Here is a 57,671-nt window from a genome sequence, read left to right as displayed (position 1 = left end):
TAAACAGTTATATTAACCATTGGAAACAATACGGTTTTGGTCAATTTGCGATGATTGACAAAGCCTCTAATCGGTTGATTGGTCGCACTGGACTCTATCTAAATGAACGCTCTCCCTATCCCCAATTTGGTTATATTTTAGATCAACCTTACTGGGGTCTAGGTTTGGCGACGGAAGCTGCTAAAGCTAATTTAGAGTATGGGTTTAATGTGATGCAATTTCCAGCGATCGCTGCTTTCTCAATGTTAGAAAATCAGGCTTCTCGTAAAATTTTATCACAGAAGTTAGGAATGCAGCTTTTAACTGAAAGTTTCCCCTATTTAGGATTGAAAATGGCTTATTATGCGATTCAGCGATCGCAATATTTAACTCAATTTACCTTTGTCATCAATTTATACTAAATTACAGAAAATGAGTAACTTGAGTTATAGTAGCATCTGGCTGAAATATTATAGTAACCTTGCCCTTCTAGCAAATTGCGATCGCACCCCAAAAATTTCTTTCAAATCTGCATAACGTTTATTTTCCGAAACGATAGTGAACTTGTGGGCAAAAACATCAGGTCGCGACAAAAAAACAACTTTTCTAAGCCACCTCTGCATAAAACCCAAACTCCTGCACGAATAAACCAATAGAACCGTATCAAAAGGTGATTATGATCCGTCAAGTTGATTTAAACGAAGTTCGTAACCGTGTGATGAACAGCCGTCAACAAGGCATTGACTTGCCATCCTCCCCTAACCGCGCTGTCTATGTAGACAATGATGGTAATATCCTCACCAACCCCCAACTGGGTCAAGAACGGAAACTGTCCCAAGTGCCTCAAAAACCCTTTGCCGCTACCTTAATGCAAGACCGCCAAGTGGTTGCTCAGAAACTGCCACCCACCGCCCAGGAAATGACCGTTAATGGCGTGACGGGTTGGGTGTATGACATTACCAGCGAAGTTGGCGATGCTTATACCATGTTTATTTTCAACGATGGCAGTCTTTATCAAGTGATGGTACTTTTCCCAGAAGTTGCAGGGCATTATAGTCCGGCTGATGGGCATCTGTTTCCGAATGGGTGTATCTGCCTCAACGAAGAACACGGCTATCCAACCTTAGAACAAGCCTATGCCAAATCCGTTCTCTGGGCAACGGGTTTCAGTATTTACACCCGCACCGGAGACTTCCCCTTATAACGCTCCAAAAACCGGGTTTCTCAGGATTATTCCAGAAGAAACTCGGTTGCAGCTTAAACCACCACAAATCTCACAAAAAAAAACAATTCAACCCCAACAATTATGCTCTCAATTTCAAAAAACGCGCTGCATCAAATTTATCAAGACATTGGCTTGCATCTTCCTGAACGGGGTGGGGCTTTATTGGGGCCAATTGGTCAAGCCGTTATTACCCATTTCATCTTAGATAATCAGGCTCAAACCAGTGGAGCCAGTTATTTGCCTTCACCCCAACTCACGCAACGGGTGCAACAGATGGAACTGCAACAAAACCTGGAGTTTAAAGGGGTCATTCACTCCCATCCTGGGGGTTATGACCGTCCATCTGGGCCAGATGAAGAAGCGATGTGGGAAGGACTCAAAATCAACCCCCATATTCCTTTTTTTGTCGCTCCCATTGTGACTTTAGTAACCCCAAATCAACCCCTGCGTCCCCATGAGTTGGCTCTCGGTCAAGGAAAAATCTCTTTCTATGCTGCTTATCGCCAAGGCAACGGTGTTCGCGTCGAAACCCTACCTGTACAGTCTATTCAAGAAGCGGAGTTATCCCTAATGCAACACAACCGTTTAACGCCTCTTCCGACTACAGTACAAAATGACTTAAACCGAGTGCAGCGTGCTTTAGGTAGCACCCAACCTCCTTTTATTTTTACGACACCGATGGAAGGACGTGACCTACTGGCGGGATGTCTTCCCCTCGACGGGTTAGAATTGCTGTTTATCTTTAGTGAAAGTTATCCGACGACTCCTCCGATTTTATTAGCGACTTTAGCCCGACAGGATACCGAACAGGTGGAACTGCCTTGGTTATTGGTGACACCACCGGAAGAACGGTTAGTGGTGGCTGTTACTGGCTTAATCACAGGTCATGGCCCCTACCGCAAACTCTTTCGCCCTTTGGGAAAGTCCGGTCTCACCACCAACGCCGAAACCGCAGCTTTAGCTTGCTGGAGTGGCTACTTTTCGGGGGCTGACCCCAAACAAGCGACAACAGAACTGCAACAAGCTTTATTTGCCCGCAGTACAGGACTTTTGAGCCAGCATATTAGCCAAAAGCGGGTACTAATTGCGGGGACGGGTTCAGTAGGTTCCTATGTAGCGGAACAGTTGGTACGCAGTGGAGTGGGGGAACTGACGTTAATTGACCCTGAAGTGGTAGAAACTGCGAATTTGTGCCGCACTAATTATGAGATTGCTGATATTGGACAGCCGAAGGTCAAGGCGTTGGCGCGGCGGTTGCTGAATATTAACCCGTTGGTGAAGTTGACGTTAGAGGAAAAGAGCTTATTCGGGTATGAGGTGGCAGAGTTTGACGCTTTGGTACAAGAAGCGGATTTAATTGTTGCCACAACGGATGATGCCGCAGCGCAACGGATTCTCAACCGTTTTGCTTATTTTCACGGCAAACCTGCTTTGTTTGTGGGACTCTACCAAGCGGCGGAAGGGGGGGAAGTGATTGTCACTGTACCGGGAAAAACGCCATGCTACCAATGTGCTACTCATCATCGCCATCAAGCTGAAACGGGTATGGGAAAAGTCAGTAACGATGGCGACTATGGCAGCAACGGACGGGTGATGGGGGAAGTGGCGTTAGTGGCGGATATTCACCACCTCAGCAGTGTGGCTGTGAAGTTGGCGTTGTCGCTATTATTGCCGAAAAATGCCGAAGCGAAATTAAAGGGATTTTTAGATCCCGCTTTGCAAGCCGGGTTCAATTATTTAACGTTGGGAATGGTTCCGAATTATTGGTTTTATCCGGCTATTTTTGACAATACAGACGGACAATATGCGTTTCAAAGTGTTTGGTTAACGCCAACATCTCAAGAACAATGTCCTGTTTGTGGGGATGTTCATCATCGAGTTGATCCCCGTTCTATTCCGTTGCAAGGGGTGGATGCTGCAAATCTTCGCGCTGCGTTAACTCAAAGTCGCTCTTAATTTTATAGCAGCATTGTAGAGACGTAGTATACTACGTCTCTACAGATCTTGTAAACCAACACTATTTAATAATCTGTTCCAATCTTCCCGATAAATAGAATTATTGGGTTCTTGTTGTTGGAGTTGTGCTAAAATTGTTAAAGCATCAAACCAAATGCCATTTTCTGCATAAACAATCGCTAAATCTCGTCCTTGTTTTCCTTGAATTTGGCGTTGTAAATCTGGGCTAATTTCTTGTTTTACAACTTGACCCCGGACGGTAATATTACCAGTGGGGTCATTAGAATCACAAATGACTGTAAATTGCCATTCATAGCTTTTTTCTGTTTGAAGAAGATTATCTTTTTCAGGGAGATTAACTTGAATCAGTCCAGGTTTGATAGGTAAGGTTAGTTTAACAATGTTATTCTTTTGCTCATCAAATAGTTTAAATTCTGCGGTTAAGGATAATGAGTTTGAGAAGGAAAAATGAAACCAAAAAGTTGGGCGATTTGAGGTGGTATAACCAAAATTTTTCTGAGGAATTAAAGCAGTTAATTTATTTTTCCCACATTTTCCACGCCCTCCGGCGTCATCGCTGCGGTTTCCTGGGGCTCCTCTGTCGGGCAGTTTGAAGTGAAGAGGCTGTTTAAGAGTTTGTGATAACATTTGTGGAGATTGTTGATAGTTTTCGTTAGCTTGGCTTAACCCACTGACTACAAAGTTTAAAGTGAGAACTCCCAGAAAAAGCGGGTTTGAAAACTTCATATAATTGGCAATTACTTAATAGAGATACTCCGAACACTCACGCTTGTAGCTAGAAATGCTAATGCTGATGGAACTAACGGTATCCAGTAGCCTCCTAGAAAAGCAATAAAACAGACACCATATAAAATAACAAAAATTCCCGCTTCTGTAAAGTAGAATATTACCGAAGAACGTACCCGCCACGCCAAAACACCGCCTATAAAAGACCATCCCAATATCCAGACTATCTCAACCCATCGCGGTACAACTGTTAACAACGGACGACCCTCTTTGACTGCACTGATAATTTGACTGACTTTTTGCGCTTGGATGAAGACTCCTGGCATTTTTTCCTGTAAAGTCGAGTTGCGAGTGTAGGGAGTTTCGTGATAGTCCTTATAGCTGGGGGCAATATTGCCAATTAAAATCACTTTATCCCGAACTAAATTTGGATCGATAGGTTTTGTTAACAGTTCCTTTAAACTGATGATTTTTGCAATTTCACCCGAACGATAATTTAACAACATTTGATAACCGTTGGTATCCAGTTGATGATATCCCCCTAAATCAGAATCTAAACGCCTTAAAATAGCTTGACCTAATTTTAAATCACCTTGGGGTGTGACTTCGGGGTTAATTCCTTCTTGAGTTAAATAGGATAATGCCAGTTGTAAACTCAAGGAATATTCTGTTGGACAAGGGGTGTCAATAGGTGGAGTCATATACCAGAAATGACGGCGAAGAATTCCATCTTGATCTTTTAAAGTATTACTAAATCCTAAACGGTCTAGGGGAACTTCTGAAGGGGGTTTAATACCTGAAGAGTTACTATTGCGATCGCTATCTTTACAAATAGCAATAAATTTAGAAGAAGTTTGCAAAAATTCTGCAAGTTTGGGATAATTAGAATCAACTGGAAAATTGTGATAAATATCAGACCCAATAACTCTAGGTTGATAGGGTTCTAGTTTTTCAATGATTTGGGATAAGGCTGCATCGGATAAGGAACCTTTACGTTGCATTCCTTGTTGATCTTGATAGTCGATATCATCTTCATCAACGGTAACAACTAATAACCGTTCATCTTTTCCTTCATTGGGTCGAATTTGCATAAAATGATCATAAGCTTTTAATTCAAACTGTTCTAAAAAGCCAAAATAACGCATTCCTACAATACATAAAAATACTCCTAAAGTTGCTACTGTTACCGGATGCAAATAGCGCAGAACATGAGCAGGTAAAACTATATCGAGTTTTCGCCTTCCTTGACGTAATTCTTCCCAAGTTGGGGGGATAATAGCGGGGTTTTGATAAATAACTGGAAGCCAAGTTGCACAGGGAAATTGAGTTTCTAATCCTTGTAATTGTTCCCGTCCTTTCCTAACGGATAAATATAAAGATTCTCCTTGAGTGTAATGGTTTAAAAAGTATTCTAAAAACTTTTGAGCCACTTGATCAGGAACAGGTTCTCGCATAAAAATAGATTGGGAAATGTTTAAATCCGCTAAATCTCTAGCGAGTCCTAAGCCATTACAGGAGTTAAAAATAGCGAGTTGCAACCCTTTAGAAATTGCTTGTCTTAAGCCGTATTTTAAATCATTAATTTTTAAACTATCATTAGGATTAATCTTGATAATTCCCGTTTCTTTTTGGGTGTAGCTGTGACCTGCAAAAAATAAAATATCCCATCCATCTTGCCAAAGTTGATCCGTAATTTCCTCTCGTTTTGGTTCAATTAAATAGTGAAGCTCCGCTCCAGATTGGTTCCAAATTTCTAAATCAGCTTCGGGGTTAATTCCGGTTTTGTCGCCAATAATTGCTAATATTTTAACAATTTTATTGCGTTTAAATGGAGGTAAAATTTGTTGATAGTTGGGACGAGAAAAGGCAATTTCAACTTGAGGAGATTTTTCGCAAAGTTCCCAAAGATGCCAAGGTAAACGTTGGGTCGTAATATCATCGGTTTGGATAATAATTCGGATGGGTTGCTGAGTTGAATTAAATTCAATTAATAAAGCATCTCGCAGGGAACGGAATGTTTTAGAGTTGAGCCATATATTGAGAGCATCGATCACAAGTTTAGCGGCTTCTTGACAATTTTCGGGTGAAGAACTGTTTTTAACTTGTTCTTCGGGAGCATCAAGGCGAGGGGATTTTCCTAAATTAATATAGATAGAATGCCAATAATTATAAGCGTTTAATAAATCAATAGCTGGCGGTAATTTACCCGGATCTTGATGATGAGAAGCTTTTCCTTCTTGAGCAATCTCTAAATTAACAGAAAATCCGCTTTGTAAGTTACCAGAATTTAATTTAAGGGTGATGATTTTTGCCATTTTATTCTCCAAGATTATATTTTATTAACCGTAGTGCGAGCGTCCTCGCTCGCTATCTTTTTAAGATTGAACAGGCAAGATGCCTGTTCCACGGAGTTTAAAAGCCATTTCCGATAATAATAAATGCTGCCCAATAATAGGGTTGAGTAATATTTTTATTGGCATCTGGGTGGGTAACTTTGCCTGTAATTAAGGCAATTTGGGCTTGACGTAAGGCTTCGGCTGTGCTTTTACCTTGTTGTAATTCTTGATAGAAAATATTCATCAGTTGTTGAGTGCTGGCATCATCAACTGTCCATAAACTGGCAACGGTTGCTTTAGCTCCTCGTTGTTGAATAGTATATCCTAAACCGAGAATTTCTTCCCCATTGCCTAATTTATTGCCTAATGCAGTTTGACAAGCACTTAATACCACTAAATCAACTTTTCTCAAATCCCAAGTTGCCATATCGCGTAAAGAAGCGCGATCGCCATCTCCAAATAAAATAAAAGAATCCTCCGGTAAACCGACAACAAAGGAGCCATGCGTTGCAAAATGAATGATATTATAATCACCGAGATATATATTCGTTTGATTGCGATTAAAGTCTCGGTTGAGCAGTTTCTTGGTATTGGGAATGGTTGCGGCAATATTGTTAATTTCATCCTCGGCAAATTCTAACCCTGTAAATTCAAAGGGCTGATCACCAACATTAAAATTATAGTGAGTTTTAATATCAGAGAATGCCCCGGCTAATACTAAGGGTTGAATTCGGGGTTGTAGGGTAAAATCCGTGAGGGAACTGGCGGTAATATTATTAATTCTGTACTTTTGAATTAACCACTGTTGACCATCATAAAGTCCCGCCAGGGGAAGATAACGCAATTGTCCATCGGGTGCATAGATCAGGGTTTCGGTTTTCAGGTCGGCTAAATCTTTTTCTAAGGGTTTAATCAAATAATCATAGAGAATTTTAGCCGTTTCTTTAAAATCTTCTGGATTCCCTTTTAATCCTTGTTTATAGTTTAATATGGCTTGATTTAACACCTCCCGTTTAACATTAACAATTTTGCGAATGGGTGCGGTACTTTGAGGCGTAACTAAAATTAATTCTAGGCGATTTTCTAAAATTAACGGATAGAGAATTACCGCATTTTGTTGCAGATTACTGAGACTTTCTTGTAAACGGGTATAGGAACGCAAATTAATATTTTCCTGCTGCGTGACTCGACTGAGATTTTGCACAATTTTTTGAATTTCAGGACTGGCTAAAAATTGATTAAATAGCGCCGTCATTTCCTGTTCCTGCTTCACCAGTTCTTCGATGCGTTGTTGTTGTATAGTTGTCCGATTATTGGGGGTAATTTTTCGCAGTTGCGCTAACTCTCGACCCGTTGGAATCGCTTTTTCTTGTAAAGCGTTATATTGAGTCCAGAGTTGCCGTTCTGCGGGTAACAGTTCAATTCCCTGTTCTGTTTGAGCATTTCCCCGCACATTTTTTAAATAATCCTCTAATTCTTGAACTTTCAACAAGTCAATCACCTGTTGTGCTTCTAAAATTCGATCCTGTTGCAATAATAAATCTGCCAAACGGCGATAGCTATCGGCAACAGTTTCAAGATAAGTTTGTTGTAAATTACGGTCAAGTCCTCGGAGATTTTGGCGGATTGATTCTGTTACATTGACGGATTGTTTATAGAATACTATTGCTAATTCGGGTTGGTTTTGTTGGGAAAGAGTAAAACCTATATTGCTGAGAATAGTCCTTTCTCCATTGCGATCGCCAATTTGTTGAAGAATTGAAAGAGACTGCTGATAGAACTCTATCGTTTTTTGATATTCTCCCAGACTCCTATAAGCATTTCCCAGATTACCCAAGGAATTTGCTACACCATTTTGATCGCCAATTTCTTGAAAAATAGAAAGAGATTGCTGATGGAACTCTATTGCTTTTTGATATTCTCCCAGACTCCAATAAGTATTTCCCAGATTATTGAAGGAACTCGCTACACCGTTGCGATCGCCAATTTCTTGAAAAATAGAAAGAGACTGCTGATGGAACTCTATCGCTTTTTGATCTTCTCCCAGACTCCAATAAGTAGTTCCCAGATTCCCCAGGGATTTCGCTACACCATTGCGATCACCAATTTCTTGAAAAATAGAAAGAGACTGCTGATAGAACTCTATCGCTTTTTGATACTCTCCCATACTATTATAAGGACTTCCCAGATTCATGAGGGAAGTTGCTACACCGTTGCGATCGCCAATTTCTTGAAAAATAGAAAGAGATTGCTGATGGAACTCTATTGCTTTTTGATATTCTCCCAGACTATCATAAGCAATTCCCAGATTATTGAGGGATTTCGCTACACCGTTGTGATCGCCAATTTCTTGAAAAATAGAAAGAGACTGCTGATAGAACTCTATCGCTTTTTGATATTCTCCCAGACTCCTATAAGCATTTCCGAGATTCATCAGGGAACTCGCTACACCGTTGTGATCGCCAATTTCTTGAGAAATAGAAAGAGACTGCTGATGTAACTCTATTGCTTTTTGGTGTTCTCCCAGACTATCATAAGCATTTCCTAAACCATTAAGGGAAGTTGCTAAACCGTTGCGATCGCCGATTTCTTGAGAAATAGAAAGAGACTGCTGATAGAACTCTATTGCTTTTTGGTATTTTCCTAGACTATCATAAGCAATTCCCAAAACGATGAGAGAAGTCTGTAGAGCATTGCGATTTTCAATTTCTTGTAAAATAGGAATAGACTGCTCAAAAAACTCGATAGTTTTCTGAGGTTGTTTAAGCTTACTATAAACACCTCCCAACAACATGAGGCAAACCGCTTCTCCCAGACGATCGCCAATTTCTTGATACAGTTTCAAGGATTGCTCACAAGATTGAATAGCTGCTTGAAATTGACTTATATTGTATTCTTCACTACATTGCTTTAATAGTCGATCAGCTTCTGCTTTTTTATCGGTTGAACTTTGAGCTAATACAGGGGATAGATGAATGAATAATTTAGGATTTTCCAAAAGCGAGTTGAGAGAAAATAAGGTTTGAATGTCGTTGAAAAAGGTTAAGGAAAATGACACAAAGGCGATGGAACTGAGTTGCAATAATTTCATCGGTTAGTCTCCTCAAATTGAGCGATTATTAGGAGTATGTTGTCTGGGTGATGTGTCTATTGTAGGGGCGATGCGGGCGCATTGGTGTTAACTTAGCCCTGAACTTGCATTTCGGGCTGAAAGCTAAAGTTATCTAAAGATAACTATATACTTGCCTTTCTTAACCCGTTTTAACGGGTTTTAGCTTTTAGCCTGAAATTTATTTCAAGGCTTTTAGGCTTAAGTTGACACTAATTCCCCCGCGTCTTCCCTACAAAAAACTTGATTTAAAGCAATAAATCTTAACTCAAAATCGGTGTTTTCTATTTAATAGAGTCAGGACTTACACACCCTAACTGTCATCCTGAACGAAGTGAAGGATCTCTGTGGGATTTTGAGAGATAGTAGAGATTCTTCACAAGTTCAGAATGACAGAAATTTGTGAGTAATGATCTCTGTGGGATTTTGAGAGATAGTAGAGATTCTTCGCAAGCTCAGAATGACAGAAGAAATTCAGAATGACAGAAATTCGGGAGTCTTGCGTAAGTTCTGAGAGTTTAAATTATAAACCCCTCCGTAATTTGATTTTCCCCGAATTTCACCTCCACATTAAACCGTTCACCGCGACTTCCTCCTAACTTAAGCTGAATAAAATTATCCTGTTCTCTCGCCTCAGCACTTAAAAATATTTCCCCCGTTTCTTCCAATACCCTTAACTGAATTTGAGGCGGTAAAAACAGTTGATTCCCCATCGGATATAACCGTATAAACACCGCTAACCGATTATCTTGTTTCGGTAAAACCGCCACCATTAAGGCCACAGATTCCCCGTTAATTTCCATTCCCAAATCCTTAACTTTTCGTATCCGACTTACCGGATTTTCTGGGTCAAGTGTCCATAGCGTTTCTGCCACTGTCCAGCGCGTTTCATCATCCGTTGTTTTCCCCAAAACCTCCACTAACGCCGCAATCACTTGTTGATTTCCAGGGGTGACATCTCGTAAATTTTGAGCCGCTATCTTCCACCGTCCTTCCCCCGAATTTCCCTGAAGAATCTCAACCCATTGTCTCACTTGTTCAGGATCAATTTCTGTTCTCACTGTACGAAATACCCCCCGAAACGCCATTCGATTTTGCTGCAAAAATATCGCCATATCCTGCCATTCAGAAGCAATAAACCCCTCTAACCATTGGGATAAATGGGATATAGTTTGTTGAATTTGTGTTATAATAGGAGAGCAACGCCGTTGATAAAGTTGTTCTCGAACATCATCATTTTCTATCAACGCCGCCCACTGAACAAAGGGAACCGCTAACCGAGGAATTTCTATGGTTTTTAAGCTCAATTGTTCTAATAACTGTTGTGTTTGAATTGCTGTTAAATTTGGTAATATTGGCACAAAAACCGTTTCTTCCTCACACAAGTCTTGAGCTACCATCAGCACACTCAAATCATCTATCATATCCGCTTTAGGAAGCACATAAACCCGTTCCAACTCATCATAAACCCCCTGATTTTTTAACTGTTCATGGGTCGTATATCCCCAAAGATGCAAATATCCATTATCAGGATAAACCTGAACTGCTAAATAATAATTCGCTTTCCAACTGGGAATATCCACCCATTCTTGGGGAACCCGAAATTCTTCCGTATCTAAGGTTTCACTGGGAATTATCACTAAAGACCGATTTTCAATTAACAGTTTAGTTCCATTAAGAATTTCCCAAAAGGTCGCTAAACTATCGGATTTCCAAATTACCGGATTTAAGTCTAATTCCTGTTGTAAACCAGGGATAATTGTATTTAAAACCAATTGATTTAGATAAGCATTCCATTGAGAAAAAGGATGAGAAAAAGACCGACTATTTTGCCAAGCAGTTTCTCGTTGTTTGTCAGTAAATTCTAACCAAATTTGATTCGGATGTAAGCCAATTAAATCTTGAACTGTGAACATGATATTAGTCTCCAATAAAATAGGTTTGACCTCTCCCCCGACCCCTCTCCTGCGAGGCGAGGGGAGAAGAATTTTTGATATTAAATCTCCAAGAGATTTAAAAAGATCCATTACTCCCCATTCCCTCGCAGGGAAGGGGGTTGGGGGGTTAGGTCATAATATTGCTCTCCCAAACCCGAATAAAATAGAGCGTAAGGCACCTGTTGTAAGTAAAGATTAACGAAACTAGCGACTTTTTTAGACCCTGATTTGATACTTGTTAAATCAAACGAACAGCGAGTTTCAATATCAACCTTAATCTGTTCATTTAACGTCCCTTCAATTTCGTTAATCTTAGCCTGAATTTGGCTTTCTGAAAGCTCAATCATTCCCGTAACTTCTGTTAAAGATAATTGCTGACCAAATATTAACTGTAAAATCAGGATCTCACGGGAGTAGGTTTCTAAAAGTGTCCTTTGTAATAAACGGGTAAACCGAATAGAACACTGTTGTTTTAACCAACTATCCAACAGTTTAACTAAGTCCGCAAGCTGTTGAGAATTCAGGGTAATCTTCCAATGTTCCTGACTCCATTGAGCAAAAGATGTTAACAGGGTTTGTTTGGATTTTTTCAAGATTCGAGAAACTTCATATTGCTTTTGAACTCCCAGGAAATTAACCAGATCACCTTGATTAATATCCAGTCCATAGAATAACTCAAATACCCTCTGTATTTTCTCTGGAAGTTGAGCCAAAAATTGTGATAAAATTTGATTCAGTTCTGCGTGTTCTTGTTCTTCTTCCTCCGTTGGCAATTCTATAAACTTATCAGGTTTAATAATTTCTTCCCAATTGGGAGATAAATTATCAAAAGAAACAGTACGAACTTTAGAATTGCGAATCAGTTGTACACATTTTTCTAAATAATCATTGACTTCTGCACCCGTGAGAGCTTTTTGGTGCGGTTGACGAGACTCGTTATAATAGAGTGCGATCGCTTCTAATTGTTGAGCATTGGGTGGCTGTAAGGTTTTGCTCCCTGTTGCTGTTGTGGGGATATATTTGTCCTTAAAACATCTCAACACCAGCACATATTGACTGAATTCGGGTTGAGAAATTCCAGCTTTTTTTAATACTGTTTCCAATTGAATAAAACTGAGTGATCGCAATAACCCCGTCGGCGAATATTTATCCTGTTCTCTTCCTCGCCGTACTTCTGCTAAAATTGCATCTCGAAGGGGAAGCATGGCAAAGGTTTTCACCCCACTGCGTTGAAAATCATACCGTTTAAATAGCTTCTCAGGTTGGCTCGTTGCTTCTCTAGCAATTAAAAAACAATCCACCCGCCGCAGTTGATATTCTGAAAGTTTATGACAAATATCTAATGTTACCCGATAACCTGCTTCCTCCAAATAAGCCGCGAGGTGTTCCTTTGCTAAAGGTTGTACATTTTGTAATGTCTCCCGCAAGATTTGTTTAGCCCAATATTCCGCTTTTCCGGTTCCATCCAAGTCCAAGCGTTTTCTCATATTTTGATGCAGTTTCGGTGAAGAATACCATCCCCCATCCAGAGAATCTTTAACATCATCAACCTGCAAAAACGTTGAGAATTGCTGCAATACATCTTGTCGCGTCCTCATGAATGTTGCCCCCCTATTATTTTGTTATAGCCAGGTACGTTGTTGCGCTTTAGCGCGAAAATTCTTGGCGCTGAAGCGCAACAACGAACTTTCTCCTTTCTACAAATACTTATTCGGCGACAGTCTCCAAAAATATGCAAAACCACCCGACACCCATTCCCTATTCCGGTGCTCCAATAAGGGTAAACGCTGCCCAATATTGGGGTTTGGGATCGGTTTGCAACAGTTTCAACATGGCAGTTCGTAGCGCTTTTGCCTTATCTGGGTTTTGTTGTAACTGACGATAAAACTCTGTCATCAAGGTAACGGTTTTGTCATCATCGACCTTCCAGAGCGTCACTAGCACACTGGGAACCCCGGCTGTCATCAGCGATCGCGATAACCCAATGATCCCATCCCCCGTCAACCGTCCCTGTCCGGTGCTACAAGCACTTAACACCACTAAATTTGCTTTCAATTTCAACTTGAGGATTTCTTCAGCCATCAGCAACCCATCCCCCCCATCCAACCCCCAAATATCCGGCGATGAAGCACTGGGGTTAGGAGTAAGAGCGATCGCACCGGGAACACCCCCTCCGGTAAAATCTCCAATTAACCCATGTGTTGCAAAATGAATAATATCGGCTTGGGGCATTTTTTCAATAATAGCTGTTTCGGTGGCATTTTTCCCTAAAATTGCCTCGGTTTGTAGGAGTTGGGCGATCGCTTTTGCCTCCTGTTCCGATCCCGGTAAAGGTGATAACGGTTTTGGGGTTTCTCCCACTTGATTAGAAATTTTAGGCATGATGGGATTACCGACAACCAGCGCATTTTTTCCTGTAGACTGATGATCTGGAGCAATGGCTAAAACTTGAATCGCAGGGGCAGTTAAAATCGTATGTTTTTGGATGAGAACATTGCCTTGCTGATCTTGTAATGCGGCAAAAGGAACATACAGCAAAGCACCTTGAGGAATAAAAATAATTCGCTCATTTTCATCTTTCGGCAGTAAATCTGCTATCGGTTCAATTAATAATTGATGTAATAGCTGTGACCCTTGATGATAAGCAACGGGAGAGGTTTCATAGGAGATAATATCTGAGATCGGCTTTTCCTGGGGTTTTAGGGCAAAGCTGGGATTAGTAACGGTAACGGTTTGAGTTTGCTGATTAACCGCAATAATTCGAGACGGGTAAATTTCGGGATTTTCATCACCTTTCAAGCGGACTAAATCCCCAACTTGGGGAAATCTTGGCTCGTCACTGCGATAAATACCATCTGTTGCTAAGGAAACGTTAGTTTTAGAAACAATTTCCTCTAGCGTTGTTTGCTGTTGTTGCCACAAGGGTTTTAAATCAACTTGTCTAAAATGAACTTCTCCCGTTGGTTTAACAACCCAAATATAGAGTTCTGATTCTTTGATTTCTATGAGATTTTGTGGTGTTTTAAATTTATCCAATATAATTGAATAGATCACTAAATTAGCCTTTTTATTTTTAGCAGTTTGTTTAATTTGCTCTATCCTTAATGGAGGAAATTCGATAGCTTCTTCCGGTAAATTAAGGTAACGTTTCGCTAATTCATCAATTAAAGCTCTAGCACGGCCGCGATCTGCTATTTCTAAGGCTTCTTCTATTTTATTTTGTTTTATTAAAACATTTTGCAAAAGAATATAGCTACCAATTTGTGTATCGAATATTGATATTTTATCTAAATTTTTCAAACCAAATCTCAAAGATTCATGGGATTTTATGGCTTCTTTCAACCACTGTTCAGACTCTACCAATTGTCCTATATCCCGATAAGCAATTCCTAGATTACCCAAGGAATATGCAACACCGTTACGATCACCTATTTCTTGTCCAATAGAAAGAGACTGCTGAAAGAACTCTATCGCCTTTTGATATTCTCCCAGACTTAAATAAGCAAGTCCCAAATTATTGAGAGAACTCGCTTNAAACTCTATCGCTTTTTGATATTCTCCCAAACTCTCATAAGCAATTCCCAAACGATTGAGGGAACCTGCTACACCATTGCGATCGCCTATTTCTTGTCGAATAGAAAGNTGATTGAACTCTATCGTTTTTTGATATTGTCCCAAACTCCTATAAGCAAGTCCCAGATTATTAAGGGAATTCGCTACACCGTTGCGATTGCCTATTTCTTGAAAAATAGAAAGAGACTGCTGAAAGAACTCTATCGCTTTTTGATATTGTCCTTGACTCCAATAAGCATTTCCTAGATTACCCAAGGAACTCGCTACACCGTTACGATCACCTATTTCTTGAAAAATAGAAAGAGACTGCTGATAGAAGTCTATCGCTTTTTGATATTCTCCCAGACGGTTATAAGTATTTCCCAGATTATTGAAAGAACCCGCTACACCATTGCGATCGCCAATTTCTTGAAAAATAGAAAGAGACTGCTGATAGAAGTCTATCGCTTTTTGATATTCTCCCAGACGGTTATAATTATTTCCCAGATTATTGAGGGAATCTGCTACACCATTGCGATCGCCTATTTCTTGAAAAATAGAAACAGACTGCTGATAAAACTCTATCGCTTTTTGATATTCTCCCAAACTCTCATAAGCAATTCCCAAACGATTGAGGGAACCTGCTACACCATTGCGATCACCTATTTCTTGAAAAATAGAAACAGACTGCTGATAGAACTCTATCGCTTTTTGGTATTCTCCCAGACTCTCATAAGCATTTCCTAGACCCATGAAAGAACCTGCTACACCATTGCGATCACCTATTTCTTGAAAAATAGAAAGAGACTGCTGAAAGAACTCTATCGCTTTTTGATATTCTCCCAGACGGTTATAAGTATTTCCCAGATTATTGAAAGAACCCGCTACACCATTGCGATCACCTATTTCTTGAAAAATAGAAACAGACTGCTGATAGAACTCTATCGCTTTTTGGTATTCTCCCAGGCTCTCATAAGCATTTCCCAGATTATTGAGGGATTTTGCGACACCATTACGATCACCTATTTCTTGAAAAATGGAAACAGACTGCTGATAGAACTCTATCGCTTTTTGGTATTCTCCCAGGCTCTCATAAGCATTTCCTAGACCCATGAGAGAACTCGCAACACCATTGCGATCACCAATTTCTTGTTGAATTGAAAGAGACTGTTGATAAAACTCTATCGCTTTTTGATATTGTCCTAGACTCCAATAAGCACTTCCTAGATTATTGAGGGATTTTGTTACACCGTTGCGATCACCTATTTCTTGTTGAATTGAAAGAGACTGTTGATAAAACTCTATCGCTTTTTGATATTCTCTCAGACTTAAATAAGCATTTCCCAAATTATTGATGGAATTCGCTACACCATTGCGATCACCAATTTCTTGTTGAATTGAAAGAGACTGTTGATAAAACTCTATCGCTTTTTGATATTCTCTCAGACTCAAATAAGCATTTCCTAGACCCATGAGAGAACTCGCAACACCATTGCGATCGCCAATTTCTTGTTGAATTGAAAGAGACTGTTGATAAAACTCTATCGCTTTTTGATATTGTCCCAGACTCAAATAAGCAATTCCTAGATTGGTCAGGGAACTCGCTATACCGTTGTGATCACCTATTTCTTGAAAAATAGAAAGAGATTGCTGATAGAACTCTATCGCTTTTTGATATTCTCCCAGACTCCAATAAGCATTTCCTAGATTATTGAGGGAAATAGCGACACCCTTGCGATCGCCAATTTCTTGTTGAATTGAAAGAGACTGCTGATTAAACTCGATGACTTTTTGATATTGTCCTAGACTCCAATAAGCATTTCCCAAATTATTAAGGGAACTCGCTACACCGTTGCGATCACCAATTTCTTGATACAGCTTCAGCGATTGTTCCCAAAATTGAATAGCTGCTTGAAATCGACGATTATTAAACTGTTCAATAGCTTGCTTAAACACTCGTTCAGCTTCTGCTTTTTTATCTGTTGCAGTTTGAGCCAATACAGGGGAGACATGAATTAAGGATTTAGGATTTTCTGAAAGGGAGTTGAGAGAAAACAAAGCTTGAATGTCGTTGAAAAAGGTTAAGAAAAATGACACAACGGCGATAGAACTGAGTTGCAATAATTTCATCGGTTAGTCTCCTCAAAGTCACTCATTAGAACTCTATTGCTTTGATGATTAAGGGATCTGGCTTCACTTGGGTGCTGAACGCTTCTTGCTGAAGCTGTTGAGAGTTTAACAAAATTTACACTTCCAAACGCATAAAATTCAACATTTCTCCCGATATAACAATTCTAAATTGATGGTCATATTTTATTGTAGGGGTGGTGTCCTTCCAAACCCTCTAGGAATCTGGGTTGGGAGGGACATCACCCCTATAGGATTTTTCACCAATCTACACAGATTACTGTAGATCTAATGGTTTTAAATTTTTACCCTTTTTTTAGATTCCTCCAGTTTGCATAAAGTTTTGAGTTGTTGACGAAGAAAAAGCAGAACAAACAAAAAACTTATCCACAACTTGGAGGAACTGTCAATGAAAACTGCTTTAACACTCTTCGTCGCTGCATTGCTTTTCAATCCCATCTTCGCTCAACTTGAATCAAGCCCTAAATCAAGTGAAATCACATCAAAAAAATGCACCACTAAGCTGATTGAATCTGACCCAGAACCCACTCGTTCAGAGCCAATTTTTAATGTTTTATCCGGGGAAAATGATGATGATTGTGACACAGTTCCTACCCCTTAATATTGTTAATTTTTAAGTTCTTATACGCTTTGGGTAGACTTCACGAATTCAAGAAGTCGCCCATTTTTTATAATTTGTTTTTTTCAACTTCATTCTATAATTTCTAACCCCTACCCCTGAAACCCGACACCCGACACCTACATTTAATCCAAAATCGAATCATTTTCCCATCTGTAAATAGCGACGAGCTTCCCCTTTCCAAATTTCAATTTCCGGCCATTTCCAAGGTTCATGACTGAATCCACCTTCTTCAACTTGGGAATTCAATCCTTCTTCCCAATAAACTAATGCTTGTCGCTTCTTGCCTTGAGCCACCTTAACTTGAGCCAATAACAAATAAGCGGCTGTACAACTTTCATTCAACTCCAAAGCTTCAACTAAAAACTTTTCAGCTTGAGTATAAAGATTTTTGTGAAAATAAGCCCACCCTAAATTTTTGTACAGGCTTGTTAAAATTCCATTATCTTGAACCTCCGGTAAAATTGGCTCAATTAATTCAATTGCAGCTTGATAATTTCCTTCCAAGATTTGTAATCGAGCTAAATTATTGAGAGCCGAATATTTTGCTTTTTTAACTTCAGTTTCCGTTGCCCTTTCATAATGAATTTGGGCTGATTCTAAATCCTGCAACTTTTCATAAGTTGAACCCAAGTTAAAATGAGCCGGAGCTAAATTCGGATGAAACTGAAGCGCCCAACTCAGGTAAAGTTTCGCACTAATCAATTCTCCTTTCATATACTGTTGATACCCAATTTGGTTTAAAAATCTTCCCACTCGCTCATAAGCATTCTTTTTAAAGTCTTTTTCTTCCTCCTGAGTGTGAATTTTTTCTAAACCCAATACTCCTAAACACCCCAGTTCCTCTAAAGATTGGTCAGGGTTATGGGTAATCAAAGTACAAATTGTTTCAATGAGATGCTGTCTCATGTACTGACGAATCATGGGGTTGAGGCTGAATTTAACTTCTTCCAACTCCGAGATTTGTTGTAGAAGCGATCGCCGATGCAAAGACGCTAAGGTATTTAAGAGTTTCGTGCGATCGCCAAACACTTGAACATGGGATTGTAACTGTGTCAGCGACACCGTTTCATCAGACAGCACCAACCTATTCAAAACTTGGATTTCCCCAGCAGACAGTCGCTCAACCTGTTCTCGAAATACTAAATTGAGTAACTCCCCCATCCAACCCAACTTCTGAAAATTGCCATAGAAAAGCTGATGATGTTCAAAAAACCGATCAAGATTGCCATTAAATAACTCCTGAATTTTCTGAGTTACTAACCGCAACAGCAAAGGATTACCCCCACAATCTCGAATTAACTCTATCACCTTCTCATTTTCTACGCTGGCTTTTCCCAGTAATGAATGGAGCAGGGGTTGTCCTTCAGCCTCAGATAACCCGCCAAGTCGCCAAACTTTAACCGGTTGAGTCGTTCCCGCTTGAACTGCAATCTCCAAAGGTTCCTCTCGACTCAAAACCATCAAACAGCTTCTGTGCGCCAATTCCCCCACTTGTCGCAACAATTCCCCATAACTTTCATAACCGGGTCGATAAGTTCCCGCCAGTTCTTGTGGCTGAAATAAACTTTCCAGTTCATCCAACACCACTAAACAGCGAGATCCACGAAAACACTCAACCAAGCGAAAAATTTGTTTTCCTGTTCCTGGGGGAAGTTTAGAAGAACCCGACAAACTTCCAATTAACTCCCCTAACAGTTCCTCCAGAGGTGGAGCATAACGCAAACTGCGCCAAATCACCCGCTCAAAGTCAGAGTGTATTTGTTCAATTAGTTTCACCGCTAAAGCTGTTTTGCCAACTTTCCCCATCCCCACAACTGTGACAACACGAGTGTGGTTGTGAGTAATCCACTGCTGCAATTGCGTTAATTCTTCCGTGCGCCCGAAAAACACAGGTACATCCGGTGCTTCACCCCAGTCAATTTGGCTGTGCTGGCGTGGATGCTTCGCTTCAAGAGTTGGGGTGGTTGGATGGGACTGAAACTCTAAGAGCAGTTGATGTTTCAAGTCCGCCAACTTCCCCGGCCCAGAACCGGAAATTTGAAACTTTTTGTACACCTCCCCCAAGCGCTTTCTAATGGCGATCGCACTCAAGTCAAGCTGAGTGGCGATATCCGTTGTTGAGTAACCCTCCAATGCCAAAGACAACGCTTCAAATTCAGCATCGGACAAACCATGTTCCGCTGCCACTGCTTTTAAGAAATCAAAAGGAATTAGGGAAGTCAATCGAGTTATACAACCTTTACACGAGTTTATTCTTAACATTCTAAGAACATCAATGAAGCCAGAGACACTCAAGGCTTCAAATCGGATCAGAAAAATTCAACTTCAATACCCTTGACAGGTATTATACATTAATATAATATACTTATGTATAAGTTGTAAACCCGTTCAGTTTTCCTAAAAACACGGAAACACAACCTCGTAACCATTACCCAACCTTCTAGGGTCATGCACCAAACCCAGCCGCCGATTCCTCTCCCAGATGGAAATGGCTATCCCCATAGCATCCCCCCATCACCTTCTGAAATCCCAGACGTTTTTGATCGCATTGCCCACATCCTCTTGGAAACTTGGACAGAAACTGGTTTTGGGCATCTAGAAATCGAAAGCGAACGGATTAAGTCCGACAAAATTCGGGTAATTGTTAAAGGTTCAACTTATTATCGTTTTGTGTTGAGCGATCAAGACGTCAAAACCTGGAAAGCTAATTCCTTAAACCCTTGAAATTAGGGCTTTAAAATTCAAGGATTTCATCTAAAACTCGTCATTTTGATGGCTCCATAAATTTCAAATCAAACCTCTGTGACTGCTGATGGGTGTGAGTCTCACAGCACCAGTGAAGTATTGATATTTCCGTCTGTTTGGCAAACTGAGTCTCGAAATTGAGTTGCCAATGTCGGAATCAATTGCTTCTTTATTCCTCAAAAACGACAAGACTCAAAACCTATTCTATTTCAGCCGTGAGGTCACGATTAATATGGCATACAAACCTTTGAAAAATCTGGCTTTGGGTTTAATTTCCGCCAGCGTTAGTTTAATTCCCTTTCTGTCTCCCCAAGCTGCTCGTGCTGCTACGCTGTCAGGAGATTGGAACTACAGCATTGATTCCTTTAACGATAGTATGTCAGGCTATGACGTCGGTAATACCATCTACGAAATGTACGGCATGGCAATGAAGCAAACCGCCGATGAAGTGATTTTTGCCATTAATACCCACTTACCTGCCGGAGGTGTAACCGATGGCTATGCCCAGGATGACCATATTGGATGGGGTGATCTGCTTCTGAATTTTACAGGACAAGCTTTAGACGCTGCCAGTAATGCGGCTCAATTAGTGGGAATTCGCTGGGCGAATAATGATTCAGGAGTCCCTGAACTCGGACTCTATAACAACGTCACCGCCAAAAGCGTTGCTCAAGAAAACGGTTTACTGTTGTGGGATGCCAGTTTACGGGGTTACAACAACTGGATCAGAAGTCATGGCGGCAACCCCACCATCGGTGACTTAGGGGCAGAAGACCCCTATTTTAACCAAAATCACCACATTCAAAACGTCATCGCCTCTGGAAACAAAATTGGTGATGTCAATCTGATCACCGATATTGGCAGTTTAGGATTAAACTTTGCTCAATTTGGAGCCACAGGAACTCAGACTATCGCCTTCAGTGTCGCCCGTTCTTTACTCCCCGATGGTTTGTTCACGGCTCACCTCGCCCCCGAATGTGATAACGATGTAGTCGCTTTAGTCAGTCAACTCAACGCCGTTGAACCCGAACCCGTCCCAGAACCTTCGACTGTTTTACCTCTCCTCGCTCTGGGCTTAGTTTTCGGAGGCTCTCGACTACGACGAGGAAATCGCCCCACCCCCAAACTCGGTTAAATCTGCCCTAGCCTGACCTTTAAACTCACAATAACAAGGTCAGGTGCTTGAAATTTTGGAGTTCATTTCATGCAAATACAAAAATTTCTGGTTCCATTTCTCCTGAGCACCTTCGGTTTAGGATTCAGCACCCCATCCGTAGAAGCTTTTACCCTAAACCATCTCTCCTCCGATAGCGAAATGAATGCTTTAATGCAAGATATTGCCTTTGTTGCAGAAGGAAGAATTGGCGATCGCAGTGCCACTGCCACCCACGAACTGAATTTACACGAATCCGATCCCGGTCATCCTCAAGTCACAGACCAATTTAACTGGCTCTCAGGAGTTGCTCAACCCTTTGAACTCCTTTATGATGCCGTTTCTCACTTAGTTCATTTTACCGTTGGCGATCGCACCCTCACCCAAGTCTATACCGATCCCTTTTCCGACTTCTTTCTTCGCACCCGCGCCACAAAACCCGGAAGTTCGATGCTCCTGAGTAACCTGCAACTTGATGGCATTTCTCTCAATGCTCAATCCCATGCTATTGCTGATACAGGCGGACTCGATATTCTGCGAATTTCTGATGTTATGAATAGTTTTAAACTCACAGGAGAATCTACCATGACTTGGCAAGGCACTCCCCCCGTTCAATCTCAATTAGCCTTCCAAATTAAAGTCGCTCAAGCCACCCCACCGAAAGAAGTTCCTGAACCTAATTTAGCAATTAGCTTATTAATTTTGAGTTTAATGGGAATGACTTCTCAACGTTCATCTTGGCAATAAATCAACCCAAAACAGACAAAATTATCATCCAAAGGAGTGCGGAGTTAAAAGCTTTCCTATTCTGCCTCCTAATTCTTAGACGAATATTGAATTGTTTTAAAAGTTCGAGAAATTCAACAAATGAGCAAAATTTGTGAAGTCATTCAACACAGTCTAAAAATGGGCTACTTAACCCAAGACGCTGAAGAAGAATTGCGACAACTGTTGCAAAATACAAAATATGGAGCATCTGAACTTAATGCCTTTGCTCAGTTACAACACGCTGCCATGCAAGGTCAAGTGCGGCAACAGTCACGGGAAAACTTAGAGTTAACTTTATCCTGAACGGAAAATTTAAACTCTCTAAATATCTTAAACACTAAACCCCAGAGTCTAACTATGAGCTTAATTCCAGATTTTTCCATTAGCGCTTTAGTGGGAAATGATTCCTCAGAAATGATTTCCCTATTTCCAGGGCAGTTATCCGGCTATCCTGGAGGCGTATTAGCCCTCGATGGCAATGATACCGTATTCGGTTCCAGCGATGATGATTTAATTTTAGGCAACACAGGCTTTGATCAATTATCCGGTCGTGAGGGTGCTGATACCTTATTTGGTGGTAAAGATGGAGATCTCCTCAACGGAGAAAATGGCAATGATATTCTATTTGGCAATCTTGAAGCCGATACCATCAATGGTGGTGATGGCTTTGATAGTGTGTTTGGCGGTAAAAGCGATGATGTCCTCAATGGCGAGGGCGGAAACGATACCCTATCGGGAGATTTAGGTGCGGATACCCTCACCGGAGGTAGTGGCAAAGATGTGTTTCTATTGCAACAACAAGGTCAAGGTCGTGACTTCATTACTGATTTTGAACCAGGCATTGATTTAATTCAGTTGCCTAATAATGTTGGGGAAGTGCAAGTGCAGGCTGTGGGTAGCACTCAAACTCGCCTTGTGGTGACTGCAAGCAATGAAGAATTAGCACTCCTTGATGGTATTACTCCATCCCAGTTAAATTCAGGAGATTTTATTGGCCAGGGATTTACATTGCAGCTTGATAATAATCCTCTTAATCCCCCTAATCCCCCTAATCCTCCTAGTCTCCCCAGTTCAGATTTTACACAACAGGTCTTAGAGTTAACCAATAACTTCCGCAGCCAGAATGGTTTACAGCCTCTTACTTTAAATACTCAGTTAAACTCAGCAGCCCAGGAACACAGTGAGGATATGGCACTTGAAGACTTTTTCAGTCACACTGGGTTAGATGGTTCTACTCCCTCAACCCGCGCCCAAGAGCAAGGATACCCCTCTTCCTTTGTTGGTGAAAATATTGGGGCTGGTTATCAGACACCTGAAGAAGTTGTACAAGGATGGATTGATAGCCCAGGACACCGCGCTAACTTGCTAAACCCTGATTATACCGAAATAGGCATTGGCTATTTCTATTTAGCAAATGACACGGGTGTTGAAAATTGGAACTACTATTGGACACAGGTGTTTGGAGCGTAGTGTTCAGAATCCTTGGAAAAATCACCACCCTTTCAAATTAGCTAGGGATGCCATTTTTCTGCCGTTTAAGCAGAGACTTTTGAATGAGAAATTTTTTGAAGATTTTGTCAGCTTTTAGCCGATAATAAAATATAGACATCAGTTTAGATTGCCTGAGAATCAGAAATATCATTTTTTTATCAAGTTCTAACTTGCTTGAAGGATAGAAAGCTATGGAAAAACCAAGAAGAGATTCTCGAAAAACTGAGATTCCAAACTCAGAGAGTAGCATTGATAACAAAAGACAATCGCAAATTGAACAAGACAATGCAGAGCTTGTTAAAGGAGGAAGTCGGTCTACTCAACAAACAGCAGGAACTACACCCAGTCCTTCCTCATCTCCAACAACTGCTCAACAACTGCTCCACGCTCTGAAAACAAAGCCTAATTCTCAATCTGCTTCAGGACAAACGCCAATATCTTCAACTTCTATGGATGACGGCCGAAAAAGGTTGGCGAAATTAAAAGAGCAGTCTACCACTCAGCAAAATTCAGGAACCATACCTGGCTCTTCCCCCTCATCCTCTAGTCCTTCTGCCCATTAGAAGATTAATATTTCCGATGGTTTGGATGAAAGAAAACAATGGAAAGATTTATTTTCGAGATCATCACATCTACCTTCCAAATTTTGGGCTGGCTTGTGGTACAACTGCTCGGACTTTTACTCAAAGGATTAGGTTGGGTAACAGGGGAAAGCTTGAAGTTTGTAGGGACTTCTATCAACCGTAAAAATATTGTTATTCTTGGCCCTGGAGAAGTTCTTAAGCCATTAATTCAATATCGGGAACTTTTTGATTATTCACAAACAGCTTACCCAAAAGAAATTAGCAGTTTAGCGAACAGTCATCACAGCAATGGCGACTTTTGGTTAGGGAGATCTCTGAGATGGAAAGGTAACAAAGCTAATTTAGGGAATGATGTTTGGATTCCTAGCTCTTTTTTACATCAGCACGTTTTAATTGTAGGGCCAACAGGTTCAGGTAAAACCGAGTTATTACTAAAATCGGCTGAGAATCTAATGCAAAATGGAAATTTGATTTGTGTTGATGCCGCTGGATTTTTAACAGATCGGTTAACAACTCTAGCTGCGAAAACTGGATCACAATTACTCTGTTGGGATTTAAGTTCGGCTCGAAAACGAGTGGTCTGGAACTTTTTAGAGGAACTAGAAAAATTTGGGAGTGAAAGAGAAATTCGAGCGATCGCTGAAGCGATTTATGGTAATTTTGGAGAAACGGATCACAATGCTGCTTTTTGGAAACGAGATATTCTATGGCTTACTGCTTTTCTCGGTTTAGTTGTAGAAGCTAGACGGCAAAATGTGATTAAATTTGATCCCAGTTATTTATCAGAATTAATCATGGATAGGGATGGGGTACAAGCTTTATTAAATCATATCCCCCAAGCTAATCAATGGGCTTCTGATCTCTGTTCCTATCTTACCCTTCCTGATGATCGGTTTGGGTTAGATATTAGCTTTTTACAAAATAAATTGAGTCCTTTTAAAGATCCCCATGTTAAGTCTATTTGTGATGGAAAGACTGGAATTTATTTACTTCCTGCTTTAAATGGAACCTCTAAACATACCCTGGTTATTGGTCAATCCTTAGCTGATGGAAAGTTTGGTTCTTCCTTAGCAGGTGTAATGATTAGTTATGTAATGAATGTGATGTATCGTCGGATGAGAAATCCCAACCATAATTGGACTCCGACTTATATTATTTGTGATGAAGCTCCACGATTAAAAAATATTGATTATGAAGAATTGACTGCTATTGGCCGAAATGCTAAAGCTGGAGTTTTTATCATGTGTCAATCTATCGATCAATTTAATGAAAAAACAATGGCCGCACTGAATAACTGTCGCACCCAAATTTTTTTACAAAATGTCAGTTATAAAACGGCTGAATGGTTAAGTCAACAACTCGGTGAATATCAAAGGCAGGTGATGAGTATGTCAACACAGGGAGTTTTGGGGTTCAGTCCTAAGAACCAACGCAACATCGGTTATGAACGAGTTCCGGTTTTAGGCGTTCGGGAAATTAGTAATCGTCCCTATTCAGCGTTACCCAGTGGACGTAGTGCTTTAGTTCGAGTGAGTGCGTCCCAAACCCCTAGTGATAAACCGTTTTTAACTGATTATTCAACATAAATGAGGAGGGATAAAAAAATGTTGTGAATTATTGTAACGAAATCTCAAGATTGGCGTAAAATTCCAAGGCTTCAATTAATAGATAACAAGAAGCCCTAATTAGCCAGAGTGTAGTCCAGACTTGAAAACCAGAGGTAATGTTAGTGGGAGTTATTTACATTGGCGATCGCGAAACGGGCAAAACATCCTTAGCAATGGAGTTAGCTCATCCTAGTGGCAATTATGTCAAAGTGATCAGTCCAGACTATGAATATCTGAAAGGATTCCTATTTGATCACGAACATCAACGAACAAGGGCAACTGATGCTGAACAAGCCAGTTATGAAAGGACTTTAGAAATACAAGTCACTCTCCCAACGGGTTCTAAGCAAATTTCTTTGGACTGGATCGATACTCCGGGTGAAATCTGGCGCAAAACTTGGCAATCTAAAAATTCTGATCAGTGGAAGACATTTTTAGAAAATTTGCGCCAAAGTGAGGGGATTTTATTAATTGTTCCTCCCTATCGAGAATTGATTAAACCAGGTTATGATCCTGACCTCTTTATTACCCAAGAACAATGGTGTAATCGGTTTAATCGATGGGTTGATTTCTTCCATCAAGATTGTCCCAAAATTCGCCATTTAGCTCTTTGTTTAAATAAAGCAGATTTGTTTTGTGATTTGCAAAAAGAAGCAAGCCAACTGGCTTATATTCCTAACCGTTCTCGAATGAACTGGCAGCAACGACATGATTATATTTTTCAAAAATATTTTAAACCGATTCAAAGCCAAATCAAAGAAATTAATAAAAAAGTTTCGGGGTTAGCGGTCAGATGCTTTATTACCAGCATTCAAAATCGAGATTTATTAGAACTTCCTTGGATTTACTTTGGAAGCTTTTTAGCTAAATAAAAGGAGAGTGAAAATGGGCAACATTTGCATTATTGGGCCACGAGCTTCGGGAAAGACAACCTATTTAGCCGCTTTAGCTTATAAAAAGCGACTGAGTAGTAAATCAAAAAACTTTAACCTGCAACCTCTAAATGATGATTCTAGGGCAATTGCCGATAAAGCAGAAAATATTATCTGTCAAGGAGAATCTGTAGAACCCACCGTGATTGGGGATGCAATTCAATCCGTTTATAATTTGCCCATTTATTCTTTTAATATTGAAATCAAAAAGAATATCTTCAGTAAAACAGAATCGTTTCACTTGAATGTGCGAGATTACCCAGGGGAAGTGTTTGAAAAAATTGCTGAACCTAAACAAGAAAAAATTGCTGAACCTAACCAATCGGATTCTATTCATGAAGAATTCATTAAGGAATGCTTGATGAAAGATATTGTAGGTTGTTTAATTTTATTACCGGAATGGAAAAAGGGAACTGATAATTTTTATAATCGGGTAATGAATCGATTTATTGACCTCATGGATGTTAATGATCGGCTCAACGATTTAAAATTAGCAATTGCCATGAGTAAGTGTGAACGAGGAGAGCTTTGGCCAGGAAGAATTGAACCTGAAATTGATTTGTTTGGAGTTCATTTACCGAATACTAAAGCGACTTTAAAAGAAAGAATTCATTCTAAAAATTTAAGGTTTTATGCAATATCAACCTTTGGAGTTCTCCGAAGAACTGATCCTCGCCCCAACCGAGTTGATGAACAGGGGAAAGACGGCAAAGCTTCTGTTTTAAGGGAGGCTTCCCATTGGCATCCTTATAACATGATTGACCCTCTGTATTGGCTGAGTAAAAAAGGATAGAAAATCATGCTAGATTGGCTCAAAACAAATCCGAAAAAAGGTTCAACGGAACCCCAATCGATTGATAAAGATGCGGTGTTACGGGTGATAGGTGATCGCGGTTCTGGCAAAACAGCTTATATGGCTTCTTTAGCCTATTGGCCAAATGCTGATCCCAATAGTCCAGTACAAAGTGTGATTCCGGTTGGAGAGGCGGGAAATGAACTGATTACCAAAGCTCAAAACATTTTAGAACAGGGGTTAGAACTAGAACCCACTGACTTAAATGCAATGGCGCAAGAGGTAAAAGACTACACATTAAGTATTGTTTTGAAAGGTCAATTTTCGTGGAAAGATGCGAAAGCAACCTTGCGATCGCAACTGGTTAAGCTTAATATTAGTTGTAAAGATTATGCGGGGGAATTTTTCAGCGATTTACTGTATAAAACCGGAAATTCTCAACTAGAAGATTACCTAGAAGATTGTTTACAAGCATCAGGGATAATGTTTCTGGTGGATGGTACAACCCATCGGAAAGATGTTGAATATGCCAATGGCTTAGATAAGTTTTTGATGGCATTAGATCGGACAGATATTGGCATGAGTAAGCGACGAATTGCCTTTGTTATGTCTAAATGTGAACAATCAGAATTGTGGGTAAATCGCCATAAACCTAGAGAGTTAGCAATTATGCGATTTCCGCAAGTTCATCGAAAATTACAAGCTTGGGAAAATATGGGAGGAGGTCAAGTCGATTATTTTACAACTTCTGCCTTTGGAATGTTAGGAACTCGATTTCCTGAACCCAATTCTAAACGGTTAACCCGCGATCGCGATGGCACAACTTCTATTATTAAAGATCCGAAACGGTGGCGACCTTTCGGTTTAGTTGCTCCCATTTATTGGCTCTGCACAGGCGATCGTCACAAAGACTTAGATAAGGATTAAAATTATGAATCCATCAGTGATTGAAATTCACGAATTTAGCACCGGAATTCAAGTTGAAAGAGTTGGCACGGGTTGGGTTTCGCGGGGGTTTACAGGGGAATATATGAATAGAACCCTTGCTCAAATTCCTGTGGCAGTTCAAAGAGCGATTACTAACCGAGAATTTGCTGTTGCAGAGGGAGCTTCTAGTGATGAACCTGCTGTTATTGGTCGTGAAATATCGGACAATGGTGAGGAATGGTCAGTAATTGCTGTTGTTACAAAAGGTCGAGATGATCGGGGACGGGGTGCTTCGATGTATCGCTATTTTTTGTGTAAAGAAATTGGCAATCTGGGGAATATTTTAGCTTGGATTATTAATCAACGCCCCTTTCCGGTTTTTAATCCCTATGATGCTAAAACGATTGACAGTCCAACTGTTTATCCAAAAACAGGTTCATCCCCTATCAATTTACGGGATGAGTTTAAATTGTTACTTGATAATCCTATACCGATTATTATTCCTTGGCAGCAACCCTGCGCGCCTCTAATTTTAAATGAAATGGCAAGACAAATTGCAGGAAATCAACCCATTTCTTGGGCGTTTAAAGTGGAAGCGTTAGAACAACCGACACGGTTTCAAGTAATTCAACCTGCCAGTGAAAAAGCTGAACAACTGTTACAACGAATCACTGCTATTACACCCCAATATACCGTTAATGTTTCTGGGGAACAGTCGATTAAGTCTGCAATTAAAGGGTTGAGTAGTCGAGAACAGGTCAAGATTGAGCAGATTCTCATTTTAGAGAATGCTTTGAATGATCCCCAAATTAATGAGAATTACTGGAAATCTTTATTTGACAGTCAAGGGGCGGCTCAAGGGCGATCTCAAGGAATTTATAGTCCCCAAATGGTGAGGCTTTTAACCCTGCAAGCCATTTTAATTCCAGAGATGTTATCGGACTATTTAATTTGGATGTCTAAGCGGGGTAAACAGGATGATCATTATCAAACTTCTGAGAATTTCCAAACTGAAATTATCAATGCTCTCAGACAAGTTTCTAATCAAACTCCAAGATTAATTAACAATCTAGTTGAGGGGGTCAAAATCCTAATTCCTAGCTTACTTGAACATCCTGAACAAGTCGAGGTTGCTGTCTGGTTATTACAACTACCGAATGGACTTTGGAAGAAGTATTATGACGAAAAATTTATTCCTGAGCTAGAGCGTGATTTGAAATTAATGCTCCGAACAAAGGGAAAAAATAATTTATCTTTTGAACATAACATTCATCCTAGATGGAAACCAATTTTAGAACAGTTAAGCATTTTCTGGAAAAATGATTATACACCTAAAATAGAATACTACAAACCGTTAGCTGACTTATTTCAAAAGTTAGAAAAACCACCAGAATTAGCTGCATTTTTTTCTTATGTTGCTTATGGAAAAGGTAAAATTTCTAAAAAAATAATTTCTAACTTGCCTAAACAAAATGGAGGTAATCCTAATTTTTATGGGATTCAATTAAAAAGGAAAGTAACTAAAAGAGAAAAATTGTTTTTGGCTTTCAAAAAAACTTTACTTATAAACATTAAATGTGGGGAATTTCCTATGCAAGTACCAGTTTGGTCGGTTTTAGTTATTTTATTTATATTTACAGGATTGGGTTTTCGTGCAGGGTTAACGGTTGGTCTAGCAAAGGCTGATAAACAACCAGAAACAGTAAGTGTTAAACCTTCACCTACTCCTACGCCTCCGTCTAGTAATCCCATAGAGAAAAAAGATAACCCAACAAATCCACCTAATCCCCCTAGCCCTTCAGCTACTCAATCTAATAAACCTCCAGCAGGTTTAGATGAGACTAAGGCAGTCAATGTATTCGATCAGAGGACAAAATTAGCAATTGAAGACCTTATTAAAAAGGCTGATGGAAGTGTCAATAAGCAAGATGAACAGAAAATTATGCAGATTCTAGGTTTAAAAAATACAAATTCTGATTCTATAACAAATCTTGACCCTCAAAAAAAGAAAACGTGGGTTAATGCTATATATACATATCAAAAAAACAATGGCTTACTAGCCGATGGAATTATTGATAAAGACGGTGACACTGCGAATAAAATAAAAGCACAATTAAAATAATTAATGCAGAGTAAATCACAAATAAAAGGACAATGAGAGCTTACTTTTACATCCTAGCTGGAATTACCTCCGCCTTAATTGGCTGGAATATCGGTCAAATCTTTTTAACCGATTTAGGAGTGCTGAAACAGTTTCCTGAAGTTGTGTTATTTCCTTGCATTGCCTCCTCTTTGGCTATTGGAATGGTCTTAACAGAAGTTTTAATTAGTAGTCCCACTCGACCAAAATTAAGCTTGCAAATTGCCGTGATTCCTGTTATGATTGCTATGGGATTCGGAATCTTGTCTGGTTTAGTTACGGGCGGAATTTCTCAAATTGTTCTACTGCCTCAGATTCGCTTTGATACTCGAATTTTGAGAATCGTTTGTTGGCTGCTAATTGGCAGTTCTATTGGTCTAGCTGAGGGCATCACTTGGCGATGGCATAGCATAGAAGCAGGCGATCGCAAACGCTACCGAAAACGGTTATTAACCAGTTTAACGGGTAGTATCATTGCCAGTTTATCCGCAGCACTCATTTTTGAAATTTTGCGACAAATTGGCGCTTTTCCCCCCGCTTTTAAAGGCATTGAAGATCCTGTTGGGTTTTCTATTCTGGGAATGTTGCTTGGTTTTGTATTTAGTATTTCCACTTCTCCAAGCTACATGGCAGCCCTGAGAGCCGGAGCCGGATTTGAATACACCGGGCCAAAATATGAAGATTTTGATCCCAACGCAAATACTAACAGTAAATCCTATCCTGGGATTGATACTTCCCAACTGAAATTTGTCAGCGATAGCGAAGCCGATGAAATTGAAGAAGGGTTATCGATTCAATTACCCACTCAGGGTAAAATTAGAATCGGATCATCTGAAAAAGCGAATATTCGTATCCCTGGTTTACCTCTGCACGCAGCCGATTTAGAAATTAAAACCCGTGAAGCGGTTTTAGTTCCTAACCCCAAGTTTTATCACACCATCGAAGTTAATGGAGATCGTCTAGGATCTCGTCGTGAAATTCATTTACGGCATAACTATTTGCTGACTTTTTATCCACTAGACCAGAACACCTCTAACGATGAAAAAATCTATCGATTTGTCTACTACAATCGGTTTCTGGATACGCAGGCTTAGTGTATCTATTCTACTAGCAGGTTACTTTAGTAGTCCCAGTTTAGCCCAGGTTAAAACCGTTGAAATTATTGATAACCCACTTGTTAATGAGGATCGGGTTACGGTTCGGATTAAAGTTAAAGATGCCAATGACAAACCGGAAGTTTTTCTGCAAGATACGAATTTTCAATTAACGGTTGATAATAAACCCTTAGAATTTCGCAGTAAAGATTGGAAAAGCCCCGAAGATACGATTCCGCCTCCGGCTTGGATTATTGTTTTGTTGGACTATAGCGGTAGTATGAACCAACAAGATAGTCGAGGAACAACTCGACTTGACGGAGCGATTAATGCGGTTCGAGAATTTACAAATGCTCTAGCAGAACGCTGTCCTAAAAATCAAGTCTGTCCCAAACCACAAGTGTCTATTGTTCCCTTTGGCGATCCTGGCTCTGCTTGTGAAAAAGGTTATCCGGTCAGAGAAAAAAACCTAGATAAATTTTTTCCAGCCGGAGATTACAAACTCAGTAACTATCTGGATCTTTTAGCCAGTGAAACACCTTGCGCTTCGACGAATATTTATGAACCGTTGAGTCGTGCCATTCGATTTTTAGCCAATGATGCCGATCCGCGTTTTACAATTCCTGAAGATCCTAATCAACCTCAACCTAGACTATCTGTTATTCTCTTATCTGATGGCTATCATAACAAAGCCAATGAAGAACAAGACTTTGAAAATCTCAGAGCTTTATTAAAGCGGAATGAGCAGATTATTGTTCATACTTTGGGTTATGGTTTAACACCGGAACAACTGGGTCAGAAATATGGCTTAGGACGGGCTGCAACTCGTAGGGATATTGGAAAAGGAGATAAAAAAGTTCCAGAAGAAGAATTTGTTGATCAAGCCCGTTTAGCAGAAATTGCTCAAATTACTGGAGGCGTTTCTGAGTTTTCTGCCGATGCTCAAACGGTTGCAGAAAAACTGAAGTTATTTCTAAATGCTCTGCTAGGAGAATATCAAATTACCTACAGTGAACCCAATGCAGAACGAGGTTCTAAACATGATGTAAAAGTTACGGTTCAATCTGTAGAATCTGAACCTAAAGGTTATACTATCACAGCATTTGGGCGATCGCTTCCCTTACCGACTCGCCTGATCATGTTATTGGTAATTTTTATAGTTTTAATTGGAGGTGGCGTTGTTCCGTTTTGGTTATGGGCTGAACATTTAAAACGAGAAGCCTTTGAAGGTTAGGAGAAATTCATGAAAAGAATATTTTTCTATTTATTCTCTTTAATTCTATCAAGTTGTGATTCTCCACTCTTTAGCCAAATTCAGGCACAAACAACTATGAAGGAATGTCCTCAAACACCAAATGAAACATTAATTCCTGAAAATGTGAAAACCATTTCAATTGAGGGTCAGCAGATAAAAGAATCGGGAATCGTTCAAACAGGTCGAGCCGTAGGCTATAGCTTTATCGGAAAAAAAAATCAACAACTTCGTTATCAAACAACGGAAGGAATTTGTATGTGGATTTATAGCCCAGACAATGAAGTAATTACCAGTACAAGCTTACCTCAAGATGGTAAATATACTGTACAAATTACTACGCTTCAAGGTTCCAAAACCTTTGATATAGAAATCGGTTTAGATGTTAAATCGGCTTCTGCTTCTGTTCCGCCTCCTCAACCTGTACCTGTTCAGTCAACTCCAATTCCTTCCTCTTATTCTTTCTCTAAATCAGATTTTCCTCAAGTGTCCTGTGGTGATTCTCGACCCAATGATCCGAATGCCTATCCAGTTCGATTTTATCCTGTAAAAATTCCCTATAGTGAAGCAAATCTCAGTAAAGCCCGTGCTTTATTCTGCACAGATGCTTTAAAAAGAAGCAATAAAAAAACTAACATTGCTTGGATTCAAGTTGCTTCCTTTACGGATTCACAACGAGCTAAAGCTTTCGCAAAATTTGTAGGAACAGAAATTAATGGAGCTATAGTCGGTGAACCTAATTTATTAGAACTTAAGTAATTTTAGGATGAACTCTTTACTTCTATTCTATTTAGTGTTTTAAAGCCATGAAAAAACTCCCTATCTCAGTTTTATTATTTGCAATCGTTGGATGTAATAATCCTTCTATTTCTCAAACTCCTAATTCTATCTCCGGTGATTGTCCTGAACAACCCTCTGTTTCCTTAGAAGAAAAAGATGTTAAACCGATTACATTAACAACTTCAGGAACAACCCAAGAATCAGGTCAAGTCAAATCTGGTAAATCTCTGGGATATACTTTTGAAGGTCAAGCAGGTCAAAAACTAAGTTATCAAACTAAAGATGATATTTGTATTTGGATTTTTACACAAGATTTAACTCTTTTAGAGGGGGTTGAACTACCCAAAAATGGAAAATATACCATTCAAGTTGCTGCACTCAAAGGCGCTACAACATTTAATTTAGAGATGAGTTTAGGAGCCTTACAAGCTGCCTCTACTCCTTCTCCTGTTAACCCAACTTCATCTCCGACCAGTGTTCCTCAACCTTCTGTTTCATCAAGTTCTAGTAGTAGTGGATTAAGTCAGAATCAAGCTGCTCAATTAGTTGGAAATTGGTTAGGTTCTAAATCTAAAATCTTTGCTCCCCCCTTTAATCGGCAATTAGTTAATCAATACACGACAGGGCCACTTTATACAGATATTACTAAACCCGATGGTTCAATTGATTGGTTAGAAAAAAATAATTCTCGTTACGATTACAAAGATGCTCGTGTTACTGAAGTTATCTCTTTTTCTGATTCAGGAAGTCAACCGTCCCTCACTGTTCGTATATATGAAGATCGAACACTTTATGGCCCTAATGGGATTGATTATAACGTATCAGGTTCATCAACCCGGAATTATACTTATTTCTTCTCACAAGAAAATGGAAATTGGAAAATTTACGACTATAAAAGAGCAGAATAATGCCTAAAAAAATACCTGAACGTAAAATCCATTCTCCTAAAAGGCTGAGGTTTTACTTATTTCTTTATTCAGTTCCTACTGGAATCTTGAGTATTATCGGACTCTATTTTTGGATTCAAAATTTGGGTAATACAAATAGCCAATGTAAAACATTTAAAGACTTAAATCTTATGCCAAACCAATCTCAAGAAATCTTAATTGAATCTGCCAATTGCTATCGTTTTTATGGTGGTGTAGGTCAAAAATTAGTCATGGATACCAGTGTTCAATCTACATTAATTCAGCCTAACAATCGTCCACTGAAATTACAGGGTTTTCTGGAACAAGAATTGTCTCAAAAAGGGAGTTACATCCTAGTGATTAATCCTCCTAAGTCAAAACAGGATCAAACATTTACAATCGAGTTACAAGGTCAGGGAGAAATCAATAGTGTGTTATCGCCACCTATTCTACCTCCCACATCTGTCGCATCTTCTAATTCTTCAAAACTCAGTTATAACCTTAAAAACCCTCCTCCCTTTAAAACTGATCGAAAATTACAACAAATTGTTGATGAGATTTTAGCCTTGATACAAGCTAAAGGTTTATCAACCCATAACTTATCCATTAGCTTAGTTAACTTAAGTTATCCCAATAACTGTTGTGGTTATGCTTCCTATTCTGATGATCAACCTATTTTTCCAGCTAGTGTTTCTAAGCTATTCTGGTTAGTTGCTTTATATGGACAATACGATGCTGGTATTCTTCCAGAGGGGACGATTTCAGAGCAAGATATTTATAAAATGATTCAAGATTCTGATAATGAACCCGCTAGCCGTGTTGTTGATGCAATTACAGGAACAGAATCTGGCGGAGAATTGAATTCGGAAGAACTCAAGATTTGGACGGATAAGCGACTATCGGTTAATGGATTTTTTGAGAATGCTGGTTATAGGAATCTTAATGTTAGCCAGAAAAACTTTCCCATTCCTTATCTCAATTTAGACAGACCAGACAAAGGTAGGGATTTACAAATTCGCGGAAAAGGAACGTTACCGATTAGAAATCATTTAACCAGTTATGATATTGCTCGACTTCTTTATGAAATTGATAGTAACCAAGCTATTTCTAAAGGATACAGCTTAAAAATTAAAGATTTGTTAAAACGGGACTTAAATCCGCAAGTTTGGAAACACAAGGAATATAATTCTATTGAGGGTTTCTTTGCTGAATCTTTGCCTCAAGATAGTTACGTTTTTTCAAAAGTTGGATGGACATTTGAAAGTCGTCAAGATGCAGCTATTATCGAGAGTCCTGATCGAAGAACTCGTTACATTTTAGTCATCTTAGCTGACAATCCTAGCTTTGGGGATGATTGGAAGATTTTTCCTGAAATTTCAAGGAGGGTTTATGACCGCATGATTGAAAATCAATAAGTTTATCATTTGAATTATAAATTGATAAAACAGCTATATAAAACTAAAATCATGAACAACTTCTTTGGTCAACTCCGACAAAAACTCAGCAAGCCTTTACTGTTTGGCTTATGTGGGGCAGTGGGTTGTTTAGGTGCGGCAATTGTGGGAGAAATCCTCTTAGCTGTAGCACTGCCACCTTCTGCACAACCCCTTCCACCTTTACCTCAAGTCGATGTCATGTTTGTTTTAGATGTGACAGGCAGTATGGGAGGAGAAATTAAGGGAGTACAACAAGGTATTCAAAGCTTTGCTCGTGAAATTAGTTTACGAAAACTCGACGGACAAGTCGGATTGATTGCTTTTCGTGATCTTTTGGAAGGTGAAGAACCCCAAATTTTGTCTTTTGATGGTTCTGTGTTTACTTCTAATAGTGAGATGTTTAGCCAGCAAGTGAGCCGACTCCTAGCAAACGGGGGTGGAGATGATCCAGAAAGTAGCCTTGATGCCCTGGTACTAGCAGCACGGCAGCCTTTCCGTCCTCAAGCTACGAAAGTCATTGTTCTGATTACAGACGCACTACCAAAGATACCTGATAAAGAAACGCCTTCAGTACCTGAAGCAGTAAATGTATTGCGTGACTATAAGATTGATCAGTTGCACATGGTCATACAAAGTAGTGATCAAGCAGCCTTTGAAGGCTTACAAGCAAGTACCCCTGGTGAAGTTTTTCTACTCAGTGAAGCAGCTTCTGGACGGGAAGGTTTTGAGCGAATTTTACCTGTTGTTGGGGAAAGAATTGCTGAGACAACTATCAAAGGATTGCAGAGCAACAGAGAATTTTCTACGAAATCCTTTGGAAGACTTGTTGTTGTTATTTCTGTATGGACAGGTATTCTAACAATTGGGGTAGCTTTAGCACTAATTGCTGGGCAAAACTACTACTTACGGCGACGTATTTTGACGATATCAGAGGGGTTGAAAGGAACGGGCGGAAGCTTAATTGCGGGTTTTATTGCTGGAGTCGCTGGGCAAATACTATTTTTACCTGTAGCCAGTATTCCAATCTTAGTTAATGCAGGTAGACTGTTCGGCTGGACAATTTTAGGCTCATTTGTCGGAGGAGGAATGTCCTTCTTTGTTCCCAACCTGCAAAGGCGTCGTGCCTTACAGGGAGGGGCTATTGGCGGTGCGACAGGATCGATTGGATTTCTAATCGTTTCTGCGGTGTCCGGTGATTTAGTCGGGCGATTAGTTGGGGCTGCGATTATTGGCTTTTTCATTGGTTTAATGATCGCTCTCATTGAACAGTTTAGCCGTCAATCTTGGCTGGTGGTTTCATGGACACCGACTGAACAAACCAAAATTAATTTAGGAGCAGAACCAGTTCTATTAGGAAGTTCAGAAGATGCTCATGTTTACCTGAGAAAAAGTCAAGGATATCCCCCAATGACTGCCAAAATTTACACAGAAGGAGAAAAAATTATTATGGAGTTTGACGAAACAATGAAAGATAAAGGAATGAAAATTCTTAGACATGAACTTTCAAATGGAGATAAACGAAAACTCGGAGATGTCACCTTAGAAGTTAGAACTGCTAACAGTAATTTAACGAAACAATAAGGAGCATCACTGTTGAAACCCGATCTCAATTTAAGGCTATTCATTAAAATTCAGTATGGTTAAGTATCTGTTTAAGCTTAAATTAAATTCTGCCCAACAGGAGGGGTTTAGCTACACTCTGGATTTAACAACTGCCCAAGAAAATAATCCCAGCTTAGTTTTTACCCCAGAAGTTCGTCATCAAATGCGAAACCAACTACAAAAAGAAAGTGCTTGTAAAATTAGCGATGGTCATCTTAATCAGATGATCAAATCTTGGATAGAAGATATTCAAGAAGGCTATCGAGAAACAATCTTAACCCTTGACTTACCTTTAATGATTACTGAACAATTTAATCAATTGCAGGAATCAGGATACCAACAAATACCACCTTTAATGGCCCCAGATTTATCTGGCATTGAACCTGCAATTGGGTTTTTACCTCCTTTGAGGTTCTGATTTAAAAACCATTTCAATATGAAAGTTAGGAGCTTACTGTCATTATGTTAAATGTTTCAATTACCCCTCACCGTGAGTTTTTACCTGCTAATTCTCCAGACCAAAAATTGTTTTTAATGTTAAAAGTGCGGCCCACGCAGGAAGTTGCTCAAACTCGCCCTTCAACAACTTTTGCCTTTGTGATTGATACCAGTGGTTCAATGTATGAAGGCATCATTGGTGTTCCTCAACCGACAGGGAGAAGCGTTTTTGTTGATGGGAATAGCTATCAAGAAGTGACAGGAGTAACCTCTAAAATTGATATTGTCATTGACTCTTTATTCGCCTTAGTTAAATCCGGTAGGCTAAAGCCGGATGATCGGGTTGCTATTATTCAATTTGATGACTCTGCGTCTACTCTCATCGGTTTAACTCCAGCAACTCAAGTCAGTCAATTAGAGGATGCGATCGCCTGTTTAAGAAACTATTCCGGTGGTACTCGTATGGGCTTAGGAATGCGTCATGGTCTGAATTTATTAGCACCACAAAATATGACTATTAAACGAGCTTTAATTTTCACTGATGGTGAAACCTTTGATGAAGATCAATGTCGTGAACTGGCTCAAGAATTCGCGCTCAATAATATTCCGATTACAGCATTAGGTGTAGGTGAATATGCCGAAGACTTGCTGATTCATTTGAGCGATACTACAGGTGGAAAACTGTTTCCCATTGTTCCTGAAAATGCCACAGGAAATGCTGTTTCTATTGCAGATTTACCTGCAACAATTATTGAAGAATTTAGTCTAGCCCAACAAGAAGTAATCACAAATTTAGCCTTAACCGTGAAAACTGTAAAAGGGGCTAAACTCACTCGAATTGTTCGGGCTTATCCTGAACAAGCCGAATTTCCTTTAACCCTTGATCCTCACCCTATTGGTAATGCAATTGCGAATGATGAAACGGTTTTTATACTAGAATTTACCCTAGAAAGTCGCCCTCAAGCTCGTGTGCGTGTTGCCCAACTCGGTTTAACGTATGAAATTCCAGGGCAAAAGCGACGAGGCGAACTGCCTCCACAAAATGTTGTAGTTCAGTTTGTCGCCGGACAAATGGGCGCTCAAGTTGATCAAGAAGTGATGGGATATCTACAACAATGTAATATCGCTCAATTGGTTAAACAAGCTACTCAAATTGCAGATCACAATCCACAACAAGCCGAACACCTGTTAGAAACTGCCCGCCGAATGACCGTCAAAATTGGAAATAATGCCATGACAGAAACCCTGACGGAAGTTCAAAATGAACTGCGAAAAACTCAGAAGATTTCTTCAGGAACTCGCAAAACTGTCAAGATGGGTTCTAAAGGAAAAACTGTTCGGATGAACAATAATGATATTAACCAAGAAATCACCGATGAACAAATTCGCAAAGCATCTGGAACGTAAAGGGTGTCAGGAGACAGGAAACAGGAGATAGGAGAATAGAAAATTTTCTTTTTTTTAACTGCGAACTGTCTACCTTCTGCTAACCTCTAACACCTTTTCACTATCCTTAAACAACTTAATTAGGAGTTAAAATCATGTCTGTTTCTTGTTCTGCTTGTGGTTATGAAAATTTAGATGGAACGGAATTTTGTGAAGCCTGTGGTGCTGAATTACTAGCATCAGTAACGGTGACAGAAGTAGCAACCCCCGATTATTCAATGCCTCCTTCTATCCCTGATTTTATGAATCCTGCTCCTCCCTATACTCCTCCGGCATCATCGCCTCAACCCAGCATTCCTTCCTCGCCATTTGTATCAGGAACAGCCCGATTAATTGCTAAACAATCTGGTTGCCCTACTTCTGAATTTACCTTAGATGGCAGTGCAATTATTGGACGTTTTGATCCTGATACTGGGCCAGTGGATGTTGATTTAGAAGGATGGGCAGGTGAAGATACAATTTCTCGCAACCATGCCGAAATTTATTATGAAGGGGGTCAATGGAAAATTAAAGATTTAGGTTCAACCAATGGGGTATTTATTAAACCTGTTGGTCAAAGTCGTTTCGGAGCCAGAATTACTTTACCAGAAACTTTAAATTCAGGAGATGAAATTGCGATCGCTAAAATTCGTTTCCTGTTTCAAAGCCCTTAAAACTTAATTAATCCATCTTCCTTCGCTTTCCTCTAATTCTATGAACTCACTAACTGACTCTTCTGAATCTCTAGTTATTCAAGAACATTTTATCTTCACCATCAAGGATTTTCAAGTTGAAATTCAATCTTATTTAGGCCACTTTACGGATGTAGACTACTTTAAAGTCATCATTCTAAATCGTGATCCTGAAGATAACCAAAGCCAATTCGGACTCCTGCGGGTCGGTTCTCCAGATGGAGGACTACAGCGAGAATTGCAACTTCGAGAAATCCTGGGCTACCATAAAATGGTGTCGGCGTTATTAGCTTCGGAAACACAAGAGTCAGTTGTTATTTCTTCTCGCTCACAACTTCCTGAGCAAAAAGCTCCTTTGCAAACTGAAGAAGCATTTTCTTCTCCAAAAGAATTGTTAGAAGAACCCGATACTCACTCTCCCTTAGAAGATGAATCAGAATACTTAGAAGAAGTATATTATGAGGAAAAAGAAGTTGGGGCAAACATATCAAGCCAGAAATTAATCGTTCTGAGCGAACTTTTGAGTGAATCTAACACCTTAGAAGCTTGGTTACAAAACAATAATTCTCCTGAACAATGCTTATTGTTGGCTAGTCAAGTTTGCCAATTCTTCAAATCCCTTTATCAAAAAGGCTGGTGTGTGATTTCCATTTTTCCCCAATTTATTGAAATGGGAACACCCATCCAGTTTTTTGATTTAACAGGGGTTTATCCAGTTAATGAAAAACTTAATAGTGGATTAATAGGAGATTACTACGCCCCTGAAATTGCATTAGGACATTTAATTGCAGAGACGATGAGTAGCTATGTTGTGGGGGTTTTACTCTATCAGGCTTTGCACCAAAAATTACCTCCTCGCTTTGAAGGGATACCGGAATCTGCTGATAGCCTTGACTTAAAAATTAGCAAGATTCCCCGCATTTATCAAATTCTAACCATCACCCTTTCTTCTATCCCCGAAGAACGTTTTCCCCTCTCCCAACTGCTCAGTCTTTTAGTAGAAACTCGACAATCCTTACGGAGTTTTCAGGTACGCTGGGAAGTGGCAAACCGCTCAACACTAGGGCTTTCTACAAGTCGCCTTCAAAATGAAGATAATTACGGTATTCGTCAACAGCCTGCTAGTCATTCTGATCCTTGGCTTTTAGCGGTTGTTGCGGATGGCATGGGAGGTTTAGCTCAAGGAGAAGTGGCAAGTCAATTAGCGGTTGAAACTGTATTAGGAACAGCATTTCCTGCAAACTTAAACCATGCTTTACATCAAGGCGAGTGGTTAATTTCCCTAGTCGAAGCTGCAAATGAACAGGTATCTAATACGGTAAGGGATGGAGGGACAACTATTAGTGTTGTGTTTGCGGTTGGGCGAGAATTGGCGATCGCCCATGTTGGAGATAGTCGCATTCTTCTCTTAAGAAAAGGCATTATTTGCCAGTTATCAGAAGATCATTCAATGGTTGCAATGCTGTTAGCTAGTGGTGAGATTTCATATCAAGAAAGTCAACAACATCCTGACCGCAATGTTCTCACAAAATCTTTAGGGTCAAAACGCAGATTAAGCCCAGGTTATGTCCAAGACTTAAGCCGTTTCGGAGGAGAAAGTTTTTTAACTTTAGAGGATGGTGATATTCTGCTCCTCTGTTCTGATGGGGTTTGGGATTTAGTTTCTAATGAAGAACTGGCTACAATTTTTAATGAACAGCAAAATTTACAAGGGGCTGTTAATACAGCGATTGAGCAAGTTTTGGAGAGGGGAGCCAGTGATAATGCCACCCTTGTTGCGTTGAAATGTTCTATCGAAACTGCCTTGTTTTAAAATCTTGAACTTATGGAATTAGCTCCTGGTACATTGCTTAAACAACAGCAATATCAAGTTAAAACCACCCTAGGGAAAGGGGGGTTTGGCATTACTTATCGGGGTATCGATTTAAAATCTTCTCGAACTGTTGCGATTAAAGAAAACTGGCCAGAAAGTGGAGTGCGACAAGGAACAACCGTAATTTGGCCTCACCATACCACTCGAAAACAACAGCAGGAAGAATTACAAAAATTCAAAGGAGAGGCACAATATTTATCTCAGTGTATTCATCCCAATATTGTCAAAGTTTATGATTGGTTTGAGGAAAATAACACCGCTTATACGGTGATGGAATTTATTAAGGGTAGGCTCCTTTCGGATCTTTTTGAAGCCGAAGGGCTACTACCTGAAAATCGCATTCAACGCTATTTAATGCAAATCGCGTCTGCTTTACAGGTCATTCATGCCAAAAATCTTCTCCATCGAGATATTAAACCAGAGAATATTATTATCACGGCAGAAGATAGAGCAATCTTAATTGATTTCGGGGCAACGAGAGAATTTATCGCTGGAAAAACGGGCAGAATGACGGCGATTTTAACACCTGGGTATGCTCCTTTAGAACAATATAGCGTTACCAGTAAGCGAGGCGCAGGTACGGATATTTATGCGTTATGTGCGTCAATGTATCATTTATTAACCGGACAGTGGCCACCTGAACCTCCTGAACGATATCCTGCTGATTCTCTCATCCCTCCTCGACAAATTGTTCCTTCGATTAATCCTCGTTTTGAGCAAATTCTTTTAATAGGAATGGCAAGAAAACTAGAGGATCGATTTCAAAGCGTTACAGCGTTAATGCAAGCGTTAAATTCAATTATAGAAACCCACAATGCTCAATTAGTCTTTATACACAATCGTGAATTATTGGCTGAGTTTAGTTTAACAAGCGATCGCACCATTATTGGACGTTCAGATTTGAATACAGGAAGTGTCCATATTGACTTAAATCCTTTAGTTGGAAATGAAACTGTTTCTCGTCGGCACGGACAAATTTATCGAGACGGAAAACAATGGAAAATCTCAGATCTCGGTTCTCAGAATGGCATTTTTATCAAGCGTTCAGGACAGCCTCGCTTTGGGGCTAGAATTACGTCTCCTGAACCCTTATTTTCCGGGGATGAAATAGCCTTTGGAAAAGTGCGCTGCTTATTCCAAATTTTCTAATCTTTTTATAATAGAGGGTTAATCAAATGTCTGTTACTTGTCCAGCCTGTTTAACGGAAAATTTAGAAACGAGCATCGCGTGTACAATCTGTGGTTATACCCTAAGTTCTGAACAATCCAGTCATCATTTACCTCCAAATACCTTACTCAAACAAAACCAATATCGCATTGAAAAAACATTGGGAGAAGGCGGATTTGGTATTACCTATAAAGGGATTGATTTAAAAAATTCTAGGGAAGTTGCTATTAAAGAAAACTGGCCAGAGAAATCTAGCCGAGTCGGAAAAACAGTCGTTTGGTCTCCTTTGATTTCCCCTAAAGATATTAATGAGCAGCTTGCCAAGTTTATTGCAGAAGCTCAAGTCATCTCTAAATGCCAGCATCCTAATATTGTTAAAGTTTATGATTATTTTCCAGAAAACAATACAGCTTATATTGTGATGGAGTTTTTAAAGGGTCAATCCTTATATGATATTTTAAAAACTGAAAAAAGATTACCAGAAGCTCGCGTTAAAAAATATTTAATAGAAATAACTCAGGCTTTAAAGGTCATTCATGAAAACCAATTGCTCCATCGAGATATTAAACCCGAAAATATTATGATTGATCAGCAGGATAGAGCGGTTCTCATTGACTTTGGCAATGCCAGAGAGTTTATTGCGAACAAAACCAAAAGAATGACCCAAACTTTAACACGAGGTTATGCACCCATAGAACAGTATAGTGAGACAGGAAGACGGGGGCCGAGTACCGATTTATATGCTTTGTGTGCTTCAATGTATGAATTATTAACCGGAGAGCTTCCTCCTGAAGCGATTGATCGACTTCACACAGATACTTTAAAACCCCCTCGTCAAATTGTCCCTAGTCTTGACCCGACAACCGAAAAAGTCATTCTAATGGGGTTAAGAATGCGGGTAGAAGAACGCTTTCAAACTGCCGATGAATTAATTGATGCACTACAAGGAAAGTTTGTTTCTCCCAGCTTGCGACGAGCTAGACAATTTGCTAATGAACAGAAATTATCAGAAGCCGTTGATGCTTATCAGAAATGTTTAACTCATGAACCCAATAATGGAGAAGCTGCCGTTGAATTAGCAATGGTGTTGAGTTATTTAGATGATCACCAAGCTGAAATCGTGGCTCAAAAAGCAATTTCATTACAACCTAAAGACGGCAGAGGTTACGGAGTTTTAGGATTAATTAATTGCCGGAAATCAAATTGGTCAGAAGCCCTACGTTATTTACAAACGGCTGCTAATCTTTCTCCTTACGAAGCTTGGATACAAGCAAATTTAGCTTGGGCGTTGGGAAAATCTAACCATTGGCAACAAGCAGAAACAAGCATTAATCAAGCCATTCAACTTGATAGTGAATCTGCCTTTACATTAGGATTACAAGCGTGGATTTCTGTTAATCAACAACAATGGAAACCAGCAATTCGTTATGGCAGACAAGCTATTTTTAAGTCTAAACAATCTAATCAAAGCCAGCAACTTCAACGCTGGGTTTATCCTTGTTTAATTGTTGCTTTAGATAAAGCCGTTGTTACTCAACAGGCGACGGATGTAGAACGATGTGTACAAGAGTGTATTACTCAAGTGCCAGATAGTTCTTTTGCTTGGGGATTTAAAGGTTGGAAACAAGGTTTACAAGGTCTATGGACGGATGCAGTTTCTAGTTTTGAAAAGGCTTCCAGGCTGTCACCAGCCCCTCATTGGACAGTGCAGAATTTTGGGATTGCTTCTGAACAGATCAAGGATTTATCAAAAGCAATTCAAACCTATGAAACGTCTAGCCAAAAATTACCTCCTGATGCGTTTACTCTATTTCGTCTCGCTACAGTTTTAGGGCAACAAGGACAGTGGAGGCAAGCCCGTTCATTGTTAGAAAAAGCAATTCAATTAAAACCTGATTATGCAGAGGCTTATCATAATCTCGGCTGGGTTTTACTCAACCTTAAAACCTCAGATTCTCAAGTTGAACATCCCCGGGAGATGTGGTCAGCTTATCGAAAAGCGGTTGAACTTTACGGGCAACAACAAAACTATTCTGTTGCTGGTAAGATTAAACAGGTTTTCCAAGCAATTGATGTTGAAATGTAATAATCTAAATTATGTTAAAGATAAACAACCTTAATCTAGAGATTAAACTACTGTATAATTTTTTTGTGATCATGATCAAAGATGTGGGATGTAAGATGTTTTTTTCATCTAATCTAACTAGGAGGGAGCAATGGGGAAGTTAGGAGTGCTGACTTTTGCAGATCCGCGCACAATACCATTGCAGGAGTTACAGGCAGGTGATATTCGCGCTGCTTTAAGTCGTTCTCGTTCTTGAGTGGAAGTTAAAGATTGATGCGATCACACCCATAGGAAAGCATTTCTTACTCTGGGTAAAATTATAGTAATTTTCGATGGAATGAGTTAAAACTATAAACTTCAGAAATCTGGTTTTTCAGAAGAACCAGTTTGGATAATCTTCACTTTTGCATTAGGATGAGCATAAACACTATACGCTAACCAACTCGAATCACCTTGAGAGACATCTTTAATCGCTAGACGGCTAGATAACATCGCCTCAGCAACAGTTTTACCCCTCAATAACTCCTGATAAAACTGTTTTGCGAATTGTAAGGCACAACTATCACTAACAGGCCATAATGGTGCTAAAAATAAACCTGCACCCATCCCAATTAAATGATTTGGCCATCCGCCTAATCCTCTTAAAGCCCAAGATTGGCGACCACTATGACAAGAGTTAAAGACAAATGCAGGTCGTGTTTTTTGGATATGGCTTTCAATTTTTGTATTGAGAAAATCATCTAAAGTCAGATGTTCGTTATAGTCTAACATGATAGCAGAAGAATCATCTGGCGTATCTGTTTTAAAATTGCCATGAGAGGCTATATGGCCTAGAAATAGCGAAGCTGACACCAAGTGCAAAGTAGCCAGTCAAACTCCTTCAGTGTAAGGGTTTGAGCGACAGGTTGATTTTTATATCAAGAAGCTACTGGGTCAATCAACAACCGCTCATCCAAGTCCAACCGAAAAGTTCCATAGGGGTTGATATGGGCCCAAGTTAATGGAGTCAACCCTCGCCAGTCTTCTTTTTGCATCAATTTCAACCAATCTTTTTCAGACAAAATCTGTTGCATCATCAACGTATTGATATACACCAAACAAACCTGTAACAAGTGCAATGACAAAACCGCGGTCTCTTGGTCTTCTAATCGATTGGCTGCAATTTCGCTATTCTTGCCATAAAAAATAAAACTATTCGCACTATTCCATTGCTCCACTACATTTAAGCCTTCATTGATTTCTTGGCGCAAGGATTCATGGCGTAGATAATCACAGAGAAAAATCGTTTTCACCACCTTACCCAATTCAGCTAAAGCTTGGTAAGTGGGATGAATAATATTAGAACGACTAAACCGTTTTAAAATTACCTCAGTCTCCGCCGTTCCTAATCTCAAAGCCGTCGCATATTTAATCATCTGGTCATACTGATTCCGAATCAAATCCCAATTAATTGGTCGGGTCAAAACAGGCTGTAAATTCGGATAAGCATTACTTTGCCCCGCCACCGGACGATACAATTTCTGTTTATGAATTCTTTTCAACCGAGGCAATAACTGAAAACGGCATCACCGTGCCCAAACGGGAAAATTGTACGCTAAGGCTGAAACCTTTATCTAGTAAGCATCTTAGCCACTCATATTCCTACATTCCCTCTAGGAGGCGGCTTACCTCAATTTATTGGTGCACAGTAGGAGGTATTCTCTGTCCCATAAATTTAACTCCAGCCAGAAGTATTGTTTATTCCGGTGTAATTTAGGTAATTATTAAAATTATTCGGAAAAATTTGGCAAACTACTAAACGCCATTTGTGCTACTTTCTCAGCCCGTTGTGGCGTTACTTTTTGATACCGTAACGTTGTCTGAATGCTGTCATGTCCCATCAAAGCCCTAAGTTCTTCAATTCCCATCAGTCCCACCCGTTCTGTAGCAAAAGTGTGTCTTAAATCATGAAGTCTCACCCCCTGAAGCTCTGGAATATTCCCAATCAAACTTGTCCAGGATTTATGCGCCATACGGTAAGAAAGACGGGAGACAACCCCAGTTTTGGGCTGTTGAGCAGTAAACAAAGCTGGATGGGTTAGATGTCTGTAATATGTGATGTAGTGATTCAGACTTAGTTGCACAAATTCACTATAAAAACACCACCGTTGCTTATTACCTTTGCCAATAACTTGAAATTTCCTAGCTTTGAAGTCTATTTGCTCTAAATTTAAAGCCAGTATCTCAGCAATCCTAGCACCACTACTATGTAACAAACGCACCAACGCAGACAACCGCACATCTTTTTTGATGACATGATACAGAATACTTAATTGGTTGGGCGTAAGATAGCGTACAGTCTCGTTTGTAGCGTGTTCTCCTTGCTCTCGGTTCGGCTTACGTCTTGTTAATCCAGCAATCGGATTAGATTTGAGATATCCCATATCAACAGCAAAATTGAACAAAGCCGTGATTACAGCTTGATGACGGTGGTGCGTAGTATAGGAAATATTAGTTAAATGATTAAGATATTCCAACAAAACTTGTCTATTGATGATTTCTATCGACCATCTACCGTATTCTTTGAGCAACGGGATTAAGGTAGATTGATATGAACGCAGAGTGCTTTTAGCTAGTCCCTGTCGATCTAAAAACCTTGTAGCTAAATCCGCTAAAGTAATCATTACTTTTTCTGATATTTTAAAAAACTTTTTACTAAAAGTGTAGATTTAATATATAATTAATCAATATACTTTTAGATATAATTTAATGGTAGTAACAGAAGAAAATCTACTTCCCAAGGGAGATGAAGCCTTAGCTGATTACATCCGCCGATTGCGAATCAAGCAGAACTTCACCCAAAAAGAGTTGAGCTTAAAAGCACAAATACACATTCAGACCATCCGCAAAATAGAAGGTGGACAAACTTCAAGAGTCAATCAAAAAGCTAAAAGCGGTTTAGCCTCTGCGTTGGGAATACCAGCGGAATATTTGGATGCAGCCACGAAGAAAGTCCCTCTAGAAACAATAACTACATTTAAGTTTTGCCCAAAATGTTGGACAGCCGGGACTACCCCTGACCAAATGTGGACTGATTTACGGTCGAAATATTGCTTTGCTTGTGGTACAGCCTTACGAAACCGTTGTATTAGTTGTGACGAACCAATTATGTCGCTGAAATTCAAATTTTGTCCTTACTGTGGTGTCAACTACAAATTTTCACCCAACTAATTAGTCATTAATAATAATTACAAATAAATACAGGTAATCTAATTGGCAACTCGTGAACTTTTATCTCCAGCACAGCGGCTACAATTTACGGAAATTCCCCATTTTATCACCCCAAGAGATCTAGCTCGCTACTATACTTTTAGCAATGACGAACTCCGGGTTATAAAGCAGCGACGTAGACCACACAATCGGCTTGGTTTCGCTGTACAATTGTGTTATCTACGCTTCCCGGGGCGGGTTTGGAGTTTAGGAGAAATAGTACCGGAATCTGTACTTTTTTATATCGCATCTCAATTAAAACTTGACCCAACAATCATCAGAGAATATTCTCAAAGAGATACAACTCGACGCGAACATTTGGCAGATATTCAACAGGAATTTGGATTTCTGGCTTTTAATACCTCTATCTACAAACAACTCTCAAAATGGTTATTACCTTTTGCCCTATCTTCAGATCAAGGGATGGCACTTGTCGGAGCATTAATTGATGAGATGCGCTTCCGTAAAATCATTATTCCAGCTATTTCTACGGTAGAGCGTTTAGCCTGGGAAGTCAGGCATCGCGCTCAAAAATTAGTATGTGTTGAGTTGACTAAAAATTTGACACAATTACAAAAGATAGCACTGGATAAGTTATTAGTTGTAGCCCCAGATCAAAAGCTGACTGAATTAATTTGGCTACGTCAACCACCAGGTCAAGCTAATCCGAGAAACTTTTTAAAAGTTGTGGAACGCCTGGAATTTATTCGCCGTCTTGCTCTCGACTCTGGATGTTTAAAACGAGTACACCCAAATCGGCTACTACAATTTACAAAAATTGGTGCCAAGTCTACGCCTGCTCATTTATCTAGGTTAGATGAATTGAGACGCTATGCTATTTTAGTTGCTTTCCTAATTGAATGGAGTGCATCCTTGGTTGATTATGCCATAGAAATGCACGATAAAATGATGGGTAAATTGTTTAACAAAAGCGAGCATCAGCATGGCGATAAGTTTCAACGGGATGGGAAAGCAATTAATGAAAAAGTCAGATTATATGCTCAAATCGGCAAGGCGTTAATCTCAGCTAGAGAAGAGTCTGATGATGCTTATCAAGCCATTGAATCGGTATTAGCTTGGTCACAGTTTATTAGTAGTGTTGCCGAAGCTGAAAAGTTAGCTAGACCCGCAGATTTTGATTATCTTGAACTGCTCACTCACCGTTATTCACAGTTGCGAAGATATACACCTAAGTTGTTAGAGACGTTTGAATTTAAAGCTGTTTCGGCTAGTTTGTCGGTAATAAAAGCTTTGGAAGTGATTAAAGAATTAAATAGCTCGGGTCGCAGGAATGTGCCGGAAACTGCGGACATAAGTTTTGTAAAACCGCGTTGGTCAAAGCACGTCATTAAGGGCAATACTATTGACCGTCACTACTATGAGATGTGTGCTTTGGCTGAGTTACGCAGTGGTTTACGTTCTGGGGATATTTGGGTAGTCGGCTCAAAACAGTTCCAAGATTTTGAAGATTATCTATTAACGGATAGTGCATGGCAGTCAATGAGTTCTTCTCAGACAATACCTCTGGCAGTAACGACGGATTTCACTACTTATATTGAACAACGCTCAGTGGAATTGACCTCACAATTAGCAATTGTTTCTTCTTTGATGGCAGAAAATAAGTTGGTAGATGTTAGAATAGAAAACGAGCGGTTAGTTATTACTCCCCTGACTAATGCTGTCCCGAAGCAGGTTGATGAATTTAGTAGAAAACTTTATGCTTTACTGCCTAGAATTAAGCTGACTGATTTGTTGGTGGAAGTTGATTCTTGGACGCATTTTACTAGGCATTTTACGCATTTACATTCAGGAGCAGAAGTAGAAGAACGGGTTGTTTTGTTGAGTGCGCTACTGGCTGATGGGATTAATCTGGGTTTAACGAGAATGGCAGATGCGATTCAAGGAATGTCTTTTGAACGTTTAGCTTGGGTGGCAGATTGGTATATTCGAGATGAGACTTATTCTAAGGCTTTAGCAGAAGTTGTAAATTTTCACACACAAATACCTTTTGCTGCTTATTGGGGTGATGGGACAACTTCTTCTTCTGATGGTCAGCGATTTAAAGCGGGTGGACATCGCAGTTTGAATGAGGAAATTAATGCCAAGTATGGTAAGGATAGAAGTGTAGTTTTTTACACGCATATTTCTGACCAATATGTGCCTTTTCATGTCAAGGTTATTAATGCAACGGTCAGGGATGCTACTTATGTTTTAGATGGTTTGCTTTATCATGAAAGTGATTTGCAGATTCAGGAGCATTATACAGATACAAGCGGCTATACTGAGCAGGTGTTTGCTATGTGCCATCTGTTGGGGTTTAAATTTGCTCCACGAATGCGCGATTTACCTGATAAGAAACTTTACACTTTTGAGTCTACTTCTTCTGATGAGGTTTTATCACCTCTGTTAGGCGGGAAGATTAATGTGAAATTGATTTCTGAGTCTTGGGATGAGATTCTTCGGCTTGCTAGTTCGATTCGCACGGGGACGGTAACGGCTTCTTTGATGTTGCGGAAATTGGCTTCTTATCCTCGCCAGAATCGTTTAGCTTTGGCTTTGCGGGAGTTGGGGAGAATTGAGCGAACTTTGTTTACTTTGGAATGGTTGCAGAGTCCTGAATTACGACGAAGGGCGACTGCGGGGCTAAACAAGGGTGAGGCAAAACATACTCTCAAAAGGGCGGTATTTTTTAATCGTCTGGGTGAGGTGCGCGACCGCTCTTATGAAGATCAATTTTATCGTGCCAGTGGGTTAAATTTGGTGGTGGCGGCGATAGTTTTATGGAATACGGTGTACTTAGAAAAAGCTGTTGATTATTTGAAACAACAGGGTGTGGATATTCCTGAAGAATATTTGCAACATTTGTCACCGTTGGGTTGGGAGCATATTAATCTTACAGGTGATTATGTTTGGAATCTAAAGCAGGCAAGCGGTTTTGACAACTTACGCCCTTTGCGGGTGAAAGAAAATAGGTATCGCTGAAATGCTTGAGGGATAAAGGTTTCAACCTTAGCGTACAATTTTCCCGTTTTGGCACGGTGATGNTTTGCCCCAGGACTCGTACCATTCTCGATAACGTCGAATTTTCCCTTGCTTTTCCCGTTGCTTTGCTAGATTCTCAAGCTGTTTCGATGAACATTGCCGTTTTGATTTCACGGATTGGGGATTATCAGAATCATACAGATAAAGATAGTATTTTCGAGTATGAATTACACCAACAGGAGCAATAGGACTTAAGCCCATCTCACTGAGTTGCTTTTTTGTCTTCAGATTCGGCGGCGGTTCATTTCCTCCACTCCCCCACCAACAGTATTCAGCAATGTCCATATCCTCAGCTTACATAGACTCTAATCTATTTTAACCCTTTCCTTGGCTTTCTATACTACATTAACAACAGCGATCGCCTTTACTAATTCCTCATGTACCTTGACCATCAAACTCGCTACTTCACCATTCTTGTCTTCCTTATCTAAAAACTCAAAGGTTTCCCCCGATAGGAAGTTAAGACACCTTATAACCCTGGTTTTCCACTTGTTCTCAGGATCATCACGCCATTGCTTTTCATTGGGTGAACGCCAATTTTCAAATACTGCTTTCTTATCCTGCAATCCCTCTAGTTGATGAAATAAATTATTTCTCTTTTTAAAAACATGATGACCGAAGATGCCGATATCATCAGTTTTTGAGATATTTTCCTGATAACAATATTTTAAAAACCGATATAAATCTTGACCGTGAAGGTTAAAAATTTGTTCATCAGAGACTCGAATTTCTTTACCTCGACTACCCTGATGAATTTTATCAGAGTGATTTTGCTCTACCCATTTTCGTAATAACCCTTCTACTGCACGAAAACTATGAAACATAGCTTCAACCGTGTTACCTTGTTCTAGCCTTATCACCCCTAAATAAGCTGCTTCATAGGCAGTCCACCACCAATTTTTTTCCTCAGTTCGCTTTTGAGCTTCTCGAATCAAGTTACTATTCGGATAGTGCATAATTTTTGCTAAAAATTCATCAAACTTAGCAAAGTTCCATTGGATTGCAGCGTCTAATAAGATTCTAATTTCAGGAGTAAGATAGGGATTTAGTAATTCCTTCACGCCGGAATAGTCATAACGGTCGAGAAGAGTTTTAGCTTCTTGTTTCTGAATTCCACTCAAATAAGTCGATCTATCGAGAATTCTCGTTAGTTTTGAATCATATTCGCTACTCACTAAAAATTTAACCTGTTGTCTAAACCTCAACAGACTTTCAAACTGCACCGCAGATGAAATTGCTGGAGTCCCTGCCTGATGGCTGACATAGACAGTTGCACCCTCTGGGATATTTAGTTTTGTAAATTCCTGTTGAATTAAAGTCAAAACCTCATTCCAGTTATCTAAGCCCTCCGGGCCTAATTTAGGCTTCAGCACTCGCCAATCTCTCTCACTATCTATTTCAATATTTGGAAAAGCATTTTTTTTAAGATAGTGTTCCAGAAGAGGTTTGAGCGTGCAAGTATCTTGCCAATAGAAGTGAGACGGTTTGTCTTTATTAGCAGCACTTACAACATCAGATTGATCAGTTAAAATGACTATAATTCGATTTAACTCAATTTTTTCATTTTTAAGATAATCAGAAAATGAATTCAGTAGGGGAAAATCCAAGTCATTAAAGTGGTCTGCAATAGCAGGACTATAAACAACTCCCATTGCTCTAGAAGGTACTAGCCATCGCTTCTGACCGCTTTGCTCTGACTCAGATAAAGAGAATTGTTTCTTCGTTTCTAGCTTACTACGAACTTTTGAATGCAACGTATTCCAGCGATCTTTAGTTTTTAGCTGTACATCACTACTGCCTGTCGTGATAATCCAAATATTCATAATTTAGTCCTCTCCACCCCAAAGTTTTCTAAAGTTGCTGGAATCAATTGGCTCTGCTTGTGCTTGCAAGAATGTTAAAAACTGCTCAGTTGTAGTTGATTCATCAGGGAAAAGAGTTAGCAGTTCTACATATTCATCTTTGTAACGTACAGTTCTACCGTCTTTAGTTTTAACATAACGAGGGTACATTCGATGCCATATCCGTCCAATTTTTGTTTTAGGAGTGCGATCATTTCGGCTTGACCACCCTGTTAACTCAGATAGCTTAATAGATTGGCTACCCAGATAAGGGCCATGAAACCAGTGAACAGCTAAACTATCTTTTTTATTTTTTGCTAGCCGTCCCCAAACTTGCACATTGTCAGGATGCCAAGCTTCGCGCCAATTCTCTATATAACCATTGGGTTCATAGCTTTCAGAACACATCCAAGCTCTCGCTTTATCTTGTGTGTCATTCAGAAATTTAGTTACATTTCCCAAGTCAAGATTATTTGTACTGATATACAGTTTTTTGGAAGCTGGTAAAATTTCCCAATGGCAACCGATCATAGCTTTATCATTATTATCAAAGTAGGCTGAATAAAATAATCGGTGATCAACCCGTCGCCAAGATTTACCAAAACCACTCAAAAGTAGAGTAAATCTTACTAAGTAACTGAGAAATATTTTGAGTTCTGGTGAAACTTCATTGGCTTTTAATAGATCAAGTTGTCCTTGTTTTAAATCATAAGTTGACATGGAAATTTCACGGTTTCTAGGGGTGTAATAATGATCTTTTAGTTGGAGATTTTCGCTTGTAGTTTGAAAATTAATTCCCACTAAACCAACTATTGCACCACCATCAATTCCGCCCCAAAGTTTATTGGTCAAGACTTCTGCAATCAGTGGCCCTTGTTCATTCCTTTGACCTTGTTCATCCCTCTGATTGGTAAGCCCTCCTAATAAGCGTAAAGTGTGACCGCGTAGTGCTGCTTTAAACATATTGGGACGAAATTCAGGAATTCCAATATTGTCCTCATCTTTAGTGAGTAATTGAGACGTTAGCCCTTGACCTTTTAAATGAACAGAAAGCAAAATGCGATCGCCATCTTCAAGGGGTGTAATGGAACTATCCTGATTAATCTTATCTACATAACCATAGCCAGCGCTGACTCTAGAACCAATGCCTTTGGCAAGAGCTTGTTCCCAAATATGCCAAATATGATTCCATTCTGGATCTTTATCTGGAATAACGCTGCTAGAAATGCCAAATCGAAACTTAGGTTGATAAAGGGAAATCTGCACATTTGCCGTATGATTGGCATTACTTCGCATAATCTGATAAGGCTGTTGCCCATGAACAACATCCACTAGGCGATCACGATCAGCCCATGTCATATTGATCGGATAGCCACCATGAAAGCGAAGAATACCTGGCTTAGTGCGCTTTTCACCCCGTTGAGTTATTTCGCCACCACAGTATTTCATGCGCTCCTCTGGTGGACAAGCTCTCCAAAAAGCCCCTTTCATACTTGACCCTGGAAAAAAAGGTAAACCTTTTGCCCCAATTACCGGGCGGATTACTCCTTCATCTTGACCGCTATTCGTGACCAATCGCCAGCAAATTTGATAGTCTGCTGTTTTGACATGAGTGCCAAATTTAGGCATCTTCACCACAGGTTGAGACACTTGACGCTTCCAAATTGGTTCTGATTCATTGAGCGATTTGGGAGTTGGCGGACATCCCTTGAGCCATTCATCAACCCATTGAGCAGCAGGTTTATAGTTCCCGGCATACTGAATCTTGCCACGATCAGGAATTTGCGCTCGAAACATCATCGGAATATCAGCCATCTGTCTCATCTCCATCATTGCTATCAGTGCCTTTGTAGCGCTGCGTCCACCAAACAATCGAATCACACAGTTGCATTAAAACTGCAAGGGTTACTTTGCGTTGCTCAATGGGGAAATTCCACAAATCCTCTGGATTAGCATCAATAGTCGGTAAGGCTACGCCAGCCCTACCCATAATGTCGCCAAGGGATTGCCATGTCTCCTGCCAAAATCGCGCTTTATCACCATCCAAACGCAATTGTTCGCCCCAAAAACGTTCTAATCCATAGGCGACTGCTGCACGCATTTTGTAAGCCTGATTGCGGGCTTCTGTCGTGTGAAACTCAAAAACCAAATTGTGGGCAATCTGGTCTAAGCTATACGGTTCCCAACCCATTGCTAAACTCCTTTTAACGTAATCTCGCAGTGACCAAAGCCAATAGATTCCAAACCTCCCAGGTAAATTTCTGTTTTTTTTGTTTCACCAAAGGGCTTCCATTCCTTAGCAGTTCCATTGCCATTGCTGACTTCTCGAATAGCTATTGGGAAAACTAAGATTGTCCCTTCTGGTAAGGCTTCAGTGTTGAAGAAATTTTTAACTCGCTTCTCATCTTTCTCAAGCGCAGCACGACTTTGACGATAAAGTGCCATATCATGAATCATGGCAATTTCGTTATCTGCTACAACAACTGCGGGAAGCTGCTCCCCCAAAGGAAACCAAACTGATAAATCTTGTTGGGGATTCTCAATTGTCAGAAACCCAAAGTTGAAAAATAATTTCTGAACCCCATCCAATGTTAAGGCCGTTAATGTTTTGGAACTGGTGTAGGGCAGTGGAGGATCGGTTGTTATTGTGTTGCCAGCGATTCGCTTGTATCGTTTGAGTAACTTTGGACAACTCACCCAAACAATCGGTTGCCCTGGGCAAAAAACTGGAATCCACACAATTGAAGCATATTCAAACTTCACGAGCGATTCAGTGGTGCTATCAGTTTCTCCTTCAACGGCTTCATGCCCATACCAAATGTTTTCATCTTTTTCTAAGGGTACATTAATCTTTAATTCTTTTGCTTTGCGTTCTAACCATTCTAATTTTGTTTGTGTTATTTCCTGACCTTGTGCATTTCTAAAACTAAAGGTTGGAGGAATTTTCTCTTCCCTGTTTTTTACCTGTGTTTCTAGCCATTGCTGGCGAGCTAGACGCATTTCTAATCGGAATCGCCCTCGAATGGAACTACCTGTAGCGAACTGCAAACATAAACGCTTCAAACTGCAAACAAGTCAATTTTCAAACCACATTATCTGCAAATAAGAGGGGTCTCCAAACCACATTATCTGCAAATGAAACCACAATAATTGCAAACAAACCACATTATTTGCAAATAAGCCCTAACCCTTACAGTGGCTGGATTACAGCATTTATTACCTCCCGTGTGTCCAGATTAAACGAGATTTTGCACTGGACATATATGTTGATTGATTTAGACATAAACTGAACACAAAGAACAGAAAAACTCTATATGCAGTCTTTCTCAGATTAATTTAACTTCCCTCTGACGCATACAAGGGAATTCCCATGTTCAACATCTGGTCTCTCAAATCTTGGGTTCGACCTGGAGGTAACTGAGCGTGTATAAAAGAATTGACTTCACTGACTCGTATATTTAATAACTCAGCTAGAACTTTAGCATTGTAACCATGTCGAATTAAGCGAGGTTCTAAATCGTTAAGTCCTACGTTCAAGACAGCTTCAGCCAAATCACGGGTGACAGGTTTTGTTGCTGCTTGATAAGCGTCTTCAAAAGCCCTCTGCAAATAATGTTCAATTTGCAATGGAGTCGTCAATCGTTCTGCTAAAAATGCAATAGCTTCATCAGTAATCAAATCTTCAGGCAGATAATTATCGTAAATACACTCGCTCAATAACCACTTTATATACTCAACCCAATTCAATTAAACGCTTAATTTTGACTAACGTACTGTGATGAATATCATGAGCTTCATCGACAAAAAGCACTATAGGTTTACGGCGTTTTTGAATTAAAGCCAACAATTTTCGTTCTCTAAGTTCTGGGTGAGTCGGGGGTTTAGCATCCTTTTCTGTGCTTAAATCCAAAAACAAAGCACTCATCAAAACCCCAACGTTGACCTTATCTTTGTCAAGGGCAAGGCAACGAGAAATAATGATGTCTTTTTCGGAGGACAATTCCAATTGCAGTCGTTGTAAAGTCGTTGTTTTACCACAACCAACAACACCTGTT

44 protein-coding genes and 1 pseudogene (2 of these 45 cut by a window edge) are annotated in these 57,671 nt (G+C 39.8%); 29 read left to right on the top strand and 16 right to left on the bottom strand.

Annotation, left to right across the window (positions count from 1 at the left end; all coding sequences use genetic code 11):
* From PL9214_RS27180 to PL9214_RS27170, 3 genes are all read left to right on the top strand, one after another.
* Positions 1–401, top strand: partial view of a GNAT family N-acetyltransferase gene (locus tag PL9214_RS27180; RefSeq protein WP_072722439.1) — the 3' portion only. 214 nt of this gene lie to the left of the window's left edge; the window shows 401 of its 615 coding nt (coding positions 215–615); its start codon lies off the left edge, out of view; its stop codon occupies positions 399–401.
* Between the two features lie 254 nt (positions 402–655).
* A complete protein-coding gene (locus PL9214_RS27175; protein ID WP_072722438.1) occupies positions 656–1,183 on the top strand; it encodes a hypothetical protein in 528 nt (175 codons plus the stop codon).
* A 102-nt stretch (positions 1,184–1,285) separates the two neighbouring features.
* A complete protein-coding gene (locus PL9214_RS27170) occupies positions 1,286–3,160 on the top strand; it encodes a ThiF family adenylyltransferase (RefSeq protein WP_072722437.1) in 1,875 nt (624 codons plus the stop codon).
* A gap of 39 nt (positions 3,161–3,199) precedes the next feature.
* Here the strand turns inward: PL9214_RS27170 and PL9214_RS27165 are convergent, their stop codons facing one another.
* From PL9214_RS27165 to PL9214_RS31650, 6 genes are all read right to left on the bottom strand, one after another.
* Positions 3,200–3,907 (bottom strand): DUF928 domain-containing protein, encoded by a 708-nt coding sequence (locus PL9214_RS27165; protein ID WP_072722436.1) that lies wholly within the window; start codon positions 3,905–3,907, stop codon positions 3,200–3,202.
* An 11-nt stretch (positions 3,908–3,918) separates the two neighbouring features.
* On the bottom strand, positions 3,919–6,222 hold the full coding sequence (locus PL9214_RS27160) for a CHASE2 domain-containing protein (RefSeq protein WP_072722435.1): 2,304 nt from the start codon (positions 6,220–6,222) through the stop codon (positions 3,919–3,921).
* A gap of 97 nt (positions 6,223–6,319) precedes the next feature.
* On the bottom strand, positions 6,320–9,334 hold the full coding sequence (locus PL9214_RS27155) for a CHAT domain-containing protein (protein ID WP_083580222.1): 3,015 nt from the start codon (positions 9,332–9,334) through the stop codon (positions 6,320–6,322).
* Between the two features lie 536 nt (positions 9,335–9,870).
* Entirely contained in the window at positions 9,871–11,268 is a 1,398-nt protein-coding gene (locus PL9214_RS27150; RefSeq protein WP_072722620.1) for a DUF1822 family protein, read from the bottom strand.
* Positions 11,269–11,378: 110 nt separating this feature from the next.
* Positions 11,379–12,887 (bottom strand): sigma-70 family RNA polymerase sigma factor, encoded by a 1,509-nt coding sequence (locus PL9214_RS27145; protein ID WP_072722434.1) that lies wholly within the window; start codon positions 12,885–12,887, stop codon positions 11,379–11,381.
* A 160-nt stretch (positions 12,888–13,047) separates the two neighbouring features.
* Positions 13,048–16,971, bottom strand: coding sequence for a CHAT domain-containing protein (locus PL9214_RS31650; RefSeq protein ID WP_072722433.1), 3,924 nt, complete (start codon positions 16,969–16,971; stop codon positions 13,048–13,050).
* A 406-nt stretch (positions 16,972–17,377) separates the two neighbouring features.
* Between PL9214_RS31650 and PL9214_RS27135 the strand changes: the two genes are divergently transcribed.
* Positions 17,378–17,590, top strand: coding sequence for a hypothetical protein (locus PL9214_RS27135; protein WP_072722432.1), 213 nt, complete (start codon positions 17,378–17,380; stop codon positions 17,588–17,590).
* A 159-nt stretch (positions 17,591–17,749) separates the two neighbouring features.
* Here the strand turns inward: PL9214_RS27135 and PL9214_RS27130 are convergent, their stop codons facing one another.
* The gene (locus tag PL9214_RS27130; RefSeq protein WP_072722431.1) at positions 17,750–19,834 is read right to left on the bottom strand and encodes an nSTAND1 domain-containing NTPase; all 2,085 of its coding nucleotides are present in this window, start codon (positions 19,832–19,834) and stop codon (positions 17,750–17,752) included.
* Between the two features lie 225 nt (positions 19,835–20,059).
* On the opposite strand from PL9214_RS27130, the gene PL9214_RS27125 reads away from it, so the two are divergent.
* The 23 genes from PL9214_RS27125 to PL9214_RS27015 all read left to right on the top strand — a co-directional run bounded on the left by PL9214_RS27125 (position 20,060) and on the right by PL9214_RS27015 (position 45,505).
* Entirely contained in the window at positions 20,060–20,335 is a 276-nt protein-coding gene (locus PL9214_RS27125) for a hypothetical protein (RefSeq protein WP_072722430.1), read from the top strand.
* Positions 20,336–20,504: 169 nt separating this feature from the next.
* The gene (locus tag PL9214_RS27120) at positions 20,505–21,491 is read left to right on the top strand and encodes a PEP-CTERM sorting domain-containing protein (RefSeq protein ID WP_083580220.1); all 987 of its coding nucleotides are present in this window, start codon (positions 20,505–20,507) and stop codon (positions 21,489–21,491) included.
* A gap of 69 nt (positions 21,492–21,560) precedes the next feature.
* Positions 21,561–22,256 (top strand): choice-of-anchor W domain-containing protein, encoded by a 696-nt coding sequence (locus PL9214_RS27115; RefSeq protein WP_072722428.1) that lies wholly within the window; start codon positions 21,561–21,563, stop codon positions 22,254–22,256.
* A gap of 120 nt (positions 22,257–22,376) precedes the next feature.
* Positions 22,377–22,580: a hypothetical protein gene (locus PL9214_RS27110; RefSeq protein ID WP_072722427.1), complete on the top strand. Its 204-nt coding sequence runs from the start codon at positions 22,377–22,379 to the stop codon at positions 22,578–22,580.
* Between the two features lie 54 nt (positions 22,581–22,634).
* Positions 22,635–23,747 (top strand): CAP domain-containing protein, encoded by a 1,113-nt coding sequence (locus tag PL9214_RS27105; protein WP_072722426.1) that lies wholly within the window; start codon positions 22,635–22,637, stop codon positions 23,745–23,747.
* A 212-nt stretch (positions 23,748–23,959) separates the two neighbouring features.
* Positions 23,960–24,331, top strand: coding sequence for a hypothetical protein (locus tag PL9214_RS27100; protein WP_072722425.1), 372 nt, complete (start codon positions 23,960–23,962; stop codon positions 24,329–24,331).
* A gap of 38 nt (positions 24,332–24,369) precedes the next feature.
* On the top strand, positions 24,370–25,938 hold the full coding sequence (locus tag PL9214_RS27095) for a type IV secretory system conjugative DNA transfer family protein (RefSeq protein WP_072722424.1): 1,569 nt from the start codon (positions 24,370–24,372) through the stop codon (positions 25,936–25,938).
* Positions 25,939–26,081: 143 nt separating this feature from the next.
* Positions 26,082–26,831: a hypothetical protein gene (locus PL9214_RS27090; RefSeq protein ID WP_072722619.1), complete on the top strand. Its 750-nt coding sequence runs from the start codon at positions 26,082–26,084 to the stop codon at positions 26,829–26,831.
* A 13-nt stretch (positions 26,832–26,844) separates the two neighbouring features.
* The gene (locus PL9214_RS27085; RefSeq protein ID WP_072722423.1) at positions 26,845–27,684 is read left to right on the top strand and encodes a TRAFAC clade GTPase domain-containing protein; all 840 of its coding nucleotides are present in this window, start codon (positions 26,845–26,847) and stop codon (positions 27,682–27,684) included.
* 6 nt (positions 27,685–27,690) lie between these two features.
* The gene (locus PL9214_RS27080; RefSeq protein ID WP_072722422.1) at positions 27,691–28,611 is read left to right on the top strand and encodes a hypothetical protein; all 921 of its coding nucleotides are present in this window, start codon (positions 27,691–27,693) and stop codon (positions 28,609–28,611) included.
* A 4-nt stretch (positions 28,612–28,615) separates the two neighbouring features.
* On the top strand, positions 28,616–30,733 hold the full coding sequence (locus PL9214_RS27075) for a hypothetical protein (protein ID WP_072722421.1): 2,118 nt from the start codon (positions 28,616–28,618) through the stop codon (positions 30,731–30,733).
* 32 nt (positions 30,734–30,765) lie between these two features.
* Positions 30,766–31,845: a hypothetical protein gene (locus PL9214_RS27070; RefSeq protein ID WP_072722420.1), complete on the top strand. Its 1,080-nt coding sequence runs from the start codon at positions 30,766–30,768 to the stop codon at positions 31,843–31,845.
* Positions 31,790–33,079 (top strand): vWA domain-containing protein, encoded by a 1,290-nt coding sequence (locus tag PL9214_RS27065; protein ID WP_139295177.1) that lies wholly within the window; start codon positions 31,790–31,792, stop codon positions 33,077–33,079. Before PL9214_RS27070 ends, PL9214_RS27065 begins: the two co-directional genes overlap by 56 nt.
* A gap of 96 nt (positions 33,080–33,175) precedes the next feature.
* On the top strand, positions 33,176–33,856 hold the full coding sequence (locus tag PL9214_RS27060) for a hypothetical protein (protein WP_139295176.1): 681 nt from the start codon (positions 33,176–33,178) through the stop codon (positions 33,854–33,856).
* 47 nt (positions 33,857–33,903) lie between these two features.
* The gene (locus PL9214_RS27055; protein WP_072722418.1) at positions 33,904–34,785 is read left to right on the top strand and encodes an ARC6/PARC6 family protein; all 882 of its coding nucleotides are present in this window, start codon (positions 33,904–33,906) and stop codon (positions 34,783–34,785) included.
* Between the two features lie 170 nt (positions 34,786–34,955).
* A complete protein-coding gene (locus PL9214_RS27050; RefSeq protein WP_139295175.1) occupies positions 34,956–36,200 on the top strand; it encodes a serine hydrolase in 1,245 nt (414 codons plus the stop codon).
* Between the two features lie 51 nt (positions 36,201–36,251).
* Positions 36,252–37,802, top strand: a complete 1,551-nt coding sequence (locus tag PL9214_RS27045; RefSeq protein ID WP_072722416.1) for a VWA domain-containing protein — start codon at positions 36,252–36,254, stop codon at positions 37,800–37,802.
* Positions 37,803–37,857: 55 nt separating this feature from the next.
* Positions 37,858–38,241 carry a hypothetical protein gene (locus PL9214_RS27040; RefSeq protein WP_072722415.1) on the top strand — a complete coding sequence of 128 codons (384 nt, stop codon included), beginning with the start codon at positions 37,858–37,860 and terminating at the stop codon, positions 38,239–38,241.
* A 44-nt stretch (positions 38,242–38,285) separates the two neighbouring features.
* On the top strand, positions 38,286–39,668 hold the full coding sequence (locus PL9214_RS27035; RefSeq protein ID WP_072722414.1) for a vWA domain-containing protein: 1,383 nt from the start codon (positions 38,286–38,288) through the stop codon (positions 39,666–39,668).
* 134 nt (positions 39,669–39,802) lie between these two features.
* Positions 39,803–40,360 (top strand): FHA domain-containing protein, encoded by a 558-nt coding sequence (locus PL9214_RS27030; RefSeq protein WP_072722413.1) that lies wholly within the window; start codon positions 39,803–39,805, stop codon positions 40,358–40,360.
* A gap of 40 nt (positions 40,361–40,400) precedes the next feature.
* A complete protein-coding gene (locus PL9214_RS27025) occupies positions 40,401–42,191 on the top strand; it encodes a PP2C family protein-serine/threonine phosphatase (RefSeq protein WP_072722412.1) in 1,791 nt (596 codons plus the stop codon).
* 12 nt (positions 42,192–42,203) lie between these two features.
* Complete coding sequence (locus PL9214_RS27020) at positions 42,204–43,400, top strand: FHA domain-containing serine/threonine-protein kinase (RefSeq protein ID WP_072722411.1); 1,197 nt, start codon at positions 42,204–42,206, stop codon at positions 43,398–43,400.
* Positions 43,401–43,426: 26 nt separating this feature from the next.
* Positions 43,427–45,505: a serine/threonine-protein kinase gene (locus tag PL9214_RS27015; RefSeq protein ID WP_072722410.1), complete on the top strand. Its 2,079-nt coding sequence runs from the start codon at positions 43,427–43,429 to the stop codon at positions 45,503–45,505.
* A gap of 336 nt (positions 45,506–45,841) precedes the next feature.
* On the opposite strand, the gene PL9214_RS27010 is transcribed toward PL9214_RS27015, so the two are convergent.
* From PL9214_RS27010 to PL9214_RS27000, 3 genes and pseudogenes are all read right to left on the bottom strand, one after another.
* Positions 45,842–46,336 (bottom strand): CHAT domain-containing protein, encoded by a 495-nt coding sequence (locus PL9214_RS27010; RefSeq protein WP_072722409.1) that lies wholly within the window; start codon positions 46,334–46,336, stop codon positions 45,842–45,844.
* A gap of 65 nt (positions 46,337–46,401) precedes the next feature.
* Positions 46,402–47,043: pseudogene (locus PL9214_RS27005) on the bottom strand (Tn3 family transposase); the annotation flags it as partial.
* 210 nt (positions 47,044–47,253) lie between these two features.
* Positions 47,254–48,147: a tyrosine-type recombinase/integrase gene (locus PL9214_RS27000; RefSeq protein ID WP_072722407.1), complete on the bottom strand. Its 894-nt coding sequence runs from the start codon at positions 48,145–48,147 to the stop codon at positions 47,254–47,256.
* Between the two features lie 85 nt (positions 48,148–48,232).
* Here PL9214_RS27000 and PL9214_RS26995 point away from each other — a divergent pair, with 85 nt between their 5' ends.
* Positions 48,233–48,694, top strand: coding sequence for a double zinc ribbon domain-containing protein (locus tag PL9214_RS26995; RefSeq protein ID WP_072722406.1), 462 nt, complete (start codon positions 48,233–48,235; stop codon positions 48,692–48,694).
* 42 nt (positions 48,695–48,736) lie between these two features.
* The gene (locus PL9214_RS26990; protein WP_072722405.1) at positions 48,737–51,715 is read left to right on the top strand and encodes a Tn3 family transposase; all 2,979 of its coding nucleotides are present in this window, start codon (positions 48,737–48,739) and stop codon (positions 51,713–51,715) included.
* Between the two features lie 395 nt (positions 51,716–52,110).
* Here the strand turns inward: PL9214_RS26990 and PL9214_RS26980 are convergent, their stop codons facing one another.
* The 6 genes from PL9214_RS26980 to PL9214_RS32035 form a co-directional block, all read right to left on the bottom strand.
* On the bottom strand, positions 52,111–53,598 hold the full coding sequence (locus PL9214_RS26980) for a hypothetical protein (protein ID WP_072722403.1): 1,488 nt from the start codon (positions 53,596–53,598) through the stop codon (positions 52,111–52,113).
* Positions 53,599–53,601: 3 nt separating this feature from the next.
* Positions 53,602–55,449: a hypothetical protein gene (locus PL9214_RS26975; protein WP_245824382.1), complete on the bottom strand. Its 1,848-nt coding sequence runs from the start codon at positions 55,447–55,449 to the stop codon at positions 53,602–53,604.
* The gene (locus PL9214_RS26970; protein WP_072722401.1) at positions 55,424–55,807 is read right to left on the bottom strand and encodes a hypothetical protein; all 384 of its coding nucleotides are present in this window, start codon (positions 55,805–55,807) and stop codon (positions 55,424–55,426) included. The genes PL9214_RS26975 and PL9214_RS26970 overlap by 26 nt, the downstream gene beginning before the upstream one ends.
* A 2-nt stretch (positions 55,808–55,809) precedes the next feature.
* The gene (locus PL9214_RS26965) at positions 55,810–56,664 is read right to left on the bottom strand and encodes an RAMP superfamily CRISPR-associated protein (protein WP_072722400.1); all 855 of its coding nucleotides are present in this window, start codon (positions 56,662–56,664) and stop codon (positions 55,810–55,812) included.
* 288 nt (positions 56,665–56,952) lie between these two features.
* Positions 56,953–57,333, bottom strand: a complete 381-nt coding sequence (locus PL9214_RS32040; protein ID WP_222425303.1) for a hypothetical protein — start codon at positions 57,331–57,333, stop codon at positions 56,953–56,955.
* 16 nt (positions 57,334–57,349) lie between these two features.
* On the bottom strand, positions 57,350–57,671 hold the 3' portion of the coding sequence (locus PL9214_RS32035; RefSeq protein ID WP_222425302.1) for an AAA family ATPase. 119 nt of this gene lie beyond the right edge of the window; the window shows 322 of its 441 coding nt (coding positions 120–441); its start codon lies off the right edge, out of view; its stop codon occupies positions 57,350–57,352.

Source organism: Planktothrix tepida PCC 9214 (assembly GCF_900009145.1).
Classification (GTDB): domain Bacteria; phylum Cyanobacteriota; class Cyanobacteriia; order Cyanobacteriales; family Microcoleaceae; genus Planktothrix; species Planktothrix tepida.
Note: the sequence above shows the minus strand (reverse complement) of the source record. Positions and strands in the feature narration are given on the sequence as shown.

Excerpts from the sequence above, each read along its gene's own strand:
- PL9214_RS27175 (WP_072722438.1), top strand. The coding sequence starts at position 656 with ATGATCCGTCAAGTTGATTTAAACGAAGTTCGTAACCGTGTGATGAAC.
- PL9214_RS27170 (WP_072722437.1), top strand. The coding sequence starts at position 1,286 with ATGCTCTCAATTTCAAAAAACGCGCTGCATCAAATTTATCAAGACATT.
- PL9214_RS27165 (WP_072722436.1), bottom strand. The coding sequence starts at position 3,907 with ATGAAGTTTTCAAACCCGCTTTTTCTGGGAGTTCTCACTTTAAACTTT.
- PL9214_RS27160 (WP_072722435.1), bottom strand. The coding sequence starts at position 6,222 with ATGGCAAAAATCATCACCCTTAAATTAAATTCTGGTAACTTACAAAGC.
- PL9214_RS27155 (WP_083580222.1), bottom strand. The coding sequence starts at position 9,334 with ATGAAATTATTGCAACTCAGTTCCATCGCCTTTGTGTCATTTTCCTTA.
- PL9214_RS27150 (WP_072722620.1), bottom strand. The coding sequence starts at position 11,268 with ATGTTCACAGTTCAAGATTTAATTGGCTTACATCCGAATCAAATTTGG.
- PL9214_RS27145 (WP_072722434.1), bottom strand. The coding sequence starts at position 12,887 with ATGAGGACGCGACAAGATGTATTGCAGCAATTCTCAACGTTTTTGCAG.
- PL9214_RS27135 (WP_072722432.1), top strand. The coding sequence starts at position 17,378 with ATGAAAACTGCTTTAACACTCTTCGTCGCTGCATTGCTTTTCAATCCC.
- PL9214_RS27125 (WP_072722430.1), top strand. The coding sequence starts at position 20,060 with ATGCACCAAACCCAGCCGCCGATTCCTCTCCCAGATGGAAATGGCTAT.
- PL9214_RS27120 (WP_083580220.1), top strand. The coding sequence starts at position 20,505 with ATGTCGGAATCAATTGCTTCTTTATTCCTCAAAAACGACAAGACTCAA.
- PL9214_RS27115 (WP_072722428.1), top strand. The coding sequence starts at position 21,561 with ATGCAAATACAAAAATTTCTGGTTCCATTTCTCCTGAGCACCTTCGGT.
- PL9214_RS27110 (WP_072722427.1), top strand. The coding sequence starts at position 22,377 with ATGAGCAAAATTTGTGAAGTCATTCAACACAGTCTAAAAATGGGCTAC.
- PL9214_RS27105 (WP_072722426.1), top strand. The coding sequence starts at position 22,635 with ATGAGCTTAATTCCAGATTTTTCCATTAGCGCTTTAGTGGGAAATGAT.
- PL9214_RS27100 (WP_072722425.1), top strand. The coding sequence starts at position 23,960 with ATGGAAAAACCAAGAAGAGATTCTCGAAAAACTGAGATTCCAAACTCA.
- PL9214_RS27095 (WP_072722424.1), top strand. The coding sequence starts at position 24,370 with ATGGAAAGATTTATTTTCGAGATCATCACATCTACCTTCCAAATTTTG.
- PL9214_RS27085 (WP_072722423.1), top strand. The coding sequence starts at position 26,845 with ATGGGCAACATTTGCATTATTGGGCCACGAGCTTCGGGAAAGACAACC.
- PL9214_RS27080 (WP_072722422.1), top strand. The coding sequence starts at position 27,691 with ATGCTAGATTGGCTCAAAACAAATCCGAAAAAAGGTTCAACGGAACCC.
- PL9214_RS27075 (WP_072722421.1), top strand. The coding sequence starts at position 28,616 with ATGAATCCATCAGTGATTGAAATTCACGAATTTAGCACCGGAATTCAA.
- PL9214_RS27070 (WP_072722420.1), top strand. The coding sequence starts at position 30,766 with ATGAGAGCTTACTTTTACATCCTAGCTGGAATTACCTCCGCCTTAATT.
- PL9214_RS27065 (WP_139295177.1), top strand. The coding sequence starts at position 31,790 with ATGAAAAAATCTATCGATTTGTCTACTACAATCGGTTTCTGGATACGC.
- PL9214_RS27060 (WP_139295176.1), top strand. The coding sequence starts at position 33,176 with ATGAAGGAATGTCCTCAAACACCAAATGAAACATTAATTCCTGAAAAT.
- PL9214_RS27055 (WP_072722418.1), top strand. The coding sequence starts at position 33,904 with ATGAAAAAACTCCCTATCTCAGTTTTATTATTTGCAATCGTTGGATGT.
- PL9214_RS27050 (WP_139295175.1), top strand. The coding sequence starts at position 34,956 with ATGCCAAACCAATCTCAAGAAATCTTAATTGAATCTGCCAATTGCTAT.
- PL9214_RS27045 (WP_072722416.1), top strand. The coding sequence starts at position 36,252 with ATGAACAACTTCTTTGGTCAACTCCGACAAAAACTCAGCAAGCCTTTA.
- PL9214_RS27040 (WP_072722415.1), top strand. The coding sequence starts at position 37,858 with ATGGTTAAGTATCTGTTTAAGCTTAAATTAAATTCTGCCCAACAGGAG.
- PL9214_RS27035 (WP_072722414.1), top strand. The coding sequence starts at position 38,286 with ATGTTAAATGTTTCAATTACCCCTCACCGTGAGTTTTTACCTGCTAAT.
- PL9214_RS27030 (WP_072722413.1), top strand. The coding sequence starts at position 39,803 with ATGTCTGTTTCTTGTTCTGCTTGTGGTTATGAAAATTTAGATGGAACG.
- PL9214_RS27025 (WP_072722412.1), top strand. The coding sequence starts at position 40,401 with ATGAACTCACTAACTGACTCTTCTGAATCTCTAGTTATTCAAGAACAT.
- PL9214_RS27020 (WP_072722411.1), top strand. The coding sequence starts at position 42,204 with ATGGAATTAGCTCCTGGTACATTGCTTAAACAACAGCAATATCAAGTT.
- PL9214_RS27015 (WP_072722410.1), top strand. The coding sequence starts at position 43,427 with ATGTCTGTTACTTGTCCAGCCTGTTTAACGGAAAATTTAGAAACGAGC.
- PL9214_RS27000 (WP_072722407.1), bottom strand. The coding sequence starts at position 48,147 with ATGATTACTTTAGCGGATTTAGCTACAAGGTTTTTAGATCGACAGGGA.
- PL9214_RS26995 (WP_072722406.1), top strand. The coding sequence starts at position 48,233 with ATGGTAGTAACAGAAGAAAATCTACTTCCCAAGGGAGATGAAGCCTTA.
- PL9214_RS26980 (WP_072722403.1), bottom strand. The coding sequence starts at position 53,598 with ATGAATATTTGGATTATCACGACAGGCAGTAGTGATGTACAGCTAAAA.
- PL9214_RS26975 (WP_245824382.1), bottom strand. The coding sequence starts at position 55,449 with ATGATGGAGATGAGACAGATGGCTGATATTCCGATGATGTTTCGAGCG.
- PL9214_RS26970 (WP_072722401.1), bottom strand. The coding sequence starts at position 55,807 with ATGGGTTGGGAACCGTATAGCTTAGACCAGATTGCCCACAATTTGGTT.